This is a genomic window from Microbacterium sp. H37-C3, assembly GCF_027157935.1.
GTDB classification, from domain to species: domain Bacteria; phylum Actinomycetota; class Actinomycetes; order Actinomycetales; family Microbacteriaceae; genus Microbacterium; species Microbacterium plantarum.
In genome coordinates, this window is the sequence record NZ_JAPVLR010000006.1 from 1 (window position 1) to 55,963 (window position 55,963).

The following is a 55,963-nucleotide window of genomic DNA, read 5'->3' on the forward strand; positions in this document are numbered from 1 at the left end:
GCGCTGGCGCGCTCCTGCGCCCCTGGCGGGGCGCTGCGTGGCCGGGTTGTCGGGAGCCGTAGCGGTGTCGAAATGGTCGGGCGTGGGTGGTCGGTTCGGGTGCTGGTCGGTGCGTTCCGAGGTGGTCGAGTTGGGTGTCGAGCGACGCGCTGTCGCGGTCGCGGTGGTCGGGTTGTGGAGGGGTCGGAACGGTGGGTGCTCCCCCGCTTCCAGATCGGGCTGAGGATGACGGGGGTGCCCTCAGGTGGGCGGGGATCCCCCGGCCCTGCCCCTCGGCTCTCAGGCGGGCGCACAGCGCCGCTGCGAGCAGACGCCGGCGCCCGGTGCCCCACCCCGCCGAGCAGCTCGAGCAGCTGCGGCGAGCGCAACCCGACACCCCCCCACCCCGGCGAGAGCGTGCGTCGCAACATACCCCCAGCCCTCCGACGCGCAGCGGCACCACATACCCCCACCCGGCCCACCATGCCCCGACAGGCCCGAACGCGCCGCAGAGAGCCGCTGAGAGCCGCTCAGAGCCGCTCAGACGCGGCGAGCGCTACCCGCCACCCCGCAACGCCCCGAGCAGCTCCACCAGACCCGCCACGCCCACCGGATCACCCGTGCACAGCGACCACACCCCCACCACCCCCACCGGCAGCCACCACCACGCCACCACCGCACGCCGCGCCGCCTTCCCCACCCGCTCCAACCGCCCAAACCACGCCACCACCGCATCCGTCATCTCATCCATGCGCACCATGTGCGCGGCGCGCCCCTCAACCCCTCTCCGACCCACCACCACCACCTCCTACCTCGAATAAGGGCGGCCGCCGCGCCTTCGCGGACACACCCGTCAGAAGGAATATCGACCGCACCCCCGAACGGCGATCGCCACCCCCTCGCCCCGGCCGAGACACCCACCCCCCGCAACCCCCGTGCAACCTCCGAAAAATGCTTGCAAATTTCAAGCACAATTCACCCCGCACACCACCCCCACCCGACACCCCCACACCGCCCTCCCGATCCTGAAAAATGCTTGCAAATTTCAAGCAAACTTCGCCGTTCTGGTCCCCCACCCCATCAACGTCCGATCCCCCACCTAGTTTGTAAACGTCAGGTACACACAACAGGAAACAACCAAAAGACACACCATGGGAATGGACATGCTGATCGCGATTGCGAAAGAGCCGAGGATGACCCCCGCTGCGAAGGCGTGGTGCGACTCCCTCGAGCTCGGTCATGAGGGGCTCGTGAAGATCGAGCAGGGCGTGCTGCTTGCTCGAGTGTCCCGGCTGGAGATCTCGGAGGCAGACCTCGAGCACCTGGAGCACCTGCTCGAGGTGGGAGCCGAGGAGACCGCCGCCGAGCCCGCGCTCCGCGCGCTGCTCGAGCTGGCAGTGACGACGCTGGCGGAAGGTCGGCGAGATGTGTCGAGCCTCTTCCTACACAACACCTGGTGGATGGTCAGCGGCGGCCCGTCGTCGGGTGACAGCCCGACCGACGCGTATGACTTGCTCTGTGCCGTAGACGCGATGGGCGTCACCGGCAGGGCGATGTCGCTGCGCGAAGTGAAGACGGCGCACGCCGCGATGGTGAGCGCCTGATGTCCTCGAAGGAGATCGTGAAGCTGCTCCGCGCGAACACCGGCGAGAGGGACATGCACAGCGTCTTCAGTGACTTCTGTTCGATGAGCGCTGCAGCACTCCGTAACCGCTTCGACCCTCACAGCCACCAGGAAAGAGAGGAGCAGTACGAACAGACCCGTGAACGATACTCAGAGGCCCAGTGGGGGCGGTTCGCCGAGACCCTCGCGCTGGTGGCTATCGAACTAGCCACGGAACCGCGCGACGTGCTGGGCGAGGTCTACATGCAGCTGGAGATCGCGAGCCGCGATCAGGGGCAGTTCTTCACGCCCTACAGCGTCTGCCAGCTGCTGGCGGCCATGCAGGTATCGGATGCCGCCGAGCAGCTGCAGAGGCTGCCCTTCCTGACCGTCTACGAGCCTGCGTGCGGAGCTGGGGCCATGGTGATCGCCGTCGCGCAGGAACTCGCATCCCAGGGCATCGATTGCGCCACACAGCTGTCGGAATCGGAGTGAGGTGACACCGAATGTCACCTCATGGAGATCATGCGGGGCTTTCGATTCGTTCTTTGCTGTGACACTTTCCGGGAGAATGACGCAGCTGACACTGTCGGCGGCGCGGGGATGGGTTTTGCAAAGCGTTATCGACGAGCCGTGACGCCCGCTGAGCCGAGGCTGGTGTCGACGACGCTCGAAAAGTAGGCCATAGCGACGGCTTGCATTCCAGCGGTCGTCGCAACGAGGTTATTTCTCGGAGGCTAGCAAAGCTCTGAAGAGGTCTTCGGGAGTCCGGTCACCGAGGACGATTCGAGGTCGCCGGTTGAGTTCGGATTCGACGCGGGCGAGGTCGCGGGCGGTGTGGACGGAGAGGTCGGTCGACTTCGGGAAGTACTGGCGGAGCAGTCCGTTCGCGTTCTCGTTGCTGCCGCGCTGCCAGGGGCTCGCGGCGTCGCAGAAGTAGATCCGGGCGCCGGTGTCGGCCGTGATGTCGAGGTGTCTGGCCATCTCGGTGCCCTGGTCCCAGGTCAGGGTTCGGCGTAACGGCGCCGGGAGCTGGCCGAACGTGCGCACCAGCGCGGCGTGCAGCTCGAGCGAGTTGTGCGCCGGCAGGTGAAGCAGCTTGACGTAGCGAGTCTGACGTTCCACCAGGGTGCCGATCGCAGATCGGTTGTGCGGGCCCACGATGAGGTCGCCCTCCCAGTGCCCTGCCTCGGACCGGTCGGTGGGCTCGAAGCCGCGACTGTGGACGGACAGCATCGGCTGCGCGAACCTCCGCCCGGCTCGGATCTGTCGCGTATGGCCGCGACGATGATCACGGCCGGTGCGCAATGGGGAGGCTGATGGCTTGCGGAAGATCCCGGTGCTGGGGCGGTAGATCGCCTGATAGATCGTCTCCGTCGCGACCCGCCGTGCAGGGTCCTCGGGGTGGGCGAGCCGAAGCGCCCGGCTAATCTGCTGCGGACTCCACCGCTCACGTAGCCTGCCCATCACGTACGCCTTCAACACCGGATCTGCGATCAGCTTTAGCGGATGCGCGCGGCGTCGACGGGAAGCAGCGATGGAGTGCGCATGGAACGGCCGGTAGTACCCCGACGGGTGCAGGTTGCGCCGCAGCTCTCGACTGATCGTGGACGGGGATCGCCCGAGCAGCTGCCCAATCGCCGTCGGCCCGTGGCCGCGGCCTGCGAGATCAGCGATCTGCACCCGCTCGTCCTCCGAGAGGAACCGGGGTGAAATGACACGGACGGTGAGCGGCTCGAGCGGTGGCACAAACTTGACCGTGCCATCTTTGCGACGCACCGTCGTGCCGTTCTTCCAGAGCTGGCCCGTCGAGCGGTGGATCTCCAGCTCTCGACACGCGCCGCGCAAGGTCCAGCCCTGCGCCATCATCTCCAAGAAGCGGCGACGCTTCTCCGTCATCGGCCGACGACCCGGCCCCTTCCGAACACGACGAGACGACATGCGAGAACACCTTTCTGATCGTTCTCGTTGCGACGATCACTGGAAACCACCCCGTCGTATTGGCCTACTTCTCACTCGTCGCCGACAGCTGGGATGTTGGCGATCCGGCCAGTCCCGATAGTGGCGTTGGCGTGATTGAGAAACGAGACCTCATCACCTTCTGTAGGTCCGCCCGTCAGTCGCATCTCTTCACGTTGCTGCCAGTTGTCACGGGCGTTGGGTGAGAGGGAGAGCCATGAAGCGGTATCCCCGGCAGGGTGTTGCCCGGGGAATCGAGACGTTCGATACTCTGGCGGCGATGCCGTCCGGCGCCACAACACTCGGAGGAGAGCAGGGCTCTCGCGAGACCTGGGGATTCAACCGTGAGACAAGAGCGGATCGATGATCTCGTCGTCTTGCTCCGAACAAGCCCCTTTAGGCGGTGCGCAGTGCGGTGACGATCACGACCGCGAGCGATACGAGGCCGATCCCGAGCGCCACCACGGCGAGAGCCGCGATCGGTGATGCGCCGGGCAGCATCCCGCGATCACCCTCACGTTCGAGCACGCCGTTCACGGCACGGTACCGGCGCCGTGCCGCTAGCCAGAGTGCGGCAGCCGCCACCAGCCCGGCGACGCCGCCGAACGCCCACGCGGGATGCCCGAATGCCACGGGGAACAGTCGCAGCGCGACGAGGGAACCGGCACCGAGGGCGAGTGCCGTACGCCGCCACGCCAGCTCGGTGCGTTCCGGCTGCAGCCCGGGGTCGAAAAGGGTCATCGCAGCAGGATCGCCAGCAGGAGCAGCAGTCCGGCGAGCGAGACCGCGATGCCGAGGACGGCGCCGAGCGGCGACGAGGGAAGCGGTCGCGCAAGACGCATCGCACGCTCCGCGCTCCCCCAACCGAACCAGGCGAGCACCGGCGTCACGATGCCGGCGACGACGAGCACCAGCGAAGCTGCGAGGCGCAGCCCTGGATGCAAGTCCAGACCGAGCAGTTCGAGCGCAACACCACCGGCGAGGAAGGCGAGTGAGGTGCGGATCCAGGCGAGGAAGGTGCGCTCATTCGCCAGCGTGAAGCGCGCATCGGGCTCCGTCCCGTGGGTATACACCGATGCGGGAAAGCGGCCGCGTGCGCTCACAGAGCCACCGTTCGGAAGCCGGCGTTGCCCATGGACGAGTCCGGCGTGTTCTGCGAGCGTGCCGAGTTGCGGTAGCGGTTGCAGTACGAGATGTGACACAGGTAGCTGCCACCACGCAGTAGCCGAGAGTCGCCACGGGTGGGACCGGTCGGATCGGATGTCGGTGACGAGAGGTAGTACGACGCATCGAAGCGATCGGCACACCACTCCCAGACGTTGCCGACCATTTGCCATAGCCCGAATCCGTTGGGCGTGAAGCTGCGCACCGGAGCCGTGATCGCCCAACCGTCCTCCGCGGTGTTCAGCGTCGGAAAGCTTCCCTGGAAGATGTTCGCGCGCCAGCCGCCGGCATCCACCTCGTCGTCGCCCCATGGGTACTTCGCTCCCGCGAGACCACCGCGCGCGGCGTACTCCCACTCTGCTTCCGTGGGCAATCTGCGACCCGCCCATTCGCAGTATGCGACCGCATCGTTCCAGCTGATGTGCACCACCGGGTGGTCGCCGAGGTCGTCGACGCTAGAGCCTGCCCCGCCCGGTCGTCGCCAGTCCGCGCCTCGCACACCGCGCCACCACGGCGTCTGCGGAGGCACGCCGAGAATGTCGTCATCCGGAGCCGACACCGCGAGGTGGAACACCGCGGAATAGCCGAACTGCTCGGCTTCGGTGCGATAGCCGGTCGCATCGACGAACGCGGCGAACGCCTCATTCGTGACGCTGGTCGCATCGATCGAGAACGCCGAGAGAGACACCGGATGCAGCGGCACCTCGCCATCGGCGGCATTGCGATCACCAGAGGAATCACCCATCTCGAACGTCCCGGCAGGGACCGCCGCCTGCTCAATGCCATGCGTCCCGCCTCGCCCGTGCGTCGGGGACGTGCGCTCTGCGCGCGTCCCGATCGAGAGAAGCGCCGAGCGCGCCGGTGCACCGCACCCGCAACCGCAGCCGCCCGAGTCCTCAGATATCATCCGTCCTCCATATCAACGCACTTCGATGGTACTCATGCTGCTGTGACTACCTAGCGTCGCCAAACTCCTCCCCGTTCGGTGGCATCTGCTCCGCTATGTGAATCCAACTGCACTCACTCCGCGAACTATGGACCGCACGGCATGTCGCGTGTCGCACGCACAGAGCCTCGGCGTCCGCTGTGGCTCCATCATGAACACGACCGTCGCGCTGGCGGCGTGCATCCACCTAAATAGCGACAATGGGCGTCGCGGAAACCCGGCATCTCAACCCTTCAAGGGCACTACGCGCCAGTTCGGCACGGGGACTCCGCCAGCAGGTGCAGAGCTGATGTAGACGCCGCCGTCGCGATTCGACGGGGTATCTCTCCCCACACGAGCGGTGGTGATGAGCAGCTCACCCAGCGCGCTCCCGACGAAGGCGACAGACGTCGTATTCGCAGCCGGAGTATCTACTCGGCCGACGACCTCTCCTCCTGCAGTCAGCCTGAGCACGGCTGCGCCGCCCCATAGCGCCACCCAGACGAAGCCGTCCGAGTCCACCGCGAGTCCGTCCGGGAATCCCCCATCGACAATCCAGCTGTCCACGAGATGCGGGATGTCACCAGTGGCATCGAGGACATCGATGCGGTATCGGAACGTGTCCACGTGGTACATCAGAGTGCCGTCCGGCGAGAAGGCAATTCCATTCGACAGGGAGATGTCCGAGCGCAGCAGTCGTAAGCGCCCATCGGGCTCGAGTCGGAAGAGCTCCTCGCCCCAGGTCTCGCCGTCACGCGTGAGCGTGCCAACGACGAGGCGACCTTGCGGGTCAATCGTGGCGTCGTTGAATCGGCGGTTCGCGGGAAGAGCGCAGTGTCGTGAATCCACGACGGCGCCCGACGGGTCGAGCTGGACGAGATGATCTGCTTCCACGATGAGCATTCCGCCGTCATCGGCGGGAAGGGCAGCGCAGACCTCCCGATCGGACGAGTAGACCAGGGTGGGTTCTTTCTCATCGGGATCGTCGCCGAATCGCCACGCCCACGCGGAGCATCCATCGATATCCACCCACAGTGCTCGCTCTCGACGAGCGTCCCAGGTGGGACCCTCCCCCAGGTGGAAGGTTCGACTGCCGAGTTGCGCGAGCTGCCGTCTCTCGTGGGATGAATCCGGTTCAAGCAAAGCGGGCTCCGAGACCTCCGTCGACCTCCCACGTCGCTCCGGTGACGAACGACGCGTGATCAGAGGCGATAAACGTGACAGTCGGCGCGATATCGGCGGGCGTGGCGACTCGACGCAGAGCGTGCGTGCTCTCGATGCGCTCGACCGCCTCGGGCCCGATGCGGTCGAAGAGCTCCTGAACGCGCTCGCTGCGCGTCCACCCCGGGCAGACCATGTTCACGCGCACTCCCCGCGGACCGTAATCCAACGCCAGCGAGCGGGTCAGGCCGCCGAGCCCGGCCTTGCCCGCGGCATACGGGAACGCACCCTCCTCTGTCAGTCGAGCGTGCAGCGATCCGATGTTGACGATGCTGCCCGTTCCCGCCGCGAGCATCGAGGGAAGCACCGCACGTGAAACGAGCCATGCCGACGTGAGATTGAGTCGCATGATGGAGTCCCACCGCTCGACGCTCATCGAGACGGCATCCTCATTCGCGTCGCCGCAGGCGTTGTTGATCAAGATCTGGATGCCGCCGTCCGACGCAACCACGTCAGCCACCGCGTCGCCGACAGCGCTCTCGTCGGTCACATCGACGTGGAGGTAGCGGCATCCGTCCCCGATCCGCGCAGCAGTCGCTTTGCCGGCTTCGTCCGCGACGTCGAATATCCAGACGCGCGCGCCGTCGGCAACTCCCTGCGCGGCGATCGCCGCACCGATGCCTTGCGCACCACCGGTGACGATCGCGGTCTTGCCTTCCCACAGCCGCGCCAACGGGCCGGCACCGATCGGCTTTGCAACATCCATGATCGTCTCCTCAGTTCTCCGCGCGTGTGGTCTGCCGCTGCCCTGCCAGTGCCTCGCGTCCAGCGAAGGGCAGATCTCCCTCGCTTTCGAGTTCGAGCAGTCGGTTCCACTTCGCCGTGCGTTCGCTGCGCATGGTGGAGCCCACCTTGATTTGTCCCGCTCCCCACCCGACGGCGAGGTCTGCGAGCCACGCATCCTCGGTGTCACCCGAGCGCGCGCTGACGACGGTCTCGAAACCCGCACCGATCGCCTCGAACACTACGCGCTCCGCTCGCGAAACAGAGCCGGCCTGGTTCACTTTCACGAGCACCGCGTTCGCGGATTTCTTCTCGATCCCCCGTCGGACCCGGTCCAGGTTGGTGGCGAAGTGATCGTCACCGAGCACCTGCGCGTGTGAAAGGCGTGCTGTCGCCGCACGCGATCCCGCCCAATCGTCCTCGCCGACGACGTCTTCGATCGAGACGATCGGATACCGCTGCGTCCATCCCGCCACGACATCAATCCACTCCTCGACACTCAGCCTGTCGCCCTGACCGGCGAGCACGATCGCGTCGCCGTCCACCAGCTGGGTCGCAGCGATGTCGAGGGCGATGGCCATCTCGTCACCGCCGAACCCTGCGGCATCGATACCGTCGGCGAGCAGCGCGAGCACCGCTTCATTGCTGTCGAGACGTGCGGCGAGTCCGCCTTCATCAGCGACCAGCGCCGACCAGCCGCCGCGCCTATCGAGAAGTTGCGCACACGCGGCGCGCACACGCGAGACCTGCTCGATTGCCTCGGTGAATGATGACGCACCCACCGGAACGGCGAGGAAGTCCTGAACGTCAACCGCGCGGCCGGCATGCGCTCCGCCCGAGAGGATGTTCACCATCGGCATCGGGATGCTCGGGCGCCGAGGCCGCTGCAGTGTCGACCACAACGGAGCGTTCTCCGACGCGGCATGCGCGACGGTGACGGCCAGCGAGACGGCGAGCGCCGCATTGGATCCGAACCTTCCGAGGTTCTGCGTACCGTCATGGGCCTCGACCGCCGCGTCGATGGCGACCCGGTCGCTCACCCGGCGTCCTTGGATGAGCTCTGCGTACTCTCCGTTGACAGCGTTGACGGCTCCGGATACTCCCCACCCTCCGTAGCGTGCGCCTCCGTCGCGCTGCTCGAGCGCTTCATGGCGTCCCGTGGATGCCCCCGAGGGCACCACTGCGCGGCCGCGTGCCCCGTTGGCCAACGTGAGCGAGCAGGCGACGGTGGGCCGGCCGCGCGAATCCAGCGCTTCCCAGGCGTGGGTGCGCACGATGCGGTCGTCGGTCATGAAAACTCCTCTTCTCTCAGTGTCCACGCGGCACCGACAGTGTCGGGGGCCTTTGTGAGCAGGGTGCGTCCCAACGCGTGGGCACGGTTTCGCTGTTCTGCATCGAGGTACTCGGCGGGCGACTTCCCATCGACCCGCGCCAGAAGGAGGCATCCGATCTGACGCGAGAGATGTGCCGCGTCGGGGAACGTCGAGTCGCGCGTGTAGGCGTCGACAAACGCTCGCGATGCCTCCTGGAACCGCCCGCGCCACTGCGGGAACCTGAGCGCCTTCAGCAGCAGGTGCGTCTCGAGGAAGGCGACATCGAAAGTCGGATCGCCGAGGTGGGCGACCTCGAAGTCGATGACCCATGCCCCTGCCGCGCCGACCAGGACGTTTTTCGGCGAGAAGTCACCGTGCACGAGGCACTGTCGGGTGTCCGACATCCGTGCGACCACAGCGTCGATCTGGGGCGCCAGATCGGGGTTTCGTTCGGCCGCCGTACGGTGATACGGAGACAGCCGGAGAACCTCGAACGTCTCGACGTCGGCGATGAGCTCTGCGCTCAGCCCCGCACCACCTGCCGTGGCGACGTGCATTGAACGCAGCACCTCGCCGAGACGCGAGGCCACCGCAGCGTCGACGGATCCGCCCATCAGCTGGCTCTTCCAGTCCGACCAGTCGTCCGGAGCGCGCTCGATGGTCATGGTGAGCGCGTCGGGATCGACATCGACCACGGTCGGGGCTGCCGCAGGGTCGATCGTGGTCAGCACGCGAAGCCCCTCGGCTTCACGGAGCACGCGCTCTCGCGGGGCGTACCACGCCTCGGCCACGGCGAGCTTCGCACGCGCCTGCTTGAGCACCAGACTGTGGCGGAGGTCCGTCACCGAGATGACGACGTTGCTGACCCCGCCACCCAAGAGATGTGCTGTGGTCGACGCGGCATCGACGATCCCCCGCTCGACGAGGTACGGAATGACGGTGCGCTCATCGAGGAGCGTGTCGCTGCCGCTCAATAGGTCGCCCGCCCGCCGCTCAGGTCGAACGTGAACCCGGTGGTGAACCCGGCAGCGGGCGACGCGATGAACGCGAGCATCTCGGCAACCTCGTGTAGCTCGCCTGTCCTGCCCATCGGGATCTTCTCGAGCATGTAGTTGACGACCGACTCGGGCTGACTGTCGAGAAACGGCGTGCGAATGACGGCCGGCGCGACCGCGTTCACGGTGATCCCCGACCGGCTGTACTCCTTGCCCTGTGCCTTGACCAGTCCGATGAGACCGGCCTTGCTCGCCGAGTAGCCGATCATCTGCGGGTTGCCCTCCTTGCCGGCGATGGAGGCGACGTGCACGATTCGCCCGTAGCCGCGCTCGAGGAAGTGCGGGATCACGACGCGCGCGATCGTCAGCCCCGGTGTGAGGTTCACCGCAAGAGTGCGCTCGAACTCTTGGACCTCGACCTCGTGGCTGGGCCTGCCGAGCGGTCCCTGGATGCCGGCCGAGTTGATCACCGCGTGCACGCCACCGTGACGAGAGACTGCGGATTCGAATGCGCGGGTGAGGGATGCTTCGTCCGTGACATCGCACGCGGCCGCCGCGGCCGCGCCCCCGGCATCCCGCACCGCCTGCGCGGCGACTTCGGCGGCATCGCCGTCGCGATCGGCGATGGTGACAGCGACCCCGCGACGCGCGAGCAGCTCTGCCGTGGCTCGACCGATGCCCGCAGCGCCTCCGATCACCATCGCGGCGTATCCCTCCGGGAACTGCTCGACGGCCACCGCGCGCGTCATGAACGTGCCTCGCGGTCGTGTGCGACGAAGCGATGCCGTTGGGTGCCCAATCCGGTGATCGAGATCTCGACTACGTCCCCTGCCGACAGGAATTTCCCCGGCGTGAAGCCCGAGCCCACTCCCTGCGGCGTGCCGGTGTTGATGACATCGCCCGGCAGGAGAGTCATGAACTGGCTGACGTACCAGACCAGGTAGTCGACATCGAAGATCATGTCCGCGGTCGAGGAGTTCTGCCGAACCTCACCGTTGACGAGCAGTGAGAGGTCGAGCTGCTGCGGATCCGCCACCTCGTTCGCCGTGGCGATCCAGGGTCCGAGTGGGTTGAAGGTCGCGCAGTTCTTTCCCTTGTCCCATTGCCCGCCCCGCTCCAGCTGAAAGTGGCGTTCCGACACATCGTCCGAGATCGCATAGCCGAGAACGTAGTCTCGGGACTGCTCCGGCGAGGACAGGTACTCGGCCTTCCGGCCGATCACGACGGCGAGTTCGACCTCGTAATCGGTCTTCTTACTGCCGAGCGGGATCACCACAGCATCGTGCGGACCCTGCACCGTGTACGGCGCCTTCATGAACAGAATGGGCTCGTCGGGGATCCGCATCCCCGCTTCCGCAGCGTGCTGACGGTAGTTCAGACCGACGCAGACGACCTTGCCCGGGTGCGCCAACGGGGATCCGATCCGCACGTCGGTCAGATCGATGTCCGGGGTTCCCGCCGAAAGTGCGTCCTCGATGAGGCGCATTCCCTCGAGGGTGCAGGGATCCGCACCCTCGAGGATCACCGAGCGCACATCGAGCCCCGTGACGCCATCGTGGCTCGCCACCTCGATCTCCTGTCCGGGTTCTCCCACACGAAGGAACTTCATCGTCTACTCCTCGGTTCAGCAAGCATGTTTCGAATGCAACTTATCATATAACTCAGCTTCACAGACAGGCCCCTATCCCGTGAATTCGCCGCTTGTGCACCTTTCATATCTGATACCTTTGCTGCAAACAAGGAGGTTCAGATGAAGATCGCCCGGATCGAGACGTTCCTGGTGCCGCCGCGCTGGCTGTTCGTGCGCGTGGAGACCGATGAGGGCCTGGTCGGCTGGGGAGAGCCCGTTGTCGAGGGCCGCGCACGTACGGTGAAGGCCGCTGTCGAAGAGCTCGCGGCCCCGCTCATCGGGCGTGACTCGAGCCGCATCGAGGACATCTGGCAAGAGCTCACGCGAGCGGGCTTCTACCGAGGCGGCGCAGTGTTCTCCAGCGCCATCGCCGGACTCGACCAGGCTCTGTGGGACATCGCCGGCAAGCGCCTCGACGTCCCGATCTACCAGCTTCTCGGCGGTGCCGTGCGCGACCGCGCACGCGTCTACGCCTGGATCGCCGGCGACCGTCCCGGCGACATCGCCGCCGAGGCGGAGATCCGACGCGAACAGGGGTTCGACTGCGTGAAGATGAACGGATCCGCCGAGCTGACGGCGATTCCGTCTGCGGGCGAGCTCCGCTCCGTCATCGCGCGCGCAGAGGCCGTGCGCGATGCAATGGGCGATGACGACTTCGCACTCGACTTCCACGGTCGGTTCTCGCCCGCGATGTCGCGTCGAACGCTTCCCCTGCTGGAGCCGTTGAATCCGCTGTTCGTCGAGGAGCCGGTGGTTCCCGAGCTCGCCGCGGCGCATCTGGCTCGGATCGTGGAATCGACGACGGTGCCGATCGCCACCGGCGAGCGCGCGTACTCGCGCTGGGACTTCGTCCCCCTGTTGGCGTCTGGAATCGCCGTGGCTCAGCCGGATGTCTCCCACTGCGGCGGGATCTCAGAGATGCGACGCATCGCCGCGCAGGCCGAGACCTCTGGGGTCGCACTGGCCCCGCACTGCCCGCTCGGTCCGATCGCCCTGGCATCGTGCCTGCAGGTCGACTTCGCAGCGCCGAACTTCCTGATCCAGGAGCAGAGCCGTGGCATCCACTACAACGACGACTGGGACGTTCTCGACTATGTGCTCGATGGCTCGGTCTTCGACGTGGTGGCCGGCTCTATCGAGCGCCCCACGCGTCCAGGCCTCGGAATCGAGATCGACGACGCAGCTGTTCGCGACGCGGCCAAGCGCGGTCACGACTGGCACGCCCCCGTGTGGCGGCATCGTGACGGAAGCCTCGCCGAATGGTGAGCTGATGCCTCCGACGACATTCGTGAACCGTGAGATCACCAGGGAAGATAAGCTCCTCGCTATGGTCGCCAGCGTACCCTCGGAACCTCACGCTGATCCGCATGATCTCAGCACTGTCTCGTCCGGTGCCCGCTCGGACGAGACCGCGCTGGCCTATGCCGTGCGAGAACTGGAAGAGTTGATCGTCGGCCAAGCCGAGGCGGGCGACCAGCTGCCAGCAGAGGCGTCACTGGCGGAGTCGCTCGGCGTCAGCCGCCTCACGGTCCGCGAGGCACTCAAGGTTCTGGCCGGCCAAGGTCTCGTTGAACTGAGCCGCGGACGACGACCCACCGTCCGTCAACCCGACAGCAGCGTGATGTCGCGCTTCTTGAGCGTTGCCATCCGACGCGACTCACGTTCCGTGCTCGAGCTTCTCAACGTCCGCCGCTCACTCGAGGTGCTGTCGGCCTCCGAGGCTGCGAAGCACGCCAGCAGGGCGGCGCTGAGTGCGATGAGTTCGGCGCTCGGCGAGATGCAGCGCTCTGCGGACGGGCTGGACGGATCACCCGAGAGCATTGCCCGATACAACACCGCCGATGTCGAGTTCCATGAAGCTCTGGCCCTGGCCAGCGGCAATCGCATGCTCTCCCTGCTCCTCGAAAGCCTGGCGTCGTCGCTGCACCACAGCTTCACGCAGAGCTTCCACGGCTTTATAGCGGCAGGCGGAGATGTCCAGGATGCCGTGGAAGAGCACCGCCACATCTTCGAGCTCGTCTCTGCCGGCGATAGCGCCGGCGCGGAGAAAGCCATGAAACGGCATCTCGAACGCACCGCTCGCGACCTGCAGCTCACGCTGAACGGGTCGGGGCCCGCGAGGTAGCCTCCCACTCCCCTCAGCCCCGCTTGACGCGGGCGCTCTTCTTCTTCAATCAAAAGAAAACCGGTTACATGATGTGTTCAGCAGATACGGCAGCCTCCCCAACGAGCATTCTGGGCACGCGCCAACCCGCTTTCGGCAGAGTCGCTCCCGCGCGCTCGCATCTGACCAGCGACGCGGAGCGGGTTGATCTCAACGGAGAGTGGTGGTTCCGCCTCACTCCACGAGCCACGGCGCCCCTCGACTTCATCTCCCCCGATGATCCGGTTCCCGCAGCGGGGCGGATCACCGTGCCTTCGCATTGGGTGCTGCCGGGGGGCGGCGATCGAGGAGCTCCCATCTACACCAACATCCAGCTGCCGATTCCGCTCGACCCCCCATTCGTTCCCGATGAGAATCCGACCGGTGACTATCGTCGCGAGTTCGAACTGGCCTCGTGGTCGCCTGCGCGCACATTGCTGCGCTTCGACGGGGTGGAGTCTGCCTTCGTCGTCTGGCTGAACGGAGTCGAAGTCGGGGGCAGCACCGGAAGTCGACTGGTACGGGAGTTCGACGTCACGGGATTGCTCCGGCCGGGGCGAAACGTGCTCGCGGTGCGCGTGCATCAGTGGTCTGCAGGGACCTACCTCGAGGATCAGGATCAGTGGTGGCTCCCCGGAATCTTCCGCGATGTAGCACTGCTGGCTCGCCCAGCGGGCTGCCTGAACGATGTGTGGCTCCACACCGACTTCGACCCGGCGAGCGAAGAAGGCACGCTCGGGTTGCAGGTGGACGCGGGCGAGAACTCGTTCCCGATCACCGTCAGCGTCCCCGAGCTCGGCATCGAGCACACGTTTGCAGATCGCACGGCGCTCGACGCCAGTCCCCCGTTGAGCGTTGGGACGGTTCACGCGTGGTCAGCCGAGACGCCACGACTCTATGACGCAACGGTGGCCGCAGCCGGCGAGACTGTGTCCCTGCGCGTGGGCTTCCGCCGCGTACACATCGATGGCGACCGCTTCCTCGTCAATGGCCGTGCGGTGACCTTTCGTGGAGTGAACCGCCACGAGTTCCACCATCGAACCGGACGCGTCTTCGACGAAGCAGCGGTACGAGCGGATCTGCTGACGATGAAGCGCCACAACGTCAATGCGATTCGCACCAGTCACTATCCCCCCCACCCTCGCACGCTGGATCTCTGCGACGAGCTCGGGCTATGGGTGGTTCTCGAGTGCGACCTCGAGACACACGAGTTCTTCTTCGTCGACTGGGTGGGGAATCCCAGTGATGACCCGATGTGGCGTGGCGCATACCTCGACCGCATGCAACGCACCGTCGAGCGAGACAAGAACCATCCGTCGATCGTCATGTGGTCTCTCGGCAACGAATCCGGCACCGGGCAGAACCTCGCAGCGATGGCATCGTGGACGAAGCGGCGTGATCCGAGCAGGCCCGTTCACTACGAAGGCGACTATACGGGCGCATACACCGACGTGTACTCGCGCATGTACCCGACCCCCGTCGAGCTGGCGATCATCGCTGCCGATGAGGGAGATGTCTTCGCGTGTGCACCTGCGGAGGCTGCGCGTGTGAGGTCACGACCCATGGTGATGTGCGAGTATGGCGCCGCGCTCGGGACAGGACCTGGCGGGCTCGACTGGTACGACGAAACCGTGGAGTCCAGCTCGCGGCTGCACGGCGGGTTCATCTGGGAGTGGCGCGACCACGGGCTCGCGGTAGATGACCCGACCCACGGCACATACTTCGCCTATGGCGGCGACTTCGGTGAGCAGGTGCACGATGGCAACTTCGTCATCGACGGCCTCGTGCTCTCCGACGGGACGCCGACGGCCGGACTCGTGGAGTTCGCCGCGGTCTCGGCACCGCTTCGGTTCGCGCGCGACGGCGACAGTATTCATATCCACAATCGGGCGCATTCGCAGAGTGCCGCGGTGTACGTCGTGACGATCGCAGTACACGGACATGATGGCTCCATCGCCCAGGCTGAGCTGCCGACCGATGATCTTCGGCCGGGCCACAAGATGAGCGTTGCCATCCCACCTCACATCCGGAAGGCAGAGGTCACCAACGCCGGGGCATGGATCAGCGTCACTGCGGCGCTTCGCCGGGACGCCCCGTGGGCGCCCACCGGCCACATCGTTGCTCGCGCCGACTTCGACGAGGCGCCCAGCGTGGCGCTCCCCCAGCCTGTGGCGCCCGGCGCCTCAGTGACCGTCCTCGAGGAGCTGTCCTTCGACGCCGCACACTTTGACCCCGCGACAGGTTCGCTTCGCTCTCTGCTGGGGATTGCCGTCGACGGACCGTTCCTCGAGCTGTGGCGCGCGCCGACCGACAACGACCGCGGCAAGGGAGCCGGCTCTTATGAGTTGGGTGCTCCGGAATCGACGCACCGCGGACTCGGGCACGTGCCCGCAGACTCCTCGGAACAACGTTGGCGTCAGCGCGGACTCGACCGGCTTCGCCATCGCGTCACCAGCATCGAGCGCGGCGCTGCCACGCTGAGGGTGGACACCGTCGTCGCGGCCGCGGACAAGGCGGCTCAGCTGCGGGTGAGCTATGAGTGGCACGCCCTGGATTCAGCCAGCCCTCTTCTCCTGGTCGATGTCGCCCCGGATGCCAAATGGGACTCGACGTGGCCCCGGGTCGGTGTGCACTTCACAGTTCCTTCGACATTCGACCATGTAGCCTGGTTGGGCGATGGGCCAGGAGAGAGCTATCCGGACATGGCTCTCGGAGCATGGCTCGGATCTCACACCGGCCATATCGATGCGATGAACACGATGCACGCCCGGCCGCAGGAGTCCGGTCACCGCGCGAACGTTCGCTACCTTGAGTTGCTCGACGCAGACGGCCACGGGCTGAGGATCACCTCGGGCCCCCGGGGGCAGATCGGCCACCCGGGCTTCGTGTACTCACGCTGGTCGGCTGAGGAGATCGACAGGGCGCAGCATCCGTATGACCTCGCCGAATCATCTCGCAATCACCTCTATCTCGATGATGCGGTGCACGGTCTCGGCTCTCGGGCGTGCGGTCCCGATGTCGAGCCGCGACATGCGCTGTGGCCGTCGGCGCGGACGTTCTCTTTCCGGTTCGAGGCGATCTGAGCGGACTACTCGCGGCCGACGGTCGAGATCTCCGAATCGTCCGACTCCGCGGCCGCGCCCGCCGCGTCTGACGCGATCCCCTGATCGGGCACGGTCACGTCGAGGACGGGAAGAGCCGTCGACCGCGAGTTCTTCGGCATCATCGTCGCCGGGAGCGCGGGACGCAGTCTGCCTGCAGCCACCGGCTGCGGGTCGGGTGCCGGTCGTGTCGTCGGCGTATCGTCCTCGAGCAGCGCTGCACGGATGATGCGTCGAGGGTCATACTGCCGTGGATCGAGAGAGCGCCAGTCGACGTCATCGAAGTCGGAGCCCAGCTCGCCCTTGGCGCGGTCGGCGAAGTTTCGCACCAGATCCCGCCCCTGTCGAATCCACTTCTTGGCCGACTCCGCGTATGCCGGGAGCCGCTCGGGCCCGATGATGAGTGCCACAAGGAGGGCGATGAGAAGCAGTTTCTCGATGGTGAGTCCGAAGTACATGATCGTCTCCTAGTCGGCAACGACGGCCTGCGCGATCGCGGCGCCGGCGCCCGGGGAGCGCTCGAGGCCGCGACGGCTGCGGCGCTCTAGGAGCACCGTCACGAACCATGCGCCGAAATACAGCGTGGTGATCGCAGCCATCAGGAGCAGCATCGAGATGACATCCGCGGCCGGCGTCGCAAGTGCGGCGAACACTGCGGATGCGACAACTGCGATGCGCCAGCCACGGAGCAGTCCTTGCGAGCTGACCAGACCGAACAGATTGAGCATCACGAGGAACACCGGCACCGAGAACGCCACCCCGACAGCCAGGATCAGCTTGAGGATGAAATCGTAGTAGTACGTCGACTGCAGATACAGCGCACTCCCCTCGGGAGCGAACGAAGCCATCAACGTGATCGCATGTGGTGCGATCAGCATCCCGGTGAGGCATCCCACGACGAACAGAGGGATCGCCGAGAATGCGAACCCGAGTGTCCACCGCACCTCACGTCGGGTGAGGCCGGGGACGAGGAACAGCCAGACCTGCAGCAACCAGACCGGACCGGCGACGATGGCGCCGACCGCGATGGCGATGCGCAGCCGAAGATCGAAAGCGGCCGTCACTGTGGTGAACGTCAGCGCGGTCAGAGAATCCCCCTGCTCCGCGGCGATGTCGCGAATCGGGGACGCCAGGAAGTGAATGATCGGATCCGTCAGCGCGAAGGCAGCGACGGCGGCAACCAGCAGCGCGATGAAGGAGATGAACAGCCTGCGACGCAGCTCCGCGAGGTGGGCCCCGAGGCGCATCGTCCCCTTGCGTCGGTCACCCTGGCCCCGGCGCGGCCGGACGAGAGTCACCACGTCTGAACCCGCTACGCAGTCGGCCGAGGGCCGGCGGCATGCGGCGCCGCCACAGGCGCGCTGTCGTGCTGCTGTGACGTCTCTGCGACATCCGTGCTCGCCTGGTCTTCCGCTCGCGACTCGCGAATCTCGCCCTTCAGGATGCGAGCGGACTGGCCCACGCTCTTGGCCAGTGCGGGCAGCTTGGCCGCACCGAAGAGAAGAAGAATGACGACGAGAAGGATGATCATGTGCCACCCGGTCAGGTTTGCGAACATCGAAGTGCTCCTTTGCTGTGCGCCCCGCTCCTGTGCGGCGGGCGGACGATGTGATCTGAGTGTAGATCGGGATCTGGATCTGCGCAACCGGTTTTCTAGACCGAGATGGCCCTGGGTACACCGTCGGGTGCCCAGGGCCATCCGGATGCGCTTACTCGTTGACGCTGAACCCCTGGTCCACGCCGTACGCGACGTTCTCCTCCTGCCAGGCGATCAGACCATCGTTGATGTCGCCCCCGTCGAGGAAGACCTGGCCGACGGTGTCTGCGTAGATCGAGTTGGCGTACGCCTGCCACGGCAGGTACTGCCACCCGGCAGGCACGCTCTCGGCCGCCGCGGCGAGGACCTCGTTCACCTTCTGGCCGCCGAAGTACTCCGACTCGGTGTCGAGGAAGGCCGGGTCCTCGAGCTGAGCTCGCGTCGTCGGGAAGCCGCCCGATTCCATCACGATCCCCACGGAGGTGTCGCTCGTGTTCAACCAGCGCAGGAACGCAGCCGCGAGCGCCTTGTTCTCGCTGACCTCGAGGACGGCCTGCCCGCTTCCCCCCTGTTCTGCACTCACGGGGTCACCGCCGTCGTATGTCGGCATGGGTGCGACCCGCCAGTCTCCCGCGCCCTCAGGCGCGGCGCCCGACAGCAAGCCGGCGAACCACCCACCGGCGACGACCGTCGCGATCGTTCCGTCGCTCAGGGCCTTGCCCCACTCTTCTGTGCCGCCCGGGATCATCGCAAGTTCGTCAGCCTGCAGCAGCTGTGTCCACATGTCCGCCCAGCGCTGCGAGCCTTCGTCCTGAAGATCGATGGTCACGCTCTCACCCTCGGCGGCGAACGGCTGCCCCCCGGCCTGCCAGATCATGCCGAGACCCAGCCCCGAATAGCCGCCATCATCATTGGTGATGAAAGAGCCGTCCTCCTTGAGCGTCGCGGCCGCCGCCAGATAGTCATCCCACGTGGCAGGCACATCCAGGCCCGCCTCGTCGAACACTCGGGCGTTGTAGAACATCGCCATAGGACCCGAATCCTGCGGCAGCCCTCGCAGGACGCCGTCGGCAGAGACCTGGCTCCACGTTGATGCGGTGAAGTCATCCTCGAGTTCGTCCATGCCCAATGCGGAGAGGTCTGCCAGCTGACCCGGCAGCACGAACTGCGGGAAGGACTGGTACTCGAGTTGCACCGCGTCGGGTGCGCCATTGCCCGCCGTGATCGCGTTCTGCAGCTTCACGTTGTGATCTCCGGCAGACGTGGTGTTGACGAAGTCGACCGTGACATTCGGGTACTCCGCTTCGAACGCATCGACCTGCTCCTGAGTCCACGGAGCCCATCCCCAGTAGGTGATCGTCCCGCCCTCTTCAAGCGCGGCATCGAGCTGGGACATGTCCGTCGCGCCGTCGGACGAGGATCCATTCCCACCAGCCGTGCCGTCTTCGGCCGCGCAGGCCGCGACGCCGCCCATCACCAGTGCCGCCGCCGCTACTGCGCCGAGCGTGCGCACTGTTCGCTTCATTCTGACGTGCATATCGCTGTGTGTCCTTTCACTCTGAGGGGAAGGGTGCTGATCGAGCAGTGTCCCCTTCGTCACTGCTTGACCCCTCCGGCGCCGAGATCGGACTGCCAGTAGCGCTGGAGGAACAGAAATGCCGCAATGATCGGCGCGATCGTCAGGAGAGAGCCAGTGATGACGAGGTTGAAGATCGGATCCGCGCCTGACCCGACACCCTGCGCATTCCACTGCTGCAACCCGATCGTCAGCGGGAACAACGCCGGATCACTGAGCATGATCAGCGGGAGGAAGTAGTTGTTCCACGTCGCGACGACCGCGAACAGTGCGGCTGTCACGATCCCGGGGACCAGCATGCGCACCGAGATCGTGATGAAGGTCCGCACTTCCCCCGCGCCATCCACTCGAGCCGCCTCGAGAATCTCATTCGGGATCGCATCGGCGGCGTATACCCAGATGAGGTACAGCCCGAATGGCGCTACCAAAGAGGGGATGATCACCGCCCAGATCGTGTTGGTCAGTCCCACCGCGCTGAACATGAGGAAGGTGGGGACGGCAAGTGCTGTCCCCGGGACGGCGATCGCGCCGAGAATGACGGCGAACACCAGCTTCTTGCCCGGGAACCGGAACTTCGCGAGCCCATAGCCTCCGAGCGTCGCCAGGATGGTGGCACCCCCCGCGCCCAGGACGACATAGAGGACGGTGTTCCCGAACCACCTCAGGAAGATGCCGTCGTCGTAGGCGAGCGTCGCCGCGATGTTGTCGAAGAAGGCGAACGGTCCGGAGAACCACAATCCGAAAGACGTGATCAGCTCGGTCTGCGTCTTCGTCGAGCTGATCAGCAACCACGCGAGCGGGAGCAAGGAGTACAGAATCGTCAGGCCCATCGCCACGCTGAGCACGAGCGAGGAGCGTCGGCGCGGCCGGTCGCTCCGACGCAGTCGCGCGCGCGCTCCCCTTGTGGTGATCGCGCGCGTGGACTGGTCGATCGCTGAAGAGGTCATGACCGCAGCGCCTCCTTCGCGCCGCGCAGTTGCACGACGTAGGCGATCACGGCTGTGATGATCCCCATGATGATGGCGACCGTGGCCGCGTAATTGAACTGCTGACCGACGAAGCTCAGGTTGTAGGCGTACATGTTCGGCGTGAAGAAGCTCGAGATCAGTGTGGGAACGAGTGTTTGAAGGATGTTCGGCTCGTTGAACAGCTGAAAACTTCCGATGATCGAGAAGATCGTCGCGATGACCAACGCTCCCCTCAGTGCGGGGAGCTTGATGCTCCAGGCGACCCGCATCGCCCCTGCGCCGTCGATCGCCGCCGCCTCGTACAAATCGCTGGGGATCGTGCGCAGCGCGGAGTAGAAGATGAGCATGTTGTACCCCATGAACTCCCACGTCAGGATGTTCCCGATAGCTGGGAGAATCCAGGCCTGAGACAACGGATCCAGCAGTGGTGCGCCGAGCACCTCGTTGATGTTGCCGGTGAGTCCATAACGCTCGCTGTAGATGAAGCCCCACATGAGCACGGCGACCACACCGGGAACGGCGTAGGGAAGGAAGATCCCGATGCGGTAGAAGCGCGCACCCGCCAGACGTCCGCTGTCGATCGCCAGCGCCGCGAACACCGCAACTGCCAGCATGATCGGCACCTGCACCAGGAGGACGAGGAGCACCCGTCCCAATCCGCTCCAGAGCTTCTCGTCTGCGAAAGCCCGAGCGTAGTTGTCGAGCCCCACGAACGCGGTCCCGCCGATGAGCTGCGTCTTGAACAAGCTCAGGTAGACCGCGTAGAGCAATGGGGCGATGAACACCAGCGCGAACACGATGAGAAATGGTGCGAGAAACCCGAGTCCCGCTCGAGCCTGGGAGCGCTCGATTCGCCCGCGTCCACGTCGCGAGGGCGGCTCACGGCGAGTCGTTGCTGGCTCGCGCGGGGGCGATTGGTGAATTGTCGACATTGACCGTCCCATCGTTAAACCGGTTTCTCGAACGTATCAGATACCCATGGGGCCGTCGATCCGCGTAACGAACGGCATCGCGGGGAGCTCTCCGACGGTGTCAGCGCGTGATCGTGTAGGCGAGCGTGTACGTCCCGGGGCCGATCTCGTACTCTTCGTGCGGCTCAGGACCGCATGCGCCGTTGCCGAGACCGCGGTGGGCGGCATCCAAGCTCAAGATCAGATGAGGATGCTCGGTGAGTTCCGTTTCGTGCGAGGAGTCATACAACTCTTCCGCGGTATGCCGAATCGCTGAGAAGGAGAACGGCTCCCCTGAAGTCTCGATCCGCAGTCGATCTCCCTTGGCTGGGTCGATCAGTTCGACCCAGCGGACGTCTGTACGCAATCCGTACTCCTGAGGAACGAGGTAGGGCTGAGAGTCGATGCCGGCCTCCCAGAGGCCGATCATGCTCCCGCGCTTGCGGTCCACGTAGTTTTCTCCCGGCCCTCGACCGAACCAGCGCATCCTGGTGAATCGAGGGTCGATCTCGTAGCGGACCCCCACGCGAGGCAGTCCCGCCAGGTCGTTGGGGATCGTGAAGGTATGCGATTCGTGGCCGGGCTGGACCTCGCGGTCGTACTCGATGAGGTCCGTCGGTGCCATGCTGCCGATCCCCTGTTGCAGCCACTTGTGCAGCCGCTGGCTGCCCTTGGATTCGGCGGCCGCCCACTCGAGCATGAGCTTGAATCCATCGTTGTCCACCGCCGCCCGCCACAGCTGCGGCACAGGGCCCGCGACGATGGCTCCGTCAGCGACGGGTGCGCCTGTCGACCGGCCGCCGATCGGGCTGTCGACGATGTACTGGTCCCAGGCGACGAGATGGTCCGCCTCAGCGAACCACCTCGCGTCGCGCAGGTACCAGCGGACGGTCAGCACGCCCCCGAGGTCGTGCGGAAGGGCGATGGGGAGAGGGACGCTCCGATGCTCACCCGGTGGCACATCGACGCCCTCCAGGTCACCTGAAATCTCTGTGTCGCCGTCGGTGAAAACCCAGCGTGCGTACAGGTCGTCCAAGGATGCGAATGACCGACGGTTCTCTACGAGGAGGTGGCCATCCTCGACCCACGTCGCCACGGGGCGATAGACCCACGACACCTCTGTCATGGCGGGATGAGGCGTCAGGTCAGAGGACACCAGTCCATCCGCGATGAAGTTTCCGTCATGAGGGTTGTCGCCGAACATGCCTCCGTAGTGCAGCCGACGATCGGCGGCGTCAGGATGACGGAGCCCATGGTCTTTCCACTCCCAGATGAAGCCTCCCTGCAGCCCGGGGTAGGAGTGGATCACGTCCCAGTAATCGGCGAGCGAGCCATTCGCGTTGCCCATCGCGTGGCTGTACTCGCACATGATGAACGGCCTGTCTGCGCGGCCGTCCGCCACAGCGCGCCCGTAGTCGGCCACCTCGGGGACGGTGGGATACATCGGGCACACCACATCCGTCGCGTGACGACCGCCGTCGATCCACCCCTGCGTACGAATCGCATCCTCGTAGTGGAGCGGTCTGGTCGGCTCTGAGCGGCGCACCCAGGCGGCCGCAGCGTCGTGATTGGCTCCATAGCCGGACTCGTTCCCGAGGCTCCACATGATGACGCTGGGGTGATTCCTGTCACGCTGCACCATGCGCGCGACGCGCTCCACCCACGCTTCTCGATACTCCGGACGGTCACACACGTGCCAGTTGTAGGCGTGCGACTCGATGTCCGCCTCGTCGACGACATAGAAGCCGAGCTCGTCGCACAGGTCCAGGAACTCCGGACGGTTCGGGTAGTGCGCGGTCCGGATCGCAGTGATGTTGTGGCGACGCATCTGCACGAGGTCTGCGCGCATGTCATCCACGGTGACCGCGGTTCCGCGATCGGGGTGGTGGTCATGTCGGTTCACGCCGTGGATCCAGACCCGCTGGCCGTTGACGAGCAGATCAGGGCCGTCAATGACGACTCTCCGAAAGCCCACGCGCTGAGTGACGGTGTCGAGGACGTCACCCTCGGGGTTCAGGAGATCGATCACGCAGGTGTAAAGCGTCGGGCTCTCGGCGCTCCAGGGCTCGACAGCGAGCGCGTCGAGACTGAGGGTGCCGCCGACGTCCGTGAACTGATAGGTGGTCGTGTGATCGACATCGACGGGCGCTGTTGCGGGGTGCGCGGCAACGACGGAGGTGGTCGCGTCACCGATTGTTGCGCGCAGCGACCATCCCGCCTCCAGTCTTTCCAGAGCCGCGACGGCACGTACGTGCAGCGACCCGGTGCCCGCCGTGGGATCCCAATCGGCTTCCACTCGCACGTCTTCGAGGCGATCAGCGGGTCTGATCATCAGGTGCACTGGGCGGTGGAGCCCGGCCATCCACCACGCATCTTGATCTTCGATGTAGCTGTGCGCGCTGAAGCGGACCACGACGATAGCGAGTTCGTTCTCACCATCGCGAACCTGGTCGGTGACGTCATACACGCTGTCGAGGCGAGCATCCGTTCCGTACCCGATGAACTGGCCGTTGAGGTAGACGACGTGCACGCTATCGGCCCCGCCGACACAGATCCGAATGCGCGAACCGGCCGGATGCTGTGGCACCTCAAACGAGCGCCGATAGACGCCCGCGGGGTTGCGGGCCGGCAGGATCGGTGGCGGCCCGTCGAAGGGCATGACAATGTTCGTGTAGTGCGGGAGGTCGCCCACACCCTGCAAGGTCCAGTTGCCCGGCACCGCGACCTCGTGCCATCCGACGGCGTCCGTGTCGCCCGTCAGCGCATCGACCGGAACGTCGTCCGGCGTATCGAACAAGCGGAAGGACCACGTGCCATCCAGCGTGATATCGCTCGCCTCAACGCCGCGGGTCGTCATGGGGAGCCGCCCGATGGCCGTCTGTGTGGGGTCTGTCCAGGGTCGGAAAGGGCCGACGACAGGAAGCATGCTTGTCCTCAATCTTGGGTGCGCCGAGGGAGCCGAGGCGCGGAGAGCGTCGGCTTCGTCGAAGCGGTGGGGGTTTTGTGCCGGTATGCGGTGGTGCGGTCAGGCCGCGTCGAGAGCGGTCAGGCCGGTGAAGTCGAGCTCCACGCCGTGGCCAGGTCGATCAGGAGCCGTAGCGAAGCCATCGGTGATCTGCATGGGCTGAGCGATGAACTCGTCCAAACCGAAGCCATGGGCTTCCATGAACGTGCGGTGCGGAGCCGCGGCGAGCGAGTGAATCGTCAAGTCGTGCACACCGTGCGACGTGAGGCTGAGATTGTGTGCTTCGGCCAGCGCCGCGACCTTGCGGAACCCGGTGTATCCGCCGATGTTACTGACGTCGGGCTCCGGCAGCGTCAGCGCGGAGCGTTCGATCGCCTGAGCGAAGTCGTAGATCGTGTGCAGGTTCTCCCCGGCCGCGATCGCGTGCTGCCCGTGCGCGACGATACGCGCATTGCCGGCAAGGTCGTCGGGAATCGTGGGCTCCTCGATCCACGTCAGATCGAAAGGCAGGAATGCCCGCGAGGCGCGGAGGGCCTCGTCGACGTTCCACTTCATGTTGGCATCCACCATGAGCGGGAATCCCTCGCCCAGGTGTTCGCGCATCGCAGCCACGCGCGCCACATCTTCACGCAGATCCGCTCGACCGACCTTCATTTTGATCGCCCGGAACCCCTGTGCGCGGAATCCGTCAGCTTGCTCGAGGAGGCGCGTGAGCGGGAACTCCAGATCGATACCGCCGGCGTACACCGGTACCCGCGGGTCGTATCCTCCGAACAGCTTCCACAGCGGCATCCGGGTCTTCACACCGATGAGATCCCACAAGGCGATATCGACAGCCGAGATCGCAGATGTCTGGTGGCCGCCGCGACCGGCGTAGTGCAAGCACCACCACATGTCCTGCCAGAGGCGCTCGATCTGATCGGCGTCCTTCCCGATGAGACAGGTCGACAGATCCTTCTCGATCATCGTGGCGACGGCAGCACCGCCGTGATTCACGGTGTACGTGTATCCGACTCCGGTGGCACCATCGCTGTCATCGATCCGGACGGTGATGAGCTCGAAGTCCATCATGACGCCGTGGGTGCTGTCGGTGAGGTGGTTCGCCAGCGGCACGCGGTAAAGGTCGGTGCGCACACGTTCGATGATCGCCATCAGCGTGCCCCGTCCGCGAGTTCGGCAAGCTTCGCCTGGAACGCCTCGTTGCCCTTCTCGGGGCTCACCCCGAGCTCGTACTTCAGCTTCTGGGTCTCGTCCGCGCGGAACGCCTTGAGGTAGCCCCACTCGCCGGTGACGTCGTGGCACAGCCCCCAGCGCAGACCGTCCAGTGGCACCTGAGTAGGTGCGTCGAGCCGCAACGGACCCGCCGCGATCGGCGGATTCGGGACGTATGACTGAATCTCGAAGTTCACGCCGTCAGCGGCGTACTGGATCGTGTTTCGCTCCGGTCCATCGGTGGTGAGCAATGCCGCCACGCCGCCGTCGTGCAACCACAAGCACGTCTCGTGGCCGCTGTTCGTGATGGGGTTCAGCTCGGACCGCGTGTACGGCCCCTCGATGTGATCCGCGATCGCCACGCCCCACTTCGTCGAGCGTCCACCCGAGGTGAAGCGCTCCCCCATCTGCTCGCCCTTGTAGTACAGGAAGAACTTTCCGTTCAGAGGGAGCAACAGCGGGTCGTGCACCTTGTGACTGTCGAAGTCGCCTTGCGAGAGCACCGCGAGGCGGTCATCCTCCTCTCCCGCCCACTCTCCGTTGGCTGCCGGCTCTAGCAGCGGCGCCGAGACTTTGGTCCACGGACCCTCTGGCCGATCTGCTGATGCCATGGCGATGGATTCGAAGCTCCGCAGCCGGTAAGGGGATTGCACTACCTGGTACACCAGGTAGTAGCGCCCTTCATGCTCGAGCACCTCTGGAGTGAATACGGAACGGTCGTCGTACTCGCCCGATGCGCCGACTCCGACGGCCCTGCCTTCTTCTACCCACTCCACGCCGTCCACGCTGGTCGCGTGCCAGATCTCAGACCAGTCCCACGGGAACACCTTGGCGCGCGGGTCGGCTGTGCCGAATCCCACGGCGTCGCCCGTCGACTTGGTGTACCAGACGTGGTAGGTACCGTCCTTCAACAGAACGCTGGAGGGGTCTCGGCGGTGAACGCCTGGTTCGGGAACGAGACCAGTGATGTCTTCCTCGGTGAAGTCGCAGAACCACTGCGGGTCTGATGAGTACGCAGCAGCTCGCTGGCTCGCGGTGCTGAGCATGGGCTTGGGCATAGCTCGGATGGCCTTTCGGTCTTACTTGATTGCGCCGCCGACGCCGCCGATGGAGAAGTATCGGTTGAGCGCGGCGAAGATGATGACAGGTGGGAGCAGCATGACGACAGACATGGCCATGACCGGCCCCCAGTCGGTGGAGTTCTGCTGGAAGAAGTACTGCAGGCCGATCGGAAGAGTGAAGTTGTCTTCGCTGCGCAGGAACACGACAGCCACGAGGTAGTCATTCCAGGCAACCAAGAAACTGAAGATCGCCGCCGACAGAATGCCCGGATACGAATTGCGCAGCACGATACGCACGAAGGCGCCGAAGACGCTCGCTCCGTCGACCCAGGCGGCCTCTTCGAGTTCGAACGGGATGCTGTCGTAATACGACGCCATCATCCAACAGGTGACTGCCATGCTTCCGGCGATGAAGATGATTGCAACGCCTGTCAGGCTGTCCGCGAGGCCCAGGCTGGCGAAGACAACGAACAGTGGAATCACAATGACGATCACCGGCAGACCCTGCACGACGAACAGGGTGAGGGAGTAGCCCCGCGCAAAACGGTTCCTCAGCCGCGAGAGGGGATATCCGGCCATCGCGCCGATGATCACTCCGAAGACCGTGGTCCCGAGAGTCACCATCAGGCTGTTCGTCAGGTAGGTGAAGACCGGAGTTTCGGTGAAGATCTCGGTGAAGTTGTCGAACGTCCAGATCGTCTCGCCCGAGAGCGTCTGCCCGCCCTGGAACGAGAGCACGATGATGTTGATGATAGGCGTGAGGATGAGCGCCGTGATAATCGCCATCACCGCGAACGTTATCCACCCGCGAATGCGTTGCTTGCGCTCGAACCGCGAGGTCGGTCGGGCTTGCGCGCGCCGGGCATCGTGCCGGGCGATGACCAGGTTCTGAGTTTCACTCACGATTGCGCTCCGATCAGTTCGCGAGGGGGGCGCGATTGATGCGCCGGAAGAAGTACACCGATACCGCCACAATCACGATCGTGATCAAGAAGGCGACGGCCACGCCGTAGCCGGTGCGGAAGTCCTGGAACACCAGTCGGTAGGCGAACACGACGAGAGTGTTCGTCGCCCCGACCGGACCTCCCCCTGTGAGGAGATAGATCGTGGGGAAATCGTTCACGGTGAAGATCGCGGCGAGAACCCAGCTGATATAGATCGGCTTCGCGATGATCGGCAGGATGATGTGTCGCAGCTTCTGCCACGCAGTTGCCCCATCGATGCGCGCGGCTTCCTCGACGCTGTGGTCGACCGACTGCAGCGCTGCGTTCATCATCAGCAACATGAAAGGAAAGCTGCCCCAGATCTTGAAGACGATCACCGTGATCATCGCCCACGTGGGGTCGGCGAGGAACTGCACGTCCCCGAATCCCAGTGCGCGAAAGAGAGTAGGCACGGGGCTGCTCTGAGTCGCGACCAAGAAGTTCCAACTGGTCGTGGATACGACCACCGGCACGACCCATGGCAGAAGGAGAAGCAGTCGAAATCCCGATCGACCGGGGAACGGATTGCGCAGCACCAGAGCGAACGTCATACCGATGATCCAGCTGACTCCGACCGAGACGACGGTGAAGATCAGGGTGAACCAGGCGGCGTTCCAGAATGCAGGATCCTGTAGTGCCGTCGCGTAGTTCTCCAGCCCGACGAAATCGCCGGCGCCGGTGATCCCTCCATCATGCAGTGATTGCCCGATGGCGAACACGAGAGGGTAGGCGTTGATCGCGACCAGGAGGAGGATGGACGGCGCCAGGAGCGCCGCCATGGTGGTAGTCCGTCCAGGCGAGAGCGAACCCCGCGGTCCCGCGGGCCCCCTTCCGCCAGGCACCAAGCCCTTACGGGTCGGTCGCTTGGTCAACAATCGTTCCGTCGTCGTCATTTCTCCGCCAGCTTCTTTACTCTCGTGCTCGCCATCGTCGGCAACTACATGACCTTTTCGATCTCGTCCTGCAGCGTCTGCATGATCTGCTCAGCGCTCTTCTCCGCCTGGATGACCTCCTGAGCCCAGGTGGTGATCGCCTGGCCACCGTCGACGGCGTTGACCTCCGGGAAGGCCTGGTCTGCGTTCGAGAACAGCGGACGAGCAACCGGCAGCCATTCGTCGATCGCTTTCACCAAGTTGCGGTTCTCCTGCACTTCGGGCAGATCCACCGTGCTCTGGAGGACGGGGATCTTGTTGAGCACGCCGAGCTTCCAGTACTCCTCCATCGCGCTGAGGTAGTAAATCGCGAACTCTTCGACGGCCTCGACATCCCAGTCGCCGCGACCCGTGTACATCATGAGGTCGCTCGTGTAGGCCTGTGTACCGTACGTGCCATTGGGGCTTGCGAGTGGGCTTCCGATGAGCGTGTCCGCTGCCAGCTCGGGATCCTCGAGGGAATTGTCCAGATCAGGGGGCAGGATGGACATCGCGGCCTTGCCGGCGATGAACTGCTCGTTGACGTTCGCGACCGAGTAGCTCACGCTACCGGGATCGAAGATGCCGTCGATCGACAGCATCCGCATGAACTCGACTGCTTCAAGGTTGCGATCGGTCATCGTGTCGGGTTCGCCCGCAGCGTTGAAGAGGCCGCCCTCGTTGTTGAACACGATCGACAGCAGCGTCTGGTACGCGTTGCCGCCGCCTCCTCCTGAAGCGATCATGCCGTAGACGCCGTTCTTCTTGAGCGCGAGCCCCGCGGAGTGCAACTCATCCCACGAAGTCGGCACATCGACCCCTGCAGCCTCGAGGAGCGACTTGCGATACCAGAACATGCGCGCGTCGACGTTCCACGGCAGGGCGGTGTGCACCCCCTCATACGAGAACTGATCGATCGTCCCGGGCAGGAAGTCGCCGATCTTCCCGCTGGCCTCGAGCTTCTTCAGCACGCCGTCGGCGGGGTGAATGGCGTCCTGTACGTAGTACTGGAGCGACTGAAAGGCGCCGCCGGTGCTGATCGCGGGACCTGTGCCCGCCGCAACCGCGGAACTGAACGTCTGCAGCCAGTTGTTCCACGGGATCGACTGATAGGTGGCGCCCGGGAAGTCACCGCTCGGCGAGTAGCTCTTGGTGATCGACTTTCCGGCATCGATGTACGCCTGCGCAGGCGACCCCCACGGCATATCCCAGAACGGCAGCCGGGACGAGCCTCCGCCGCTGCTCGAGCCTCCTCCGCCAGGGGAGCAGGCGGCGAGAACGGCGATGCTGGCCGCACTCATCCCACCAACCAGAAAACCTCGACGGGAGATCCCCCGAGGGTCGAAAGATGACTTCGTCATTGCAATCCCTTTCAATGCGTCATTGCGAATGCAGGTGTGGTACTACCGATCAGGGAACCGGTTTTCCAGAGTGTAAGCGGAAGAGTGCGCAGCGCGCAACCCCGGGCGCGAGTTGGCGTCAGTTCGTGATGCGGGGCGCCGCCACCGACTTGCGCTCCACAACTCGATATCCGTCTGGCAGTCGATGCTCCGCCGGCCGCTGAGTGGCAAGTTGCTCAACGAGCGCATCGACGGCAGCGACGCCGAGAGCATCCAATGGCATCGCCACCGTCGTCAACGGCGGGTCGAGATACTCTGCCACGGAGAGGTCGTCGTACGCGATCACCGACAGGTCTTGCGGTACGCGCAACCCACGCTCCCTCGCAGCCTTCAAAGCACCAACGGCCTGGCCGAATGTCGAGGCGTAGATGGCCGTCAGCTCAGGATGCGCCGCCAAGAGCTGATTCGCTGCTTCGAAGCCGCCACGCTCACTGAAGTCTCCGTGCGCGATGCGTGCGGCATCGAGACCAAGAGATGTCATGCGATCAACAAATCCTTCGCGTCTCGAACGCGCGGGATGCAGATCGGGCGGACCGGCCGTGAGCCCGATCGCACGATGACCATGCGAGTGCAGAAAATCGACGGCCAGCGCGCTCGCCCCGTGCATGTCGAGCCCGATGTTGCGGCCGGAGCCTTCGACTTCGCGGTTCACGAAGACATGTGCCACCGAAGCGGGGTCTTGCATGAGCCTGTCCACCATGGGGTTGCCCGGGCGCGCAGAGGCAACGAGCAGGCCATCGACGCGTCCTGAGACGACGAGCTCGGCGTAGTCGTCCGGGCCGGCCGGCGCATCGGGCGTGTCTTCAGCGATCAGCAGCACATAGCCATGCTCTTTCGCACGCCGGAAGGCTCCGCGCATGATCGCGGCGTACACGGTGTTGGTCAGGTCCGGAATGAGAAGGGCGAACGCACCCGTGCGCGACACCGAGAGAGCTCGTGCGCCGGCATGCGGCCGATACCCCAGCTCTTCCGCGACAGTCTTCACCCGCTCCCGGGTCTCAGGTCGGATCCGCAGGCTGCGGTCATCGTTCATGATGCGCGAGACGATCGACTTCGTCACCCCGCTTCGCTCAGCGACATCCACGAGGCGCGCACGGCCACGGAGCGTCGAAGCCGCAGCATCCGGCGATTCGCCCTTGTCCATCTGCGATTCGCTCATTCGGCCCCCTGCTTCATCGCCACTCCCAGCCGATCCGTCGGGCGGGATTACGAATAGCATAGGGACGTTGCCCTCGACCCGCGGATCCGCTAGTGTGAAAAACCGGTTCCCTTATAGATCCGATCACGAAGACATTGGCGTCGACCTGCGACGCCGAGGAAGGAACTCGCGTGGACGTGCGATCGATCTTCACAGCTGACAGCCTGCTCGGCACCGAGCCTGGCCACGTCATCGGCGGTGCGCGGCGAACGGAGGGCAGCGGCGATCCGCTCCCCGTGGTCAACCCCGCCACCGGCGAGCACGTCGCGGATGTCCCGTCGGCTTCCGCCGAACTCGTCGCGGAGGCAGTCTCGCTCGCCGTGCAGGCGCAGCGCGAATGGGGCCGACGCAGTCACACTCAGCGCGCGCAGGTGCTCCGCAACATCCACGCGCTTCTCGGCGAGCACGCGGAAGAGATCGGCCGAATCGTCGCCGTCGAGCAGGGCAAGCCCTTCCGCGATGCCGTTGGCGAGATCGGCGGAGCGCAGAACTTCTTCGAGTTCGCCATCAGCCAGCAGTACCGAGAGATCGGTGAGGTGCTCGCCACCGAGTCCGGCGAACAGCTGACAGTGCGTGAGGTTCCCATTGGCGTGGTCGGTGCGATCCTTCCCTGGAACTTCCCGGCCGCGATCTTCGCGCGGAAGGTGGCGCCCGCGTTGATGGCCGGCAACGCGATAGTGGTCAAGCCCAGTGAGTTCACACCCCTGTCGGCGATGGCCCTGGCCGAGCTATGCCGGCGCGCCGGCGTGCCGGACGGTCTGGTGAGCGTTGTATGCGGCCCGGGACGGCAGACCGGAGCCGCCCTCGTGGATCACCCCGACGTCGGAATGATCACGATGACGGGCTCGACCCGCGGCGGACGCGAGATCATGCGCCAGGCTGCCGAGAAGCTCATTCCGGTCTCGCTGGAGCTCGGGGGCAAAGCTCCCTTCATCGTGTTCCCGGATGCAGATCTCGATCGGGCAGCGAAGGATGCCGTGGATGCTCGTCTCTGGAACGCCGGTCAGGTCTGCACCTGCAATGAGATCACTTATGTGCACGAAGACGTGCGCGACGAGTTCCTCGAACGCGTGCGCGCTCACCTGCGTGCCGTCGAGCCCAAGGACCCCTTCGATCCGTCCTCGGCACTCGGACCTCTCGTCGCCGACCGCGAGTGGAACAAGGTCAAGTCCATGGTCGACAGGGCTGTCGAGCAGGGCGCAACCCTGGAGATGGGCGGCGGGCGTCCCGAGGGCGAAGAGTTCGCGACCGGAAACTGGTTCGCCCCCACCCTGCTGACTGGCGTGACGGCCGAGATGGACATCGCACGCAGCGAGGTCTTCGGGCCGGTGCTCTCGCTGACCACATTCGCCAGCTACGACGAGGTGGTGGCACGCGCCAACGCCACGCCGTACGGCCTGTCGGCGTACGTCTACAGCCGCAACCTCCACACCGTGATGCGGGCTCTGGACGACCTCGATTTCGGTGAGATCTACGTCAACAAGGCCGGCCCCGAACGTCCCCAGGGATTCCATACGGGGTGGAAGGACTCCGGACTCGGCGGCGACGATGGCGTGCACGGCTACGAGCGCTATGTGCGGCGGAAGACGGCCTACGTCGGCTACGGCCCCGAGTATGGCGAGTGAGGCGGCGATGAGCGCAACATCGACGGTGCCGGCATCGGCGTACACCGGCAGCGGGCAGATGACCAGCATCGATGCCCCCGCATCGGCTCCCGCCTCCGGAGAGGTGCAGGTAGAAGTGGCTTACGTCGGCCTGTGCGGCACCGACCTTCATATCCTGCACGGCCACATGGATGCACGCGTGACGATGCCGGCCGTCATCGGTCACGAGATGAGCGGCTCGGTCGTCGAGGTGGGGCCCGACGTCACGGACTGGAAAGTGGGCGACCGCATCACCGTGATGCCCCTCGCCTGGGATGGCACGTGCCCCGCGTGCCGAGCAGGCAATCAGCACATCTGCCAGAACCTCGACTTCATCGGGATCGACTCCCCCGGCGCCCTTCAGGGCCGGTGGAATGTTCCGGCGTCGACGCTCGTACGGCTGCCCGACGACCTCGACCTGCAGATTGCGGCACTTGCCGAGCCTGTCGCGGTCGCCGTCCATGATGTGCGGCGCGGCGAGGTGGTGGCCGGCGACAAAGTGGTCGTCATCGGGGGAGGTCCCATCGGCCTCCTCATCGCCTCGGTCGCGCGCGTCGAAGGAGCGGACGTCCGCGTCATCGAGTTGGATGCCGCGCGGTCACAGGTTGCGCGAGAACTGGGATTCGACGTCATCGATCCCCGAGCCGAGGATCAGCAGGCGACGGTGGAAGCGTGGACGGAGGGCGCGGGCGCCGACGTCGTGTTCGAGGTGTCCGGCGCGCCTGCCGCCGTGCTCGGGGCGACCTCTCTCGCGAAGGTGCGTGGAACCATTGTCGTGGTTGCCATCCACCCCGACCCGCGACCGCTGGACCTTCAGCGCGTGTTCTGGCGCGAGCTGCGAATCCTCGGCGCGCGCGTCTACCAGCGCCGGGACTTCGAGCGCGCCGTCGATCTGCTCACGGAGGGATCCATCCCTCACGAGACCATGATCACGGACGTTCTCCCTCTCGGCCAGACACAGGCGGCTTTCGAGAAGCTGCAGTCAGGCGGAGCGATGAAGATCCTCGTCGATGTACAGGCCGGGGATGCTGCATGACTGTGTTCGATCCTCTAGGCGCATTCGATCTGACGGGCAAGCGGGCCGTCGTTACTGGCTCCGCTCGCGGCATCGGGTTGGCGATCGCTCAGGGTCTGGCCGAAGCGGGCGCTGACATCGTCGGCGTATCGGCGACCTTGACGCCCGGCGACAGCCCCGCGCGTCGCGCGGTCGAAGCAACGGGTCGCACCTTCAGCGCGCACGCCGTCGACTTCTCCGACAGGGCTGCTGTGATCGATTTCGCTCGCGACGTGACCACAACGGGGCCGGTCGACATCCTCATCAACAACGCGGGCACGATCAGACGGGCACCCGCCGCCGACCACTCGCTCGAGGACTGGGACCACGTGCTGCAGGTGAACCTCTCCAGCCAGTTCGTGCTCACGCAGGAGATCGGACGCCACATGCTCGAGCGCGGGCACGGCAAGGTGATCTTCACCGCGAGCCTTCTCAGCTTCCAGGGAGGAATCACCGTTCCCGGTTACACGGCATCCAAGTCCGCCATCGCGGGCCTCACCCGTGCCCTGGCCAACGAATGGACGGCAAAGGGAGTCACCGTCAATGCGATCGCTCCCGGGTACATCGCCACCGACAACACGCAAGCGCTCCAAGACGACCCGAATCGCTCGCGCAGCATCCTGGAGCGAATTCCGGCCGGACGTTGGGGCCGCCCGGAAGACCTCAAGGGCGCCGCCGTGTTCCTCGCCTCCTCGGCCGCCGACTACGTGTCAGGGATCACCCTCCCCGTGGACGGGGGATGGCTCGGCCGATGAGCATTCCCCTGCACGCTCTCCTGCCCTCGTCGCCGATCGTTCCGGTCGTCACGCTCACGGACGCCGCCCACGCGACGGCACTCGCTGATGCTCTCACCGCGGGCGGAATCTCGACCATCGAGATCACGCTACGAACACCAGAGGGCCTTAAGGCGATCGCGGCGTTGCGCGACCGGACCGATGTCGTCGTCGGCGCCGGCACGGTGCGCAATGCTGCGGACGTGATTGCGGTGGCGGAAGCAGGTGCTCGATTCCTCGTTGCTCCCGGCCTGTCCCGCGAGATCGTCGAAGCCGCCCAGAGTGCGGCGCTTCCGGTGATTCCCGGCGTCGCCACGGGAAGCGATCTGCTCGAAGCTCTCGCGCTCGGGCTCACCCATGTGAAGCTGTTTCCGGCAGGGCCACTCGGCGGGCTCGACGCCATCCGGGCGCTCTCCGCGCCGTTCCCCGAGATCTCGTTCATGCCCAGTGGGGGTGTGACAGCAGAGAATGCACCCCAATACATGAGGCACGAGGCGGTCTTCGCGGTCAGCGGCAGCTGGATGGTTCCGCCGGATGCGGTCGAGGCCCGAGACTGGAGGCGCATCGAGCACCTCAGCCGCGCCGCCGCGGAGGCGGTGATGTGCGATGACGCGCAGTCATAAAGTCATCACAATCGGCGAGACGATGGGTCTGCTGCACTCGCTGCAGCCAGGTCGCCTCGACCTGGCGCACACGGTCGGGGTGAGCATCGGCGGGGCCGAGTCGAACACGGCGATCGGGTTGGCTCGCCTCGGAGTCGCTGCGACCTGGCTCGGCCGAGTCGGCGCCGACTCCTTTGGCGAGCGCATCCTGCGGACGCTTCGGGCAGAGTCCGTCGGCGTCGTGGAGATCATCGACGCTCATGCTCCGACCGGGCTCATGGTGAAGGAGCGCCGCTCGTCGACGCAGACGTCCGTCTCGTACTACCGATCCGGCAGCGCCGCCAGTCGCCTCACCCCCGGAGACATCCCGGCAGGGATCATCGAGAATGCGCGCGTTCTGCACGTGACCGGCATCACGCCGGCACTGTCAGGCGACGCCAAGGAGGCGATCTTCGCCGCAATCCGACGCGCGCGAGCAGCGGGTGTGCTGGTCTCCTTCGACGTGAATCATCGTTCTCGTCTCTGGGACGCCGGTCTCGCGCGACCTGTTTATCGCGAGCTGATCGCGTCGAGCGACATCGTCTTCGCCGGCGTCGAAGAGGCCGCCCTGGCGCTCGACACATCAGAGACGAGCGCGCTTCTTCTCGCACACGGCCTCGCTGCGCTCGGTCCGTCGGAGGTCATCATCAAGCGTGGCGCCGAGGGAGCTGACGCTCACATCGACGGGAATGCGTTTCACGTCGACGCAGTACCGGTGGACGTCATCGACACGGTAGGCGCGGGCGACGCATTCGTGGCGGGCTACCTCGCAGAGCGGGTGCGTTCGGCAAGTTCTGAGTCATGTCTGCGGATGGGTGCGTCTGCAGGCGCGTTCGCCTGCACCGCGGCGGGCGATTGGGAATCACTCCCGACGCGCGCGGACGTGGCATCTCTTGCGCGGACGGATCCCGTCGCGCGCTGACTTGCCGCGCGCACGGTGCCTTTAGCGCTCGCAGCGGACAGAACACGATGATCGTGTTCGACCGTGCGAGCAACGAGTTCAGCATCGCTTTCACGCTGAACCAGCGCGCCAAGAAGAGGAGGGCGTTCCGTGCTCGGGGCGCCCTCCTCCTCGTTTCGCGCGAGCTACCAGTCGCCGTGTGACCCGTCGTCGTGGACGAAGACCGGGGTCCGCCAGTCGCCGGGGTAAGCGCGCTCCGCAAACAGATCCTCGTCGGGTTGGACTCCCAGCCCGGGAGCCGTCGGGAGTTCAACGGAGCCGTTGATGATCTCGAAAGGCTCGACGAGCAGCCCGTGGCCGAGATCGCTGCCATCATCCATCGATGGATGCTCCTGGATCACGAAGTTCGGAGTGCACGCGTCAAGCTGCACGCATGCGGCGAGCGAGATCGGTCCGAGCGGATTGTGAGGAGCGACGCTGATGTACTGCGCCTCCGCCATCGCTGCGATCTTCCGCGACTCGAAGATCCCTCCCGCGTGACACAGGTCGGGTTGTGCCACCGAGATCGCGCGGCGGTCGATGAGCTCGCGAAACTCCCACTTGGTGAATCTTCGCTCGCCCGCCGCGATCGGAACATTTGTCGTCGCTGCGATATCGCAGAGCGCATCGACATTCTCAGGAAGGCACGGCTCCTCTACCCACAGCGGGTGGAACGGCTCGAACCCTGAGATGAGCTGCTTCGCCGTGGCGGGCGACGTGCGGCCGTGCATGTCGATCGCGATGTCGAAGTCCGGGCCGACCGCCGAACGAACCGCCGCCAGCCGCCGAACCTGGCGTTCGACGTAGTCTTGGGACTCGAGCGCGCGGGCCGGGCCGTCGATCCCGATCTTGATGGCCGTGAGCCCCTGCGCCTGCGCGCGGAGGGCCGCCTGTGCAAAGTCCGCATCCGTCTCGCCACGGCCGTGACCGTACATCCTGATCCGGTCGCGAACCCGCCCTCCCAGGAGTTCATACACGGGGGCGTTGTAGAACTTCCCTTTGATGTCCCACAGAGCGTGCTCAAGCCCGCTTATCGCGCTGACCCCGATGGCGCCGCCGCGATAGAAACCGCCCCGGTACATGACCTGCCAATGGTGTTCGATCATTCGCGGATCTTTGCCGATGAGGTAGTCGGCAAAGTGGCGGACCGCTTCGGCGACGACGAGGGACTGGCCCTCGACCACTGGCTCGCCATAGCCCGTGATCCCGCAATCGGTATCGACGGCGACGAATGTCCATCGCGGCCGAACGTGGAAGATTCGAACTCCCGTGATCTTCATGGTCCTACTTTCGCGTTCGAGGCTGCCCGGAAAGAGCGCGCACATGATCTGCGGATATGGTTCGCGTGGCACCACTCAGCGACACCGCCGACGCTCCCGCTTCAAGGAATGCACTCGCGTTGTCAGCGTCCACCCCGCCCGTTGCCACGAAGCGCAGGTCCGGGAACGGGCCGAGCATCGCGCGAACCATCGATGGGCCGAGCACGCTTGCGGGGAAGAGCTTGAGCCAACGGTGTCCCGCAGCACGCGCAGCGGTGACATCTGACGGCGTCATCACGCCCGGAAGGTGTGGCATTCCCGCGCTGAGGCTTGCTTCTGCGACTTCTGGATCCCACCCTGGCGCCACAGTGAACGCGGCTCCGGCCTCTCTCGCAAGGTCGACGGCATGTGCATCGGTCACCGTACCTGCACCGACGACGCGCCCTCGCCCGCGCCCCGCCTCCACCGCCTCCGCGAGCGTCGCTATCGCAATGCCACTGGAGAGAGGGACTTCGACAAGCGCGAACCCCACGTCCCACGCGCGAGATGCAAGAGCCACCGTGGTCTCGGCGTCATAGCCCCGCAGGATGGACATGACCCGTGATCGCGCGAACCAATCATCGAACATGCGGTCGGCACGTTCGGCCGTCATCCCGGTCACTTCACCGCTCCCGCCGTTATTCGCGTTCTTCATGTCTCTCCTCTGCGGAGCGCGCCCTGTGCGCTCACTTCGTTGTGGTTGCAGATAGCGCAACAGGTAGTGCGATAGACGCACTCCCTGCGAGCACCCACCTTCGCACAACGGTGCGCAGTGAGCAACCGGTATTCCAGAGGTCACACAGGCAAGACACTGACCCAGCGCCTGCACCCTGCACGCGTACACCGCGGTGTAGCGTGCACTGAGCGCGCACGGTTCAAGGTGGCGCCCGATCGTCGGAGGACACATGGCGAGCTCGGTAGACCGCGCACTCGACGTGATCTCACGGCTTTCGGCGAGCCCTCAATCCCCGAGCGCGCTCGCACGCGCGTTGGGCGTCCACCGCTCCACGGTCCTTCGGTTGCTTCAGACTCTCGAGCTGCGGGGCTTCGCCCGTCGTGAGGCTTCAGGACGATGGGTCACCGGATTCGAGCTCATCTCGATCGGACAGAGGTCATTGGACGCAATCAGCGTACGAGAAGTCGCCCGACCACATCTGCAACGCCTCAGCACAACGGTCGGCCACACCCTCCACCTCGCGGAGCGAGTAGAGACAGACGTCATCTACATCGACAAGTTTGACGGCGGTGGGCATGTGGAAATGCGTTCGCGCATCGGCGCCAAGGCGCAACTGCATACCGCAGCCGTGGCCAAAGCACTCATGGCCTTCGCCCCGGACGGCACACGCGTGCTCGCGATGAGGAAGCTCGAGTACAAGCGCTACACACCCACAACTATCACGAGCGATGAACAGCTGTCGAGGGAGTATGAGCTGATCCGACGTCGGGGCTGGGCGGTCGACGACGGGGAGCACGAGGATTGGCTCAACTGCATCGCGGTGCCGGTGTTCGACAGGGACGGCGACGCCGTCGCTGGGATATCGATCACGTCTCTCCGCGCCATCGCTTCGGTCGATCACTTGCAGCTACTGCTGCCTCTCATGATAGGCGCACGCGACGCAATCTCCCGCGAGCTCGGTTGGAGCGGGTCAGCCCATCATTGACGAGCTGATCGCGGGCGAATTCGCGGCCATGCGGCAGCTGCTTTCGAGCGCGGAGAGCCTTCCGGCCTGACAGTCAACTCAGCCCCAAGCTGTTGGAGTCGCCCGCCCCATTGAGTTTCGCGCACCGGATTCGATCTCCTCGCCCCAGCCATTTCTGGATAGGCGGCTCCCCCCGCCCACGCTGGACCGAGTCGATGAAGGCGTTCTCGAGCGGGAACCGCCGTCTGCAGTCGAGGTCCCAGTCGTCATCGCGGGCGTTCTTCAGAACACGCCCGCACGCCCCGCTGGCACCTTCGTGGCCGTTCGGAATCAAGGGTGTAGCTAACGCCCAGCAGCCGCTGGCTTCGAGCAGCGATCTCACCCCGGGCCTGGCGCGTGACTTCTCTTGCCTCCCACCGCGAGGCACGCCCTTGCGCGGCACGAATCGCTCACCGGCAACTCATTCGCATGACGCCGCGGAGTCGGGCACCGCCCGTTCCCGGCGGACTCCGCGGTGCGAGACGATTCAGCCAGCGCGGTGGATGGACTTAACCTCGAGGTACTCTTCGAAGCCCGCGGCACCGGCTTCGCGACCGATGCCGGACTTCTTGTAGCCTCCGAACGGTGCCTCGTTGTTGAATCCTCCACCGTTGACGGAGACCTGCCCGGTACGAAGGCGTCGTGCGACCTTGATGGCGCGCTCTTCGTCGCCGGACCAGACGCCGCCTGCGAGGCCGAACTCACTCTCGTTGGCGAGATCCACTGCCTCGTCTTCGTTGGCGTAGGGAACGATCGAGAGCACGGGGCCGAAGATCTCGATCTTATTGATGGTCATGTCGCTGGTGACTCCCGAGAAGACGGTGGGTTCGACGAAGTAGCCCTTGTCGGTGGGTCGCGTGCCACCCCCGGTGACGAGCGTGGCTCCTTCCTCCACGCCCTTGGCGATGAGCTCCTCAACGCGCTGCAGTTGACGCGAGTTCACGACGGGACCGAGCTGTGTTTCGTCGGCGAATGGGTCGCCGTACACGAATCCATCCGCCGCACGCTTTGCGATCTCTTCAACCTGCGGGAGGACGCTGGCGGGGACGAGCATGCGGGTGAGCGCGGTGCAGGTCTGGCCGGCGTTGAAGTAGCAGTTGGCGACGCCGGCTACGACCGCTTCTTCCAGGTTGGCGTCGTCGAGGATGATGTTTGCCGACTTGCCTCCGAGTTCGAGAGCCACCTTCTTCACGGTCGGTGCGGCGAGTTCGCTAACGCGCACGCCTGCCGCAGTGGATCCGGTGAACGAGACCATGTCGATGTCAGGGGAGGTGGCGATCGCCTCACCGACGGGGATGCCGTGTCCGGAGACGAGGTTGAAGACGCCGGCGGGCAGTCCGATCTCGTCGCAGACCTCGGCGAGGATGTAGGCGGCGAGTGGGGCGACTTCGCTGGGCTTGAGAACGACCGTGCAACCGGCAGCGAGGGCTGGGGCGACCTTGAGCGCGATCTGGTGCAGAGGGTAGTTCCACGGAGTGATGCAGCCCACCACGCCGACGGGCTCCTTGACGACCATGGAGTGCTTCACATAGCCAGCGTCGTACGCGTAGTCGCGAACGTAGCTGGCATAGAAGCGGAAGTTGCGGATCGGGAGGTCAGACTGCCATTCGATCGAGTGTGAGTAGGGCATTCCAATCTCGGAGGAGACCGTCCGGGCGATCTCTTCTCGGCGCGCGTGGAGGCCGTCGGCGAGCTTGTCGATCCAGTCACCCCGCTCCTGCGGGGTGAGCGAGGCCCAGCCGTCGAAAGCGCGCTTGGCTGCGGCTGCGGCGGCTGCGACATCGTCAACGGTGCCCGCCGGGACGGATCCGATGACCTGCTCGGTGGCGGGGTTGATGACGTCGATGAGTTCGGTGGAGCCGGATGGGGTCCACTTTCCGTTGACGTAGATGTTGTGGGTCATGGTGTTGCCTTCCTCATTGAGCAGCAGGGGCGATGGTTGGGTCGAATTGGATCTTGATGGTGTCTGCGCCACCGATGGCGGCGAGGGCTTCGGCGCCCGCATCGAGCGCAAATCGCGTGGTGATCAGCTCCTGCAGCGGAAGGTCGCTGCGCTGAAGGATCCGGAGGGCCTCGGGGATGCCGCGGTTCAGGCTGAACGATCCGATGATGCGCAACTGCCTGCGGTAGACCTCGAACGGATCCAGGTTGATCTGGCTTCCGGGTGGGCAGACTCCGAATGGGATGAGCGTGCCGCCATCGGCGAGAAGGCGGATCGCATCCTGGACGACCTCGGGTCTTCCTGTGGCGTCGATCACGAGGTCGAAGTCCGCTGTGGGAAACACGTCTGTGATGGATCTATCCACGATCGCGGTGCGAGTTGCGCCGAAGCTGCGGGCACGCTCGAGTCGTTCGGGTATGCGGTCCGCGAAGGTGACGTCGTGCACGTCCCACCCGCGAAGTGCGATGGAGAGAATCATTCCCATCGGACCCGCGCCGATGATCGCTGCTTTCATTCCGGGGGCGAGCCGCGCGCGTTCGAGCGCGTTCACGGCGCACGCGAAGGGCTCGGCGAGGGCTGCGACAGGCATGCTCAGGCCGCCGATGTTGTGCGCGTTCTCTTGGCGGACGACGGCGTATTCAGCGAATCCGCCGTCTCGTTCAGCGCCGTAAGCCTGCCCTGCGGTGCACAGGTTCTGGTATCCGCTGGTGCAGTTGCGGCACTGGTGGCATGCGATGAGCGGGTCGACCGCGACGCGCGCCCCGATGTAGCCCCGGTAGCTGGAATCGGCGTCCACCACAGTTCCTGCGAACTCGTGCCCAGGGATCCGCGGAAACTCGGCCGGGTAGCGGCCCGCGAGAATATCGAGGTCGGTGTGACACAGCCCCGCCGCTTCTACGCGGATCAGAAGTTCTTCAGGACCTGGTGCCGGCTGGGGAACTCGCGTCACTTCGAAGGTGCCCGCGCGATCCGACCCTCCAACTGCGCCCGCCGCACCCCCACCCGGAACGCCTCACGCTCCGCCCGCACCTCCGGCAACGCCTCGAACCGCTCCCGACGCTCCGCCGCCGCCAGCCGACCCAGCAACTCCCCCGCACCGATCCCCCGACCCCGAACCCCGAACCGACCCGAACCACCCATCCCCACCACTCCCCTAACTCGCATCCCTGACAGTTACAAACTACCAGTCCCCACCGACACGCGCCCACGAAATGTGCTTGCACAATGCAAGCAACATTCACCCGAAACATGCTTGCAAACAGCAAGCACAATTCACACCAGACAAGACCACGCACGCAAACCCCGCACGTCCCCTCAATGTCCGACCCCCCTACTAGTTTGTAACTGTCAGGGAAACACACCAACAAAGGAGCAACCACCATGGGGATGGACATCTACGGCAAAGCACCGGCCTCAACCGAGGGTGAGTACTTCCGCAACTCGGTCTGGTGGTGGCATCCGCTCGCGGAATACATCACCCACGCCCACCCCGATCTCGCCGCGGCCTGCACCCTGTGGCACACCAACGACGGAGACGGGCTCGACGCTGATGACGCCGCGGCGCTTGCCGACGCGCTCACCGAGGATCTCAACAACGGCGCCGTGGCTCTCTACGAGGCGGAACGCAGCGTCCAGATCGCAGCCCTGCCACGCGAGACGTGCCAACTGTGTGCCGGGACAGGAACCCGCTCAGACGACATCGGCGTCCAGATGGGCTTCACCGCGCGCGGATGGTGCAACGGCTGCGACGGCCTCGGCGACCGCGAACCGTGGGCAGCGTCCTATGTCTTCGATGTCGCGAACGTCGCCGAGTTCGCGAAGTTCGCCCGCGCCTCGGGCGGCTTCGAGATCTGCTGATCGATCCCACTTCTCGATGTCGGCGTCAACCGCTATACTGTAACTGTCAGGGATACTAACAAGGAGCTAAGATGGCCACCACTACGCAGGACACGATGAGCCAGCACTACGCCGAGCAGTACGGCATCAGCTTCGATCCTGAGTCCTACGATCCGCTCGCCGACCTGTTCGACGGTTCGTTCGGGCGTGACTGGGCGGACCTGCGCCACTGACCCGCTGGATGCGGGGTGCCCACTCCCCCGCACCCAGCTTCCAACCTCCACCACTCCGAGAGGACATCCAGATGAGCACCCTCCTCACCGACACCGACACCGAGTCGCGCGCCGCCTGGTCCGCCATCACCGAGCCCGCAGACACAGTCGCCGTCGCCTTCACGGCCGCCCTGGGTCACTCGGCCGCTCTCACTGAGCTGGAGAACCCGAAGTCCGCCATCCAATCGTTGATCGAGGTCGGCGCCGTTGCCGACCACACCGAAGCGTCCGCCGCGATCCGACGCTGGCTCCCGAGGCTCCAATCCTCCGCAGTGGATCACGCCCTCACCGACGCTGCCCGGGGCGGCATCCAACTGATAGCCCCATCCCAGATCCCGGGGCTGTCTGATCTCGGCGCTCAGGCACCACACCTGATCTGGCTCCGAGGAGACGCCGACGCTCTCACGGGACCGATCAGCAGCAGCGTCGCCATGGTGGGTGCCCGGGCGAGCACCTCTTACGGAGACACGGTCGCTCACAATCTCAGCGAGCACCTGGTCAACAGCGGCGTGACGATCATCAGCGGCGCCGCCTATGGAATCGACGGGGCATCGCACCGCGGCGCGCTGAGCGCTGGCGGGGTCACTGTCGCCTGGTTGGCCGGCGGCACAGACCGCCCCTACCCGGCGGGACACCGCGACCTGATCGAGCACATCGTCGAACGCGGGGGCGCAGTCGCGAGCGAAATGCCGCCCGGGGCAACACCGACACGCTGGCGTTTCCTCGGCCGCAATCGCCTCATCGCGGCATCATCGGCCGCGACCATCGTCGTCGAGGCGGGATACCGTTCCGGCGCTCTGACCACCGCGACCACCGCGGCGACGCTGGGCAGGACGCTCGGCGCTGTCCCCGGACCTGTTACGAGCGCATCATCAACCGGGTGCCACCACCTGATCCGTGAGCACGGGGCAAGCCTCATCACAGAGTGGGGTGAGGCCCGCGTGAGCCGACCGCTACTGTGGTTGCTCCCCGGTCAGCTGATGGAAGTGGAGTTCTTCGAACCGTGCGGCGATCGCGTAGTGGCGAGAGGCGAGATCGGCGAGATCGGCCTTCCGTCCGATGTCGTCCGTGGTGACCGCCAAGCCGCACAGGGTGTCCCCTTCCGCGCGTTGCTTGAGAGCTTCTTCCCAGTAGTCGAGTGACATCAGGCGCCTAGCGACCGGGAGTGAGCTGCTCGAGCTCGGGGCCGTGGATGAGGATCTCTGTGGCGATGACTCCGCCGTCAGTCTTGCGAGCCAAGCCGTTGCGGGTGAGGTCGGATAGGTAGGTCGAGAAGGTGCCGCCGGAGGTGGAGATCTCCGCGGCCGCGCCGAGGGCTTCACGACTGAGTGGATCGGGATAGGCGTCGATGAGCGCGTCGAGCATGGTGGCTGCGCCGCGGCGCAGAATGCCGCGGTAATGGTCCTGGAGCTCGCTGGGTGTGAGAGGGGCAGGGCGTGCACCGAGGTAATCGAAGCCCGCGTCGGTGAGGGTGTAGCCGGCGGAGTTCTCGTCAACGAATCCTGCGCGTCGGATGTCCGACAGGTAGGTCGACCAGGTGCCGCCGGAGGTCTTGAGATGTGAGACGGTCCCCCATTGGCTCTTGGTGAGGCGAAGCGGCGCCATCTGCGCGAGTGCGACGACCATGCGATGGGCGCCGCTGCGCAGTTTGGTCGTGGAACCAGCCGACGCTGCGGGGTCAACCGCAGACGGCTGCGCGGGCTCCTCGGGGTGCCGATGCGATACGGCCTCGGGGGCTGCCGGAGCAGTCTGTGCGGGTTGAGGCTCGGCCAGAGAATGAACCACGGCGGCGAGTTCGGCGAGCACGTGGCGCAGACCGTCGACGATCTTGGGATCTACGGAAGCCGGGATCTCCACGATGCGCTCAACGACCTTCTCCCGAGGTGGTGCGTTCTTCGCCACGGCGAGCTCGCGGCGAAGGCGGGTGAGCTCGTCACGCAGCTGAGCAACGAGGTCATCTCCGGTGGTGCGAGTTGGCGCGAGCGCGGTCGCGAGCGCGGCAAGGTCGACGTCGGCGAGAGTCGTGCGTGCAGGGATGGAGAGATGCTCCCCTACCTGCGGGGTGGTGCCGGCGTCGAAGGTGTGCCGGCGTCGGAACCGGAACTTGATCGGCTCGCCGCGCTCGGGCTGCCAGAGCCAGCACTCGCCTGTCTGCAGCGTGGGGAGTTCGGCGAGGATCGTCTTTGAGTCGGCGTGGATGTCGATCCATGCCTTGATGGCGTCGCGGTCCTGGGGTGCGGTGGTGCGCAGCACGAACAGGTTGTCGATCTGGGTGAGGACGTCCTTGTTGACGGCGGCGCTGCGTTGGGATGCCATCGTGACGCCGAGGCCTTTGAAGCGGCCCTGCTTGACGATGCGCTGCCATGTCTCGACGAGCGCCGCGTTCTCACCGCGGACCTGCTGCGGAAGGTACTCGTGGCATTCCTCGAGGATGAAGTGGGTCGGAGTGCGGTCGGCGCGGCGGTAGAAGCGATCGCCGAAGGCCCGGAGGAAGCGGCGCTGCTCGGCCTTGGTGAACTCGCTCACGTCGAGGATGGCGGACAGCTGGCGGTCGACGAGGAGATCGGCGACGAGCTCGCCGGCAGTCGCGTCGAGAGGGATGTCGCCATGCCGTCCGCCGAGAATCGGGATGGGGAGACCGGGTGAGCGGCCGTCCGCTGACGTGCGCACGCCGTACCAGTCGCCCTTCGGGTCGACGACGATGACCGGCACGCCCACCTGGTGCATCTCCTCGAGGAGAACCACTGCAGCGCTCGTCTTGCCGGCACCCTTCTTGGCGAGGATGCCGTTGGAGCTCGTGATGATGTCGAGGGGCAGGTAGACATCCTCGGCGACGCGCAACCCAGTCATTGCTGCACGCGGGGGTCCAGCGATCGCTGAGAGCGGTTCGATTCGGTCATGGCGTCGTCTTCTCCTTCACCGCCCGCGGCTTCTTGAGCAGCTTCACCCCGAGGAGTTTCTCGAGGGCTTGAACTTCCTCGTCGCGCCAGCGGACTTCCCCTAGCAGCCGAGCACGGAAGGGGCCGGCGCCGACGCCGACCGAACGCGCTGCCTCGAACGCGCTCATCGACTTCTTCGTGAGCTGCGTCTGCACCAGGCCGCTTACCTTCTTGCTGGTATCCCAGTCGAGGCGTCCCACGGTGTTTCGCGCAGGCCTTCCCACTGTCTTGGGCTCTCGGTTCTGCTGCGCGGCGATGTAGGCCTCGATCTCGGCCCGGTGGAACACTGCGGTGCCCCGGAACCCCTCGATGCGCATGGGCTTGGGAAACAGAGGGACGCCGGACGGGTTTCCCTTGGCCTCTAGGGCGCGGGAGCGTGTCTGGTACACGCGGACCGTGTCGTGCCGGACGCCGATCATCTTCGCTGCCTGCATGTAGGTCACGAACTCTGGGCGGACGACGTCCTCCAGCGGGATCGTCAGCTCTGAAACCATTCCTGCTCTCCGCTCGATCATTGGAAGGTTAGTAATGCACGAGGATACCAAATGAGCGCGACGCTGCCGGGTGCGATGATGGTCGGCATGTCGATCCCTCGATACGCGTCTGCCGCCCCCGATGGCGTGGTGACCTACGCCAACCCCTTCGTGTTCCTCGCAGAAGATCCCCGTCGTGAAGCCGCCAACGGGGTGACCGGAGATCTGGGCGGTTGGGATGTCTCGGACGGCTTCCGGCTCGCAGAGGACTTCGGGGAGTCTGAGTGGCGCATCTCCGTTCTGCACGACGAGGTGTACGCGGTGCTGCGGAAGTTCCCGGGTCAACGTGGCTACACATTCGATGGCCCTGTGTGGATGCTCGCGGAGATCCCGGTGTCGCTGCGTGATCCTGTTCAGCAATCCCTCGTTCCACACGAGGCCGTCCAAGAGCTGATGTCCAAGGTTGAGCAGCTGCGACGCACCCCGGACTCGCTTCTCACCGCAGTCGGGGTCATCCGGTCAGGGCTGCAGGTCTTAGCAGCGGGTTCCTAGCCGTCGATACTCTCGGATGCAGCCAGCTTCTTGCGCTGGCTGAGGCTGGGACGGTACATCGCGATGCCGTACGGGAAAGCGGGCCCTACCTCTATCAGCCCGGGTAGCCGCTCTGCGTACTCAGCGGCCAGGACGGGCGCGGAGGCGGTGAGCCTGATCCCGACGTCGACGGAGTCGGCGGCCGCGGCCGCGGATGCCAGCAGCAGCTTCTGGAGCCTCTCCCCCGCACCCTTGGCTCGGGGTGCCCGGTTGTGATCGGTGATAGTCCAGTACTCGCTGGTGGCGTGGATCGTCATGGTCGAGGTGCCGTCCTCGAGTACGTAAGTGAGGCGGTGCGACTGCCCACCACGCGTCCTGAGCAGCAGCGCCACCAGGAGCAGCGCCACGGCGACGCACGCGGCGGCCGCGGCGAAGATGACCGGACCGTACTTCACCCCCACTCCGACGAACGCGACCCCGAGAAGAAGAAGGAGCATCGAGAAGACTCTCTGGCCAGCTGTCGTGCTGGAGGTGAACGCCCTCTGCCAGAGAAGAGACCGCAGCACCCATCCGGACTGTCGGAACAGATCTCGAGCCGTGGCGCGCCGGATGCCGGCGGGCGGTTCGGGCAACGGGGAAGGTGTCATTCTTTGGATCTCCGTGCGGCGCGGCGCTGCGCGCGCATCACCTCTACATGCTCGTTCGCGTCTGAGGTGGAGATGGAGAGCAGATGCTCGATCGCAGCGAGTTCTTCGGGCCTCCAAGCCGTTCGCCCCCGAAGACGTTCACCGAGAGTGACGGTGTTCAGCGACAGCTGAGAGGCGAGTCCGCGCAGGGTGGATACGTCGGGTTCGCCTGCGCCCGCTGCCACGGCCTGGCGAAGGCGTGCGGCGAATGTGGCATCCCTGCTGCCGTCTGTCTGTGCGGTGCGGGGTGGCCGGCCTGCCGTCCCGGATCTTCGCGAGCGAGCCTCGATGTAGGCGTCGATCTCGGCCTCATCGAACAACACTGTGCGCCCGTCATAGCCGACAGGATCGGGGAACCTCGCCGGTCCGGGGAGCTTCGAGCGGTCGTTGCTCCGGTAGACGTAGACGGTATTCAGAGAGACGCCCATCTTCTTGGCGATGTCGTCGCTGCTGATCCGCCGGGAGGATCCACCGTGTTGCTGACTCATCGCCACACCGCTTTGCCGTCACCCATTGACTCTCCTGTGGTCTGGTTGGTTGGCGGAGCGATCGCCGCCCCTTTCATGAATGTAACCACGCGCCGTAGACGCCTCTCAGCAGAATCACTTCGCAGACACGCCTGGACAGTCACCTAGTTGCGCATCCTGGTTCCGTAACATGGTTCTATGTCGAACGAGAACGTTGAGATCATCCGCCGGCAGATCGCTGCGGTCGGAGAAGAGATCGCCCGCACGGACGAGCTGCTTGAGAAGCGTGGTCGTCTCGTAGAGGAGGCGCGAGCCGCCGGCATGACGTACCGAGAAGTCGCTCAGCTGCTTGGTATGACAGAGACCGGTCTGCGCAAGACCCAGAAAGCTTTCCGAGCACGGGCTCTGATGCTCGAGGCGAAGGCATCCTGACCTCGCCTCGATGAGCAGCCCGCGAGAGTCGTGAAATCTGCTTGCAAATTGCAATATTCTTTTACTAATATAAGGTCATGGAGGTGACGGGTATGGAGGAGTACGACTACCGCCCGAAGCCCTGGGTGCCGAAAGACGTTCCCACGATCTGGGTCGACCACACAACCGGCCAGGGAGTGACCCAGGACGGCGCCTCTGTGCGTCCGGTCATCGGCGACCGACGCAAGAACCCGAACCTGACCGATCTTCTCGATACAGCTGCCAGCTTCGGCGCCAACCGGATCATGCTGACCGGGAAGCGACCCGAGCCTGAGCCTGGCGTCCGCCACTGGCTGTACGTGCAGACACCTCGATGGAAGTCCGGCACACACTGGATCAACAACGGACCTCCCACTGGGCGCTTCGAGCACGAGACCACCGGCTTCAAGATTGAGGTGCGCACGGCCGAGGAATGGTTCGGGGATATCCCACTCTCCCCCGCCCAGGCCCGCAGTGCCTGGGATACGACCGCCGCGATTCTGAAGGCCGCCGACGAGCGGGCGCGGATGTTCAACTCCCCCGCCGCCACTGGCACCAATCTCTGGGCGCTCTCGCTCCCCAAGAACGTCAACCCTGTGCCGGTCTCGTCCGACATCGCTGAGGAGATCCACGCGACCAGCGGCCAACACCACATCGAGCATCTCGTCGCCGGCCCTGATGCCTCTGCTCACGAGGACTGTGTCCCGCTCGTCGACCCAGTCAAGCAGAAGAAGATCAATGAGTTCGCGTACGTCGATGGCCGCTTCATGTACGCGGCGCTGGGTCGTGAGCTCGGTATCGGGCCCGCGCGCCGACTGAACCGCGCCGCCGCCTACCAGCTGATGGAAGAGGATCCCTACGCACGGGCCCGGTTCTACGTCCGTTTCCAGATTCCCACGACGTGGAACCATGTCGGGATCCTCGGGGTTCGACACCAGCGGGTCGAGGACGGGTGGTACTACCCCAACCGGCCGGGAGCTCGCGGAGAGACCTGGGCCGATGCCGCCGAGATCCAGGTAGCCCGCTCCGCGGGATGGGTCGTGGATCCGCAGGAGGCGATCGTCTTCCGGAAGGCCCGGCCTCTCGACACCTTCTTCGAGCGGATCATGCGGGCCCGAGACCGGGTCAATGAGCACCCCGACATGCACCCGATGCTCCGTCGCGCTGTGATGGCCGCGCTCCGCGCGATCGTCCTTCACAGTGTGGGTGCGTTCGCCTCCTCGGGGCGGGATCAGACCCGTGTCGCTACAAGCGCCCTCGAGGTGCCGGCGCAATATCAGGCTCGGATGCAGCGCCAGGGCAAGCTGTTCGTCTACCACGTGCCCAGCGAACGCAACGCCCGCACCGAGTCGTTCTATCACCCGGAGCTCGCCGCGCAGGTGTGGGGTCGAGCGCGAGCTCGTGTTCTCGATGGGCCCAGTGCGCTCGGATTGCACACGGCCGGCGCTCTCGCCGTCGACCCGACAACACTGCTCGGCATCCAGGGTGACGCCATCTACACCAGTACCCTTCCGGGTTGGTCGCTGCCGGTCGCCAACGGCGGTGGGGACGACGGCAAGACCGGGCGTCTTCGCCTTCAGGGCTACCTCGGTGGTGGATCCTTCCTCACCCCTGAGCGAATCCAGCAGCGTCTGTCGCTCCGGTCGCGAGCGGAGAAGGCCGGTATCGAGGCTGCGCTCGAACGGGACGAGGTGATGGCCGGTGGCTGACGAGCAGCGTTCGGCTCAGGATCTGGTGCGCTTCCTTCGCGGCCGCGGGGTATCGACGTCGGAGATCGCCGCGGAACTGCACCGCTCCCCCAGGATGGTCCGGAAGATCCTCAACGGTGAGACCAGCGGGGCGTTGTACCGGTCGACGCTCGAGGAGCTCGCGACGACCGGCCGCGCGTCAAGCGTCCCTCCCCGTCGACGACTGAAGTCCGGTGGTCTGGTTCCGGTGCGTGCGAAGGCCGGCGCGAAGGCGAAGACGGTCGTTCCCGAGGATCCGGGCGGCACGTACACCGCTGCGCGCCAGGGTGGCGCGATGCAGGCCTCGACGACCTACATGGCGGAGGGCGGCCGTCAGGTGGAGCTTCGGCTGCCTAAGGGGAAGACCGCGAAGGGGCGAGCGCTGGCGGATGCGGAGATCGTCAAGCAGATCCGTAACGCAGCGAAGGGGCAGGCGAAGGAGAACCAGAAGAAGGTCCGGGCGACTTTGACCTTCGCGAACGGGCGGGTGATGGAGGTCAACACGTACAACGCCTCCACCATGCTGCAGCGTGTGAACGAAGCCGGCGGCAGCGCACTGGAGTGGATGCGGGGCGAGTCGAAGAACCGGTATCTGAACCTGGACGTCTCGAAGGAGCCGATCACCGGGGTGACGCTGACCGTGTTCTCGGACGCCAAGACACCCGAATACGAGACGTTCAAGGCACAGGGGCGGCCCCGCAGAGGCAGGGCTCTGAGCCCTGCCGAGGAAGCGCGCGCCGCACAGAAGGCCCGCCTCGAGCAAGGACAACGACGCGGCCGCCGCAGGTCGTGACGAGGAACGAGACATGATGACTGAGAAGAAGACGCCCTTGGAGAACCCGCTCCGGTTGACGGTGGGAAACCTCAAGGGAGGGGTCGCGCGGTCGACGACGTCGATCATGCTCGCGTTGGCCTTGGTGCAGCGCACCGGCCAGCGGGTCCTGCTCGTCGACGCGGACCGAGCGAACGGCACCAGCTTCGAGTGGTCGGAGTACGCCGGCGAGGTCTGGCCCGCCGAGGTGAACGTCGTCTACCTGCCTTCCCAGCTGCTTGGCAAGCGGGTCCGGGAGATGTGGCCCGACGGTCACCTGATCATCGATACCGGCAACGACTCCACGACGCTGCGGCAGGCGCTGATGGTCACCGACCAGCTGCTGATGCCGATCGGCGCGACCCCGTCTGAGGCGACTCGGTTGACACCGACTCTGCAGGCCGCGGCCGAGGTCGCGAGCATCAAGCCGATCGAGCTGTCGATTCTGTTCACTCGCACCAAGCCGAACACCATTAGCTTCCGGGAGGCGTGGGAGCAGCTCAAGCAAATGGAGGGCGACGTTGAAGGGCTGCACGTGCTCGACGTCAACGTGCCCTTCCAGCTGCTCTACTCGCAGGCCTTCGGCACGGCGCCGACCAACCTCGGCGTCTACCCGGAAGTGCTCGACGAGATCCTGACGGGAGGCTCGCGATGACACAGCCCAGGTCGAAGACGAAGACGGACTGGAGCGCCGCGTTCAGTAAGCCCGAGACCGCACCCCGGTCGTTGGAGGCCGTCCCCGACGAGGAGACGGAGACCACCCCGACTGCATCGAAGCCGTCCAGGCAGGGGAAGCCCCGGGGCCCGTACAACGTCAAGAAGGTGGACAAGAAGGCGGCCACGTTCCGGCTGCCGCCTGATGTGCTCGAGCTGATCGACAACGCTCGCGAAGAGGCCGCGCAGAGCGGGGTTCGTCTGACCAAGGACGACGCCGTCACCGCCGCGATCCGCCACTACTACGGGTCTAGCCGACGTCGTCGCTGACCTTCACGACGCGCCTGCACCCCCCTCTCCGCAGCGCTCATCCCGCGACACTCGCGCATAGTTTCGTATCGAAATCTGCTTGCAATTTGCGTGTATTTTGCTTGCAGGTTTGGCCGCCCGTGTTAGGCTGAGCCGCAGCGTCGATCCGCGCTATGGCGCGGGAGAGATGCGGAGGCTCAGACCAACAGGCCCTCTCCCCCAGGTGCACGTTCACTGCACGATAGGTGCTCGGTTCGGGGGTGGAGCCTGCTTGCATTTTTCAAGCAGGTTTCACGTCTTCGGTGGCGATTGGGTCGAGGATGCTCGGGTCGTGCTTGTCTACGGTGCGACTGTTGTTCAGTCGTCGGTCCACGAGGTGCGTTCGCATCGTTCGGGCGACGGACTCTGAGCTGTGCTCGAGGAGTGCGAGCAGCTCGTCACGGTTGCTGGCGGAGGCGCGCGTGTCGCCGTCGACGGTGAGCGGGGTGGGATCGAGCCAGGCCTCCCACAGGTCTGGTGTGACGAACGCCGGCATGCGGTCGTGGACTTCGCCGGAGGCGTCTCGCGCTTCTCGGGTGACGACGACGAACACGCGAGCGCGAGCGTTGGAGATCTCCGTCGTCCAGGTGAGGCCGGCTGCCGCCAGCAAGCCGTCACCGGTGATCAGGTGGGGCTGCTTGTCGCCGGCGGCCCCGGTCCACTCGATGTAGCCGGGGGCCATGGGCACGAGGCATCGGCTGTGGGAGAACGCGCCCACCCAGAACCGGCTTGTGAGCTTCTCGATACGCGCGTTGATGATCGGGCCGCCCGCTGGCCGGTTGGGCGGCTTGGGCCAGTCCCATCGCGCGAGCGTGAGCTCGCGCTGCTTCCTGTCCTGCTCGCTCGAGGCGATGCGCACGATCGGCGCCGAGGTGGTCGGGGCGATCGAGTAGGTGGGCCGCCAGTCCTCTGCGCGGCCGCCGGCGGCGACGAAGGCGGTGATCAACTCGTTCGTCGTCGAGCTCAGGGCGAATCTGCCGCACATGCTGCGAGGGTATCCCCCGCCGATACACGCTCGCTGGTGCGTGTATTCAGCCGCGCACGGGTCGACCGCGCTGCAGCTGGCCGCTGGCCGCGAACGGCTCCCCGTCGTTGTGCAGCTGCTCACGTCGGATTGACTCGTTCAGCAGCGCGGTCTCGACGAACGCGCTGAAGGACTCGTCTCCTTCGAGGTGCGCGGTCGCCTTGTACGTCGCAACGGCACGGGAGCGGGCATCGGGGTCGATGTACGTGTTGACGCGTGCCTGCTCGCTCTTGGTGGCCGCTGCGGGCTTCCGTGCGGCTTGGGGGCGCCGTGGTGCCGCGGGAGCCTTTGCAGGGCGCTCAGGGGCTGCAGGAGCCGTTTCGGCGGGTGCGGCGGGGGCTGGATCTGTGGTGGGTGCGGGGCGGTTGCGGGCGATCATGCTCTTCGGGTCGACCTTCCGAGGCGCGAGCCCGGTGATGCCGAGGGGGGCGTCGTCGCTCATGCGTGTGTTCCTTCCAGCTCGGGGTGGGATTCGGCGGCGATGAGCCGGTCGTTGATCTCCTGCGCGATCGCTCGAAGATCGCCGGCGACTGAGCCGGCAGTTGAGCTCGTCAGCTGCTTGTTCTTCAACTCACCGCTGCGGATCTTCCACCAGGCGATGCCTGCCTTGGCTTCGTCCTTGGCGCGCACGTCGAGCTCGTAGGCGAGGAGACCGGCGTTACGTGCCTGGCTCGCGACGGCTTCGCTGTGACGAACCGTCCGGTGGAAGACGATGTCTCGGCCGATACCGTTGTCGTCTCCGACGCCGAACATCTCGTCGAGCGCGTGGCGGGCGTCCTTCTCCGCGTTGCGGATGTGCACGGCGCCGTCCTTGCGCGCCGTGGCGGTGCCGACGTCGGTGAGGACGACGCCCAGCAGGTCGATGTCGCGGTTGACGTCGAGGACCTGGTCGATGCGCTCGGCGACCTTGGCGACGCCCTTGATGCTGGACATGTCGGTCTTGCTGGGCACGAGCACCCATCGCGCGGCGGACAGAGCCGCCAGCTGCAGCACGCCGTCTCCCGGCGGGCAGTCGAGGAAGATGAAGTCGTAGTCGCCGGCGACGGGCTCGAGGATCCGTGCGAGGGCGAGCTTGGCGCCCGTGGGGTTGCGTCCCATCTCCGCGCTCAGCGCGGCGGTGACGTTGTGCAGCGCTCCCCCGCCGGCCCATACGTCGAGGTTGGGCCTGACGTCGGTGATCGCCTGGACGGTGCCTCCGAACATCATGGCCTTGGCGAGCGACTCTCCCCCGTCGTTGCGTTCGTCGTCCGAGTAACCGAGGTCGTCCTCGAGGTTCCCCTGCGGGTCCAGGTCGACGAGGAGTACTCGGGCGCCGGCGAGGGCGAAGTATCCACCGACGTTCGAGACGAGGGTCGTCTTCCCGACTCCCCCCTTCAGGCTCTCGATAGCCAGGACTCTGCTGAGCAAGTCGTGGTCGACCACGTGTCCCTGAGCTGCCACTCGCTCATCCTCCAGCGTTAATGACGGGATTCCCGTTGTTGCACGTAATACACGCATTCGCGTGTTTAACGAATATAACGTGTATCCCGTCGTTGACGCAATATCCGGTATCAGCGTGTATCCCGTTTTTACTGTTATTGCCGTTATTGGCGGTTGGCGACCAGGTGGAGCTGCTCGGCGATGGGTGTGGGGAGCGTGGTGGACGGGCTCGCGACACGCGCGTGCTGGCCCTGGAGCTCGACCGTGAGCACATGGGTGCCGTACTCCCAGCGGGCACACTTGCGGGTCGGATCGTGAGACGGGATCCAGCCGGCCTCGACGAGGAGCCGTTCCAGGATCGTGATGTCGCCGACGAGCTCCTGAAGCTCTCTGGACTGCTGGTGCAGGGGGGAGGGGCCGACGAGCGTGGTGACGAGCGTCTTGATCGCGTGGACGCGTGATGCGGTCGATGAGTTCCTGCGTCGGGTGGGGGAGCGGTGGTGCTCTGCGAAGAAGGCCGCGCGAGCTGCTTCCGCGGCCTTGAGCGCTTCTGCCTCCTCGGCCGCCCTGGTCCGGGCCTCGTCGGCGGCGACGGTGCGCGCCTTGACGCGTTCTTCCTGTTCCCGCAGCTGGCGTTCGTGCCGGGTCTCGCCGTGCGTGAAGGCCTGCAGCTTTCCGAGCATCCAGGCGAAGTGCGCGAGCCGATCGCGCTTGTCGGCGTTGTCGAGCGGACGGATCCGTGCGGCGGCGAGTGCGTCGTCGAGCTCGGCGCGCAGTGTCTCGAGCGTGTAGCGGTCAGGCGTGATCCGGTGACGTTCGAGGATGTTGCACAGCTGCCC

Annotated in this window: 56 protein-coding genes (1 of these 56 cut by a window edge); 20 read left to right on the forward strand and 36 right to left on the reverse strand. The window is 65.5% G+C overall.

Translation table 11 applies throughout. The annotated features are described in order from the left end of the window. Positions 1-535: 535 nt before the first annotated feature. Positions 536-739 (reverse strand): hypothetical protein, encoded by a 204-nt coding sequence (locus tag O1W71_RS14330; RefSeq protein ID WP_269268499.1) that lies wholly within the window; start codon positions 737-739, stop codon positions 536-538. Between the two features lie 433 nt (positions 740-1,172). Here O1W71_RS14330 and O1W71_RS14335 point away from each other — a divergent pair, with 433 nt between their 5' ends. Beyond that, positions 1,173-1,583 carry a hypothetical protein gene (locus O1W71_RS14335; protein ID WP_269268500.1) on the forward strand — a complete coding sequence of 137 codons (411 nt, stop codon included), beginning with the start codon at positions 1,173-1,175 and terminating at the stop codon, positions 1,581-1,583. Then, complete coding sequence (locus O1W71_RS14340) at positions 1,583-2,077, forward strand: N-6 DNA methylase (protein WP_269268501.1); 495 nt, start codon at positions 1,583-1,585, stop codon at positions 2,075-2,077. The genes O1W71_RS14335 and O1W71_RS14340 overlap by 1 nt, the downstream gene beginning before the upstream one ends. A gap of 228 nt (positions 2,078-2,305) precedes the next feature. Here the strand turns inward: O1W71_RS14340 and O1W71_RS14345 are convergent, their stop codons facing one another. The 10 genes from O1W71_RS14345 to O1W71_RS14390 all read right to left on the reverse strand — a co-directional run bounded on the left by O1W71_RS14345 (position 2,306) and on the right by O1W71_RS14390 (position 11,491). Then, positions 2,306-3,523, reverse strand: coding sequence for an IS30 family transposase (locus O1W71_RS14345; protein ID WP_442924507.1), 1,218 nt, complete (start codon positions 3,521-3,523; stop codon positions 2,306-2,308). 414 nt (positions 3,524-3,937) lie between these two features. After that, positions 3,938-4,282, reverse strand: coding sequence for a DUF202 domain-containing protein (locus O1W71_RS14350; protein ID WP_269268504.1), 345 nt, complete (start codon positions 4,280-4,282; stop codon positions 3,938-3,940). Further along, a complete protein-coding gene (locus O1W71_RS14355) occupies positions 4,279-4,644 on the reverse strand; it encodes a YidH family protein (RefSeq protein ID WP_269268505.1) in 366 nt (121 codons plus the stop codon). Before O1W71_RS14355 ends, O1W71_RS14350 begins: the two co-directional genes overlap by 4 nt. Continuing rightward, the gene (locus O1W71_RS14360) at positions 4,641-5,612 is read right to left on the reverse strand and encodes a formylglycine-generating enzyme family protein (RefSeq protein ID WP_269268506.1); all 972 of its coding nucleotides are present in this window, start codon (positions 5,610-5,612) and stop codon (positions 4,641-4,643) included. Before O1W71_RS14360 ends, O1W71_RS14355 begins: the two co-directional genes overlap by 4 nt. Before the next feature lie 264 nt (positions 5,613-5,876). Next, positions 5,877-6,773: an SMP-30/gluconolactonase/LRE family protein gene (locus O1W71_RS14365; RefSeq protein ID WP_269268507.1), complete on the reverse strand. Its 897-nt coding sequence runs from the start codon at positions 6,771-6,773 to the stop codon at positions 5,877-5,879. Then, positions 6,766-7,557 (reverse strand): SDR family NAD(P)-dependent oxidoreductase, encoded by a 792-nt coding sequence (locus tag O1W71_RS14370; RefSeq protein WP_269268508.1) that lies wholly within the window; start codon positions 7,555-7,557, stop codon positions 6,766-6,768. Before O1W71_RS14370 ends, O1W71_RS14365 begins: the two co-directional genes overlap by 8 nt. A 10-nt stretch (positions 7,558-7,567) precedes the next feature. Beyond that, positions 7,568-8,866 carry a phosphopyruvate hydratase gene (eno, locus tag O1W71_RS14375; RefSeq protein ID WP_269268509.1) on the reverse strand — a complete coding sequence of 433 codons (1,299 nt, stop codon included), beginning with the start codon at positions 8,864-8,866 and terminating at the stop codon, positions 7,568-7,570. Beyond that, entirely contained in the window at positions 8,863-9,861 is a 999-nt protein-coding gene (locus O1W71_RS14380) for a phosphotransferase family protein (protein ID WP_269268510.1), read from the reverse strand. The genes eno and O1W71_RS14380 overlap by 4 nt, the downstream gene beginning before the upstream one ends. Continuing rightward, a complete protein-coding gene (locus O1W71_RS14385) occupies positions 9,858-10,631 on the reverse strand; it encodes an SDR family NAD(P)-dependent oxidoreductase (RefSeq protein WP_269268511.1) in 774 nt (257 codons plus the stop codon). The genes O1W71_RS14380 and O1W71_RS14385 overlap by 4 nt, the downstream gene beginning before the upstream one ends. Continuing rightward, on the reverse strand, positions 10,628-11,491 hold the full coding sequence (locus O1W71_RS14390; protein ID WP_269268512.1) for a fumarylacetoacetate hydrolase family protein: 864 nt from the start codon (positions 11,489-11,491) through the stop codon (positions 10,628-10,630). Before O1W71_RS14390 ends, O1W71_RS14385 begins: the two co-directional genes overlap by 4 nt. Before the next feature lie 141 nt (positions 11,492-11,632). Here O1W71_RS14390 and dgoD (O1W71_RS14395) point away from each other — a divergent pair, with 141 nt between their 5' ends. The 3 genes from dgoD (O1W71_RS14395) to O1W71_RS14405 all read left to right on the forward strand — a co-directional run bounded on the left by dgoD (O1W71_RS14395) (position 11,633) and on the right by O1W71_RS14405 (position 16,738). After that, entirely contained in the window at positions 11,633-12,778 is a 1,146-nt protein-coding gene (dgoD, locus tag O1W71_RS14395) for a galactonate dehydratase (protein WP_269268513.1), read from the forward strand. A 4-nt stretch (positions 12,779-12,782) separates the two neighbouring features. After that, complete coding sequence (locus O1W71_RS14400) at positions 12,783-13,637, forward strand: FadR/GntR family transcriptional regulator (protein ID WP_269268514.1); 855 nt, start codon at positions 12,783-12,785, stop codon at positions 13,635-13,637. 71 nt (positions 13,638-13,708) lie between these two features. After that, the gene (locus O1W71_RS14405) at positions 13,709-16,738 is read left to right on the forward strand and encodes a glycoside hydrolase family 2 TIM barrel-domain containing protein (RefSeq protein ID WP_442924565.1); all 3,030 of its coding nucleotides are present in this window, start codon (positions 13,709-13,711) and stop codon (positions 16,736-16,738) included. A gap of 5 nt (positions 16,739-16,743) precedes the next feature. Here O1W71_RS14405 and O1W71_RS14410 read toward each other — a convergent pair whose 3' ends face one another. From O1W71_RS14410 to O1W71_RS14470, 13 genes are all read right to left on the reverse strand, one after another. Continuing rightward, the gene (locus O1W71_RS14410; RefSeq protein ID WP_025104833.1) at positions 16,744-17,214 is read right to left on the reverse strand and encodes a hypothetical protein; all 471 of its coding nucleotides are present in this window, start codon (positions 17,212-17,214) and stop codon (positions 16,744-16,746) included. Between the two features lie 9 nt (positions 17,215-17,223). Then, on the reverse strand, positions 17,224-18,057 hold the full coding sequence (gene tatC, locus O1W71_RS14415) for a twin-arginine translocase subunit TatC (protein ID WP_331282659.1): 834 nt from the start codon (positions 18,055-18,057) through the stop codon (positions 17,224-17,226). An 11-nt stretch (positions 18,058-18,068) separates the two neighbouring features. Next, on the reverse strand, positions 18,069-18,314 hold the full coding sequence (gene tatA / locus O1W71_RS14420) for a Sec-independent protein translocase subunit TatA (protein WP_269268517.1): 246 nt from the start codon (positions 18,312-18,314) through the stop codon (positions 18,069-18,071). A gap of 151 nt (positions 18,315-18,465) precedes the next feature. After that, a complete protein-coding gene (locus O1W71_RS14425; protein ID WP_269268518.1) occupies positions 18,466-19,818 on the reverse strand; it encodes an ABC transporter substrate-binding protein in 1,353 nt (450 codons plus the stop codon). Between the two features lie 71 nt (positions 19,819-19,889). Next, a complete protein-coding gene (locus O1W71_RS14430) occupies positions 19,890-20,816 on the reverse strand; it encodes a carbohydrate ABC transporter permease (protein ID WP_442924516.1) in 927 nt (308 codons plus the stop codon). After that, complete coding sequence (locus O1W71_RS14435) at positions 20,813-21,769, reverse strand: carbohydrate ABC transporter permease (RefSeq protein ID WP_442924518.1); 957 nt, start codon at positions 21,767-21,769, stop codon at positions 20,813-20,815. Before O1W71_RS14435 ends, O1W71_RS14430 begins: the two co-directional genes overlap by 4 nt. 100 nt (positions 21,770-21,869) lie before the next feature. Then, on the reverse strand, positions 21,870-24,644 hold the full coding sequence (locus O1W71_RS14440; protein ID WP_269268520.1) for a glycoside hydrolase family 2 TIM barrel-domain containing protein: 2,775 nt from the start codon (positions 24,642-24,644) through the stop codon (positions 21,870-21,872). A 168-nt stretch (positions 24,645-24,812) separates the two neighbouring features. After that, positions 24,813-25,904, reverse strand: coding sequence for a mandelate racemase/muconate lactonizing enzyme family protein (locus O1W71_RS14445; protein ID WP_269268521.1), 1,092 nt, complete (start codon positions 25,902-25,904; stop codon positions 24,813-24,815). Continuing rightward, positions 25,904-27,022: a glycoside hydrolase family 117 protein gene (locus O1W71_RS14450; protein WP_269268522.1), complete on the reverse strand. Its 1,119-nt coding sequence runs from the start codon at positions 27,020-27,022 to the stop codon at positions 25,904-25,906. Before O1W71_RS14450 ends, O1W71_RS14445 begins: the two co-directional genes overlap by 1 nt. A gap of 21 nt (positions 27,023-27,043) precedes the next feature. Next, positions 27,044-27,928, reverse strand: coding sequence for a carbohydrate ABC transporter permease (locus O1W71_RS14455; protein ID WP_269268525.1), 885 nt, complete (start codon positions 27,926-27,928; stop codon positions 27,044-27,046). A gap of 13 nt (positions 27,929-27,941) precedes the next feature. Beyond that, positions 27,942-28,901, reverse strand: coding sequence for a carbohydrate ABC transporter permease (locus O1W71_RS14460; protein WP_269268526.1), 960 nt, complete (start codon positions 28,899-28,901; stop codon positions 27,942-27,944). Between the two features lie 44 nt (positions 28,902-28,945). Continuing rightward, positions 28,946-30,220, reverse strand: coding sequence for an ABC transporter substrate-binding protein (locus O1W71_RS14465; RefSeq protein WP_269268527.1), 1,275 nt, complete (start codon positions 30,218-30,220; stop codon positions 28,946-28,948). Between the two features lie 178 nt (positions 30,221-30,398). Continuing rightward, a complete protein-coding gene (locus O1W71_RS14470) occupies positions 30,399-31,478 on the reverse strand; it encodes a LacI family DNA-binding transcriptional regulator (RefSeq protein WP_269268528.1) in 1,080 nt (359 codons plus the stop codon). Positions 31,479-31,648: 170 nt separating this feature from the next. Here O1W71_RS14470 and O1W71_RS14475 point away from each other — a divergent pair, with 170 nt between their 5' ends. Genes O1W71_RS14475 through O1W71_RS14495 form a run of 5 tightly spaced genes read left to right on the forward strand, consistent with a single transcriptional unit; the run spans position 31,649 to position 36,550 of the window. Next, positions 31,649-33,142: an aldehyde dehydrogenase family protein gene (locus O1W71_RS14475; protein ID WP_269268529.1), complete on the forward strand. Its 1,494-nt coding sequence runs from the start codon at positions 31,649-31,651 to the stop codon at positions 33,140-33,142. 7 nt (positions 33,143-33,149) lie between these two features. Further along, on the forward strand, positions 33,150-34,196 hold the full coding sequence (locus O1W71_RS14480) for a zinc-dependent alcohol dehydrogenase (RefSeq protein ID WP_269268531.1): 1,047 nt from the start codon (positions 33,150-33,152) through the stop codon (positions 34,194-34,196). Beyond that, entirely contained in the window at positions 34,193-34,969 is a 777-nt protein-coding gene (gene kduD / locus O1W71_RS14485) for a 2-dehydro-3-deoxy-D-gluconate 5-dehydrogenase KduD (RefSeq protein WP_269268533.1), read from the forward strand. Before O1W71_RS14480 ends, kduD begins: the two co-directional genes overlap by 4 nt. Further along, complete coding sequence (gene eda / locus O1W71_RS14490; RefSeq protein WP_269268535.1) at positions 34,966-35,610, forward strand: bifunctional 4-hydroxy-2-oxoglutarate aldolase/2-dehydro-3-deoxy-phosphogluconate aldolase; 645 nt, start codon at positions 34,966-34,968, stop codon at positions 35,608-35,610. The genes kduD and eda overlap by 4 nt, the downstream gene beginning before the upstream one ends. Beyond that, positions 35,594-36,550: a sugar kinase gene (locus tag O1W71_RS14495; RefSeq protein ID WP_269268537.1), complete on the forward strand. Its 957-nt coding sequence runs from the start codon at positions 35,594-35,596 to the stop codon at positions 36,548-36,550. The genes eda and O1W71_RS14495 overlap by 17 nt, the downstream gene beginning before the upstream one ends. Positions 36,551-36,714: 164 nt before the next feature. Here the strand turns inward: O1W71_RS14495 and dgoD (O1W71_RS14500) are convergent, their stop codons facing one another. Beyond that, positions 36,715-37,848 (reverse strand): galactonate dehydratase, encoded by a 1,134-nt coding sequence (gene dgoD / locus O1W71_RS14500; RefSeq protein WP_269268538.1) that lies wholly within the window; start codon positions 37,846-37,848, stop codon positions 36,715-36,717. A gap of 4 nt (positions 37,849-37,852) precedes the next feature. Next, a complete protein-coding gene (locus O1W71_RS14505; protein ID WP_269268539.1) occupies positions 37,853-38,521 on the reverse strand; it encodes a bifunctional 4-hydroxy-2-oxoglutarate aldolase/2-dehydro-3-deoxy-phosphogluconate aldolase in 669 nt (222 codons plus the stop codon). 250 nt (positions 38,522-38,771) lie between these two features. Here O1W71_RS14505 and O1W71_RS14510 point away from each other — a divergent pair, with 250 nt between their 5' ends. After that, a complete protein-coding gene (locus tag O1W71_RS14510) occupies positions 38,772-39,527 on the forward strand; it encodes an IclR family transcriptional regulator (protein WP_269268541.1) in 756 nt (251 codons plus the stop codon). Between the two features lie 505 nt (positions 39,528-40,032). Here O1W71_RS14510 and O1W71_RS14515 read toward each other — a convergent pair. After that, on the reverse strand, positions 40,033-41,448 hold the full coding sequence (locus O1W71_RS14515) for an aldehyde dehydrogenase family protein (protein ID WP_269268542.1): 1,416 nt from the start codon (positions 41,446-41,448) through the stop codon (positions 40,033-40,035). Between the two features lie 13 nt (positions 41,449-41,461). Then, the gene (locus O1W71_RS14520) at positions 41,462-42,436 is read right to left on the reverse strand and encodes an alcohol dehydrogenase catalytic domain-containing protein (RefSeq protein ID WP_269268543.1); all 975 of its coding nucleotides are present in this window, start codon (positions 42,434-42,436) and stop codon (positions 41,462-41,464) included. A 431-nt stretch (positions 42,437-42,867) separates the two neighbouring features. Between O1W71_RS14520 and O1W71_RS14525 the strand changes: the two genes are divergently transcribed. The 3 genes from O1W71_RS14525 (at position 42,868) to dprA (ending at position 44,737) form a co-directional block, all read left to right on the forward strand. Beyond that, positions 42,868-43,344, forward strand: a complete 477-nt coding sequence (locus tag O1W71_RS14525; RefSeq protein ID WP_269268544.1) for a hypothetical protein — start codon at positions 42,868-42,870, stop codon at positions 43,342-43,344. A 71-nt stretch (positions 43,345-43,415) separates the two neighbouring features. After that, a complete protein-coding gene (locus O1W71_RS14530) occupies positions 43,416-43,556 on the forward strand; it encodes a hypothetical protein (RefSeq protein ID WP_269268545.1) in 141 nt (46 codons plus the stop codon). 71 nt (positions 43,557-43,627) lie between these two features. Beyond that, on the forward strand, positions 43,628-44,737 hold the full coding sequence (gene dprA / locus O1W71_RS14535) for a DNA-processing protein DprA (protein WP_269268546.1): 1,110 nt from the start codon (positions 43,628-43,630) through the stop codon (positions 44,735-44,737). Between the two features lie 10 nt (positions 44,738-44,747). On the opposite strand, the gene O1W71_RS14540 is transcribed toward dprA, so the two are convergent. Both O1W71_RS14540 and O1W71_RS14545 read right to left on the reverse strand, forming a co-directional pair. Next, a complete protein-coding gene (locus O1W71_RS14540) occupies positions 44,748-46,445 on the reverse strand; it encodes a helicase HerA domain-containing protein (RefSeq protein WP_269268547.1) in 1,698 nt (565 codons plus the stop codon). A gap of 46 nt (positions 46,446-46,491) precedes the next feature. After that, a complete protein-coding gene (locus O1W71_RS14545) occupies positions 46,492-47,028 on the reverse strand; it encodes a hypothetical protein (protein ID WP_269268548.1) in 537 nt (178 codons plus the stop codon). 51 nt (positions 47,029-47,079) lie between these two features. Here O1W71_RS14545 and O1W71_RS14550 point away from each other — a divergent pair, with 51 nt between their 5' ends. After that, positions 47,080-47,559, forward strand: a complete 480-nt coding sequence (locus tag O1W71_RS14550; protein WP_269268549.1) for a hypothetical protein — start codon at positions 47,080-47,082, stop codon at positions 47,557-47,559. On the opposite strand, the gene O1W71_RS14555 is transcribed toward O1W71_RS14550, so the two are convergent. Then, positions 47,556-48,035 carry a hypothetical protein gene (locus O1W71_RS14555; RefSeq protein ID WP_269268550.1) on the reverse strand — a complete coding sequence of 160 codons (480 nt, stop codon included), beginning with the start codon at positions 48,033-48,035 and terminating at the stop codon, positions 47,556-47,558. The two genes, O1W71_RS14550 and O1W71_RS14555, sit on opposite strands and share 4 nt — an antisense overlap. 146 nt (positions 48,036-48,181) lie before the next feature. Continuing rightward, entirely contained in the window at positions 48,182-48,712 is a 531-nt protein-coding gene (locus O1W71_RS14560; RefSeq protein WP_269268551.1) for a helix-turn-helix transcriptional regulator, read from the reverse strand. A 177-nt stretch (positions 48,713-48,889) separates the two neighbouring features. Here O1W71_RS14560 and O1W71_RS14565 point away from each other — a divergent pair, with 177 nt between their 5' ends. The 5 genes from O1W71_RS14565 to O1W71_RS14585 all read left to right on the forward strand — a co-directional run bounded on the left by O1W71_RS14565 (position 48,890) and on the right by O1W71_RS14585 (position 52,663). Then, entirely contained in the window at positions 48,890-49,123 is a 234-nt protein-coding gene (locus O1W71_RS14565) for a hypothetical protein (RefSeq protein WP_242085687.1), read from the forward strand. A gap of 77 nt (positions 49,124-49,200) precedes the next feature. After that, positions 49,201-50,850 (forward strand): hypothetical protein, encoded by a 1,650-nt coding sequence (locus O1W71_RS14570; protein WP_269268553.1) that lies wholly within the window; start codon positions 49,201-49,203, stop codon positions 50,848-50,850. Beyond that, entirely contained in the window at positions 50,843-51,661 is an 819-nt protein-coding gene (locus O1W71_RS14575; RefSeq protein ID WP_242085691.1) for a hypothetical protein, read from the forward strand. The genes O1W71_RS14570 and O1W71_RS14575 overlap by 8 nt, the downstream gene beginning before the upstream one ends. A gap of 13 nt (positions 51,662-51,674) precedes the next feature. Further along, on the forward strand, positions 51,675-52,334 hold the full coding sequence (locus tag O1W71_RS14580; RefSeq protein ID WP_242085693.1) for a ParA family protein: 660 nt from the start codon (positions 51,675-51,677) through the stop codon (positions 52,332-52,334). After that, positions 52,331-52,663, forward strand: coding sequence for a hypothetical protein (locus O1W71_RS14585; protein WP_269268554.1), 333 nt, complete (start codon positions 52,331-52,333; stop codon positions 52,661-52,663). The genes O1W71_RS14580 and O1W71_RS14585 overlap by 4 nt, the downstream gene beginning before the upstream one ends. Before the next feature lie 259 nt (positions 52,664-52,922). On the opposite strand, the gene O1W71_RS14590 is transcribed toward O1W71_RS14585, so the two are convergent. The 4 genes from O1W71_RS14590 to O1W71_RS14605 all read right to left on the reverse strand — a co-directional run. After that, positions 52,923-53,666 carry an SOS response-associated peptidase gene (locus O1W71_RS14590; protein ID WP_269268555.1) on the reverse strand — a complete coding sequence of 248 codons (744 nt, stop codon included), beginning with the start codon at positions 53,664-53,666 and terminating at the stop codon, positions 52,923-52,925. Positions 53,667-53,712: 46 nt separating this feature from the next. Continuing rightward, positions 53,713-54,147 carry a ParB family protein gene (locus O1W71_RS14595; RefSeq protein ID WP_269268556.1) on the reverse strand — a complete coding sequence of 145 codons (435 nt, stop codon included), beginning with the start codon at positions 54,145-54,147 and terminating at the stop codon, positions 53,713-53,715. Then, positions 54,144-55,145: a ParA family protein gene (locus O1W71_RS14600; RefSeq protein ID WP_269268557.1), complete on the reverse strand. Its 1,002-nt coding sequence runs from the start codon at positions 55,143-55,145 to the stop codon at positions 54,144-54,146. The genes O1W71_RS14595 and O1W71_RS14600 overlap by 4 nt, the downstream gene beginning before the upstream one ends. 143 nt (positions 55,146-55,288) lie before the next feature. Next, positions 55,289-55,963 carry the final stretch of a hypothetical protein gene (locus O1W71_RS14605; protein ID WP_269268558.1) on the reverse strand. The gene runs 699 nt beyond the window's last position, so only the last 675 of its 1,374 coding nucleotides appear in the window; its start codon lies beyond the right edge, outside the window — the gene reads right to left on this strand; its stop codon occupies positions 55,289-55,291.

What these genes read in the sequence shown, in the direction of transcription:
- O1W71_RS14360 (WP_269268506.1), bottom strand. Translation starts at nt 5,612, where the DNA reads ATGATATCTGAGGACTCGGGCGGCTGCGGTTGCGGGTGCGGTGCACCG.
- O1W71_RS14405 (WP_442924565.1), top strand. Translation starts at nt 13,709, where the DNA reads ATGTGTTCAGCAGATACGGCAGCCTCCCCAACGAGCATTCTGGGCACG.
- kduD (WP_269268533.1), top strand. Translation starts at nt 34,193, where the DNA reads ATGACTGTGTTCGATCCTCTAGGCGCATTCGATCTGACGGGCAAGCGG.
- O1W71_RS14590 (WP_269268555.1), bottom strand. Translation starts at nt 53,666, where the DNA reads ATGTGCGGCAGATTCGCCCTGAGCTCGACGACGAACGAGTTGATCACC.
- O1W71_RS14580 (WP_242085693.1), top strand. Translation starts at nt 51,675, where the DNA reads ATGATGACTGAGAAGAAGACGCCCTTGGAGAACCCGCTCCGGTTGACG.
- O1W71_RS14595 (WP_269268556.1), bottom strand. Translation starts at nt 54,147, where the DNA reads ATGAGCGACGACGCCCCCCTCGGCATCACCGGGCTCGCGCCTCGGAAG.
- O1W71_RS14400 (WP_269268514.1), top strand. Translation starts at nt 12,783, where the DNA reads ATGCCTCCGACGACATTCGTGAACCGTGAGATCACCAGGGAAGATAAG.
- O1W71_RS14510 (WP_269268541.1), top strand. Translation starts at nt 38,772, where the DNA reads ATGGCGAGCTCGGTAGACCGCGCACTCGACGTGATCTCACGGCTTTCG.
- O1W71_RS14385 (WP_269268511.1), bottom strand. Translation starts at nt 10,631, where the DNA reads ATGACGCGCGCGGTGGCCGTCGAGCAGTTCCCGGAGGGATACGCCGCG.
- O1W71_RS14350 (WP_269268504.1), bottom strand. Translation starts at nt 4,282, where the DNA reads ATGACCCTTTTCGACCCCGGGCTGCAGCCGGAACGCACCGAGCTGGCG.
- O1W71_RS14440 (WP_269268520.1), bottom strand. Translation starts at nt 24,644, where the DNA reads ATGACGACCCGCGGCGTTGAGGCGAGCGATATCACGCTGGATGGCACG.
- O1W71_RS14530 (WP_269268545.1), top strand. Translation starts at nt 43,416, where the DNA reads ATGGCCACCACTACGCAGGACACGATGAGCCAGCACTACGCCGAGCAG.
- O1W71_RS14370 (WP_269268508.1), bottom strand. Translation starts at nt 7,557, where the DNA reads ATGGATGTTGCAAAGCCGATCGGTGCCGGCCCGTTGGCGCGGCTGTGG.
- O1W71_RS14470 (WP_269268528.1), bottom strand. Translation starts at nt 31,478, where the DNA reads ATGAGCGAATCGCAGATGGACAAGGGCGAATCGCCGGATGCTGCGGCT.
- O1W71_RS14345 (WP_442924507.1), bottom strand. Translation starts at nt 3,523, where the DNA reads ATGTCGTCTCGTCGTGTTCGGAAGGGGCCGGGTCGTCGGCCGATGACG.
- eno (WP_269268509.1), bottom strand. Translation starts at nt 8,866, where the DNA reads ATGACCGACGACCGCATCGTGCGCACCCACGCCTGGGAAGCGCTGGAT.
- O1W71_RS14565 (WP_242085687.1), top strand. Translation starts at nt 48,890, where the DNA reads ATGTCGAACGAGAACGTTGAGATCATCCGCCGGCAGATCGCTGCGGTC.
- O1W71_RS14555 (WP_269268550.1), bottom strand. Translation starts at nt 48,035, where the DNA reads ATGCTCCTTCTTCTTCTCGGGGTCGCGTTCGTCGGAGTGGGGGTGAAG.
- O1W71_RS14445 (WP_269268521.1), bottom strand. Translation starts at nt 25,904, where the DNA reads ATGGCGATCATCGAACGTGTGCGCACCGACCTTTACCGCGTGCCGCTG.
- O1W71_RS14545 (WP_269268548.1), bottom strand. Translation starts at nt 47,028, where the DNA reads ATGGTTTCAGAGCTGACGATCCCGCTGGAGGACGTCGTCCGCCCAGAG.
- O1W71_RS14480 (WP_269268531.1), top strand. Translation starts at nt 33,150, where the DNA reads ATGAGCGCAACATCGACGGTGCCGGCATCGGCGTACACCGGCAGCGGG.
- O1W71_RS14585 (WP_269268554.1), top strand. Translation starts at nt 52,331, where the DNA reads ATGACACAGCCCAGGTCGAAGACGAAGACGGACTGGAGCGCCGCGTTC.
- O1W71_RS14410 (WP_025104833.1), bottom strand. Translation starts at nt 17,214, where the DNA reads ATGTACTTCGGACTCACCATCGAGAAACTGCTTCTCATCGCCCTCCTT.
- O1W71_RS14525 (WP_269268544.1), top strand. Translation starts at nt 42,868, where the DNA reads ATGGGGATGGACATCTACGGCAAAGCACCGGCCTCAACCGAGGGTGAG.
- O1W71_RS14430 (WP_442924516.1), bottom strand. Translation starts at nt 20,816, where the DNA reads ATGACCTCTTCAGCGATCGACCAGTCCACGCGCGCGATCACCACAAGG.
- O1W71_RS14560 (WP_269268551.1), bottom strand. Translation starts at nt 48,712, where the DNA reads ATGAGTCAGCAACACGGTGGATCCTCCCGGCGGATCAGCAGCGACGAC.
- dgoD (WP_269268538.1), bottom strand. Translation starts at nt 37,848, where the DNA reads ATGAAGATCACGGGAGTTCGAATCTTCCACGTTCGGCCGCGATGGACA.
- O1W71_RS14340 (WP_269268501.1), top strand. Translation starts at nt 1,583, where the DNA reads ATGTCCTCGAAGGAGATCGTGAAGCTGCTCCGCGCGAACACCGGCGAG.
- dgoD (WP_269268513.1), top strand. Translation starts at nt 11,633, where the DNA reads ATGAAGATCGCCCGGATCGAGACGTTCCTGGTGCCGCCGCGCTGGCTG.
- eda (WP_269268535.1), top strand. Translation starts at nt 34,966, where the DNA reads ATGAGCATTCCCCTGCACGCTCTCCTGCCCTCGTCGCCGATCGTTCCG.
- O1W71_RS14450 (WP_269268522.1), bottom strand. Translation starts at nt 27,022, where the DNA reads ATGCCCAAGCCCATGCTCAGCACCGCGAGCCAGCGAGCTGCTGCGTAC.
- O1W71_RS14515 (WP_269268542.1), bottom strand. Translation starts at nt 41,448, where the DNA reads ATGACCCACAACATCTACGTCAACGGAAAGTGGACCCCATCCGGCTCC.
- O1W71_RS14550 (WP_269268549.1), top strand. Translation starts at nt 47,080, where the DNA reads ATGAGCGCGACGCTGCCGGGTGCGATGATGGTCGGCATGTCGATCCCT.
- tatA (WP_269268517.1), bottom strand. Translation starts at nt 18,314, where the DNA reads ATGTTCGCAAACCTGACCGGGTGGCACATGATCATCCTTCTCGTCGTC.
- O1W71_RS14460 (WP_269268526.1), bottom strand. Translation starts at nt 28,901, where the DNA reads ATGACGACGACGGAACGATTGTTGACCAAGCGACCGACCCGTAAGGGC.
- O1W71_RS14465 (WP_269268527.1), bottom strand. Translation starts at nt 30,220, where the DNA reads ATGAGTGCGGCCAGCATCGCCGTTCTCGCCGCCTGCTCCCCTGGCGGA.
- O1W71_RS14495 (WP_269268537.1), top strand. Translation starts at nt 35,594, where the DNA reads ATGACGCGCAGTCATAAAGTCATCACAATCGGCGAGACGATGGGTCTG.
- O1W71_RS14540 (WP_269268547.1), bottom strand. Translation starts at nt 46,445, where the DNA reads ATGACTGGGTTGCGCGTCGCCGAGGATGTCTACCTGCCCCTCGACATC.
- O1W71_RS14390 (WP_269268512.1), bottom strand. Translation starts at nt 11,491, where the DNA reads ATGAAGTTCCTTCGTGTGGGAGAACCCGGACAGGAGATCGAGGTGGCG.
- O1W71_RS14505 (WP_269268539.1), bottom strand. Translation starts at nt 38,521, where the DNA reads ATGAAGAACGCGAATAACGGCGGGAGCGGTGAAGTGACCGGGATGACG.
- O1W71_RS14570 (WP_269268553.1), top strand. Translation starts at nt 49,201, where the DNA reads ATGGAGGTGACGGGTATGGAGGAGTACGACTACCGCCCGAAGCCCTGG.
- O1W71_RS14425 (WP_269268518.1), bottom strand. Translation starts at nt 19,818, where the DNA reads ATGAAGCGAACAGTGCGCACGCTCGGCGCAGTAGCGGCGGCGGCACTG.
- O1W71_RS14330 (WP_269268499.1), bottom strand. Translation starts at nt 739, where the DNA reads ATGGTGCGCATGGATGAGATGACGGATGCGGTGGTGGCGTGGTTTGGG.
- O1W71_RS14335 (WP_269268500.1), top strand. Translation starts at nt 1,173, where the DNA reads ATGACCCCCGCTGCGAAGGCGTGGTGCGACTCCCTCGAGCTCGGTCAT.
- dprA (WP_269268546.1), top strand. Translation starts at nt 43,628, where the DNA reads ATGAGCACCCTCCTCACCGACACCGACACCGAGTCGCGCGCCGCCTGG.
- O1W71_RS14435 (WP_442924518.1), bottom strand. Translation starts at nt 21,769, where the DNA reads ATGTCGACAATTCACCAATCGCCCCCGCGCGAGCCAGCAACGACTCGC.